The 57,343-nt window shown below is 69.8% G+C and carries 57 protein-coding genes (2 of these 57 running past the window's edge); 35 read left to right on the top strand and 22 right to left on the bottom strand.

Features of this window, described 5'->3' with window-relative positions:
* The 19 genes from QNA09_RS02240 to QNA09_RS02330 all read left to right on the top strand — a co-directional run.
* Positions 1–197 carry the 3' portion of a hypothetical protein gene (locus tag QNA09_RS02240; protein WP_308072248.1) on the top strand. Its footprint begins 370 nt before the window's first position, so only the last 197 of its 567 coding nucleotides appear in the window; its start codon lies beyond the left edge, outside the window; the stop codon is at positions 195–197.
* A gap of 12 nt (positions 198–209) precedes the next feature.
* The gene (locus QNA09_RS02245; protein ID WP_308072250.1) at positions 210–692 is read left to right on the top strand and encodes a hypothetical protein; all 483 of its coding nucleotides are present in this window, start codon (positions 210–212) and stop codon (positions 690–692) included.
* A 56-nt stretch (positions 693–748) separates the two neighbouring features.
* Positions 749–1,042, top strand: a complete 294-nt coding sequence (locus QNA09_RS02250) for a hypothetical protein (protein WP_308072251.1) — start codon at positions 749–751, stop codon at positions 1,040–1,042.
* 19 nt (positions 1,043–1,061) lie between these two features.
* On the top strand, positions 1,062–5,885 hold the full coding sequence (locus QNA09_RS02255; protein ID WP_308072253.1) for a phage tail tape measure protein: 4,824 nt from the start codon (positions 1,062–1,064) through the stop codon (positions 5,883–5,885).
* Positions 5,886–5,887: 2 nt separating this feature from the next.
* Positions 5,888–6,796: a phage tail protein gene (locus QNA09_RS02260; protein WP_308072254.1), complete on the top strand. Its 909-nt coding sequence runs from the start codon at positions 5,888–5,890 to the stop codon at positions 6,794–6,796.
* Positions 6,797–6,809: 13 nt separating this feature from the next.
* Entirely contained in the window at positions 6,810–8,453 is a 1,644-nt protein-coding gene (locus QNA09_RS02265; RefSeq protein ID WP_308072256.1) for a phage tail protein, read from the top strand.
* Between the two features lie 15 nt (positions 8,454–8,468).
* Entirely contained in the window at positions 8,469–9,032 is a 564-nt protein-coding gene (locus QNA09_RS02270) for a DUF2744 domain-containing protein (RefSeq protein ID WP_308072257.1), read from the top strand.
* Position 9,033: 1 nt separating this feature from the next.
* Positions 9,034–9,213: a hypothetical protein gene (locus tag QNA09_RS02275; protein WP_308072259.1), complete on the top strand. Its 180-nt coding sequence runs from the start codon at positions 9,034–9,036 to the stop codon at positions 9,211–9,213.
* Positions 9,213–9,782 (top strand): M15 family metallopeptidase, encoded by a 570-nt coding sequence (locus QNA09_RS02280; protein WP_308072260.1) that lies wholly within the window; start codon positions 9,213–9,215, stop codon positions 9,780–9,782. Before QNA09_RS02275 ends, QNA09_RS02280 begins: the two co-directional genes overlap by 1 nt.
* 65 nt (positions 9,783–9,847) lie before the next feature.
* The gene (locus tag QNA09_RS02285; RefSeq protein ID WP_308072262.1) at positions 9,848–10,681 is read left to right on the top strand and encodes a hypothetical protein; all 834 of its coding nucleotides are present in this window, start codon (positions 9,848–9,850) and stop codon (positions 10,679–10,681) included.
* Positions 10,681–11,094, top strand: a complete 414-nt coding sequence (locus QNA09_RS02290; protein ID WP_308072263.1) for a hypothetical protein — start codon at positions 10,681–10,683, stop codon at positions 11,092–11,094. Before QNA09_RS02285 ends, QNA09_RS02290 begins: the two co-directional genes overlap by 1 nt.
* Positions 11,095–11,096: 2 nt before the next feature.
* Positions 11,097–11,363 carry a hypothetical protein gene (locus QNA09_RS02295; protein WP_308072264.1) on the top strand — a complete coding sequence of 89 codons (267 nt, stop codon included), beginning with the start codon at positions 11,097–11,099 and terminating at the stop codon, positions 11,361–11,363.
* A 188-nt stretch (positions 11,364–11,551) separates the two neighbouring features.
* On the top strand, positions 11,552–11,905 hold the full coding sequence (locus QNA09_RS02300) for a hypothetical protein (RefSeq protein ID WP_308072265.1): 354 nt from the start codon (positions 11,552–11,554) through the stop codon (positions 11,903–11,905).
* Positions 11,902–13,125: a fibronectin type III domain-containing protein gene (locus tag QNA09_RS02305; RefSeq protein WP_308072266.1), complete on the top strand. Its 1,224-nt coding sequence runs from the start codon at positions 11,902–11,904 to the stop codon at positions 13,123–13,125. The genes QNA09_RS02300 and QNA09_RS02305 overlap by 4 nt, the downstream gene beginning before the upstream one ends.
* 111 nt (positions 13,126–13,236) lie before the next feature.
* A complete protein-coding gene (locus QNA09_RS02310) occupies positions 13,237–13,593 on the top strand; it encodes a hypothetical protein (RefSeq protein ID WP_308072268.1) in 357 nt (118 codons plus the stop codon).
* On the top strand, positions 13,593–14,156 hold the full coding sequence (locus QNA09_RS02315; protein ID WP_308072269.1) for a hypothetical protein: 564 nt from the start codon (positions 13,593–13,595) through the stop codon (positions 14,154–14,156). Before QNA09_RS02310 ends, QNA09_RS02315 begins: the two co-directional genes overlap by 1 nt.
* A 260-nt stretch (positions 14,157–14,416) precedes the next feature.
* Positions 14,417–14,740: a hypothetical protein gene (locus QNA09_RS02320; RefSeq protein WP_006945192.1), complete on the top strand. Its 324-nt coding sequence runs from the start codon at positions 14,417–14,419 to the stop codon at positions 14,738–14,740.
* Between the two features lies 1 nt (position 14,741).
* A complete protein-coding gene (locus QNA09_RS02325) occupies positions 14,742–16,877 on the top strand; it encodes a hypothetical protein (protein ID WP_308072271.1) in 2,136 nt (711 codons plus the stop codon).
* A gap of 153 nt (positions 16,878–17,030) precedes the next feature.
* A complete protein-coding gene (locus tag QNA09_RS02330) occupies positions 17,031–17,510 on the top strand; it encodes a hypothetical protein (RefSeq protein ID WP_152103859.1) in 480 nt (159 codons plus the stop codon).
* Between the two features lie 384 nt (positions 17,511–17,894).
* On the opposite strand, the gene QNA09_RS02335 is transcribed toward QNA09_RS02330, so the two are convergent.
* Positions 17,895–18,917, bottom strand: a complete 1,023-nt coding sequence (locus QNA09_RS02335; protein ID WP_145693380.1) for a P63C domain-containing protein — start codon at positions 18,915–18,917, stop codon at positions 17,895–17,897.
* Positions 18,918–19,189: 272 nt separating this feature from the next.
* Between QNA09_RS02335 and QNA09_RS02340 the strand changes: the two genes are divergently transcribed.
* Complete coding sequence (locus QNA09_RS02340; RefSeq protein ID WP_308072272.1) at positions 19,190–20,113, top strand: tyrosine-type recombinase/integrase; 924 nt, start codon at positions 19,190–19,192, stop codon at positions 20,111–20,113.
* A 373-nt stretch (positions 20,114–20,486) separates the two neighbouring features.
* Here the strand turns inward: QNA09_RS02340 and QNA09_RS02345 are convergent, their stop codons facing one another.
* From QNA09_RS02345 to QNA09_RS02375, 7 genes are all read right to left on the bottom strand, one after another.
* A complete protein-coding gene (locus QNA09_RS02345) occupies positions 20,487–20,810 on the bottom strand; it encodes a hypothetical protein (RefSeq protein ID WP_308072274.1) in 324 nt (107 codons plus the stop codon).
* Positions 20,811–20,841: 31 nt separating this feature from the next.
* Positions 20,842–21,441 carry a hypothetical protein gene (locus QNA09_RS02350; protein WP_308072275.1) on the bottom strand — a complete coding sequence of 200 codons (600 nt, stop codon included), beginning with the start codon at positions 21,439–21,441 and terminating at the stop codon, positions 20,842–20,844.
* Positions 21,438–22,073 (bottom strand): DUF2637 domain-containing protein, encoded by a 636-nt coding sequence (locus tag QNA09_RS02355; protein ID WP_308072277.1) that lies wholly within the window; start codon positions 22,071–22,073, stop codon positions 21,438–21,440. Before QNA09_RS02355 ends, QNA09_RS02350 begins: the two co-directional genes overlap by 4 nt.
* Positions 22,074–22,382: 309 nt before the next feature.
* Positions 22,383–22,616, bottom strand: a complete 234-nt coding sequence (locus QNA09_RS02360) for a hypothetical protein (RefSeq protein WP_235157334.1) — start codon at positions 22,614–22,616, stop codon at positions 22,383–22,385.
* 73 nt (positions 22,617–22,689) lie between these two features.
* Entirely contained in the window at positions 22,690–23,211 is a 522-nt protein-coding gene (locus QNA09_RS02365; protein WP_119699392.1) for a helix-turn-helix domain-containing protein, read from the bottom strand.
* 444 nt (positions 23,212–23,655) lie between these two features.
* The gene (locus QNA09_RS02370; RefSeq protein ID WP_102031096.1) at positions 23,656–25,002 is read right to left on the bottom strand and encodes a serine/threonine-protein kinase; all 1,347 of its coding nucleotides are present in this window, start codon (positions 25,000–25,002) and stop codon (positions 23,656–23,658) included.
* Positions 25,003–25,132: 130 nt separating this feature from the next.
* Entirely contained in the window at positions 25,133–25,597 is a 465-nt protein-coding gene (locus QNA09_RS02375; RefSeq protein ID WP_010593740.1) for a hypothetical protein, read from the bottom strand.
* A 144-nt stretch (positions 25,598–25,741) separates the two neighbouring features.
* Between QNA09_RS02375 and QNA09_RS02380 the strand changes: the two genes are divergently transcribed.
* A complete protein-coding gene (locus tag QNA09_RS02380; RefSeq protein WP_017680575.1) occupies positions 25,742–26,524 on the top strand; it encodes a nuclear transport factor 2 family protein in 783 nt (260 codons plus the stop codon).
* 5 nt (positions 26,525–26,529) lie between these two features.
* Here QNA09_RS02380 and QNA09_RS02385 read toward each other — a convergent pair whose 3' ends face one another.
* From QNA09_RS02385 to QNA09_RS02395, 3 genes are all read right to left on the bottom strand, one after another.
* Positions 26,530–27,384: a hypothetical protein gene (locus tag QNA09_RS02385; protein WP_010593742.1), complete on the bottom strand. Its 855-nt coding sequence runs from the start codon at positions 27,382–27,384 to the stop codon at positions 26,530–26,532.
* A 64-nt stretch (positions 27,385–27,448) separates the two neighbouring features.
* Complete coding sequence (locus tag QNA09_RS02390; protein ID WP_017680576.1) at positions 27,449–27,658, bottom strand: hypothetical protein; 210 nt, start codon at positions 27,656–27,658, stop codon at positions 27,449–27,451.
* Positions 27,659–27,796: 138 nt separating this feature from the next.
* Entirely contained in the window at positions 27,797–28,981 is a 1,185-nt protein-coding gene (locus QNA09_RS02395; protein WP_119699393.1) for an Ig-like domain-containing protein, read from the bottom strand.
* Between the two features lie 128 nt (positions 28,982–29,109).
* Between QNA09_RS02395 and QNA09_RS02400 the strand changes: the two genes are divergently transcribed.
* From QNA09_RS02400 to QNA09_RS02410, 3 genes are read left to right on the top strand one after another with little or no spacing between them, the layout of a single operon-like run.
* Complete coding sequence (locus QNA09_RS02400; protein ID WP_172603572.1) at positions 29,110–29,847, top strand: response regulator transcription factor; 738 nt, start codon at positions 29,110–29,112, stop codon at positions 29,845–29,847.
* A complete protein-coding gene (locus QNA09_RS02405; protein ID WP_040273940.1) occupies positions 29,844–31,253 on the top strand; it encodes a cell wall metabolism sensor histidine kinase WalK in 1,410 nt (469 codons plus the stop codon). The genes QNA09_RS02400 and QNA09_RS02405 overlap by 4 nt, the downstream gene beginning before the upstream one ends.
* A gap of 53 nt (positions 31,254–31,306) precedes the next feature.
* Positions 31,307–32,407 (top strand): alpha/beta fold hydrolase, encoded by a 1,101-nt coding sequence (locus QNA09_RS02410; protein WP_119699394.1) that lies wholly within the window; start codon positions 31,307–31,309, stop codon positions 32,405–32,407.
* Here QNA09_RS02410 and QNA09_RS02415 read toward each other — a convergent pair.
* On the bottom strand, positions 32,369–32,794 hold the full coding sequence (locus QNA09_RS02415) for an HIT family protein (RefSeq protein WP_026137718.1): 426 nt from the start codon (positions 32,792–32,794) through the stop codon (positions 32,369–32,371). The two genes, QNA09_RS02410 and QNA09_RS02415, sit on opposite strands and share 39 nt — an antisense overlap.
* A gap of 53 nt (positions 32,795–32,847) precedes the next feature.
* On the opposite strand from QNA09_RS02415, the gene QNA09_RS02420 reads away from it, so the two are divergent.
* The 7 genes from QNA09_RS02420 (at position 32,848) to QNA09_RS02450 (ending at position 39,494) form a co-directional block, all read left to right on the top strand.
* Positions 32,848–33,543, top strand: a complete 696-nt coding sequence (locus QNA09_RS02420; RefSeq protein ID WP_119699395.1) for a nucleoside/nucleotide kinase family protein — start codon at positions 32,848–32,850, stop codon at positions 33,541–33,543.
* Positions 33,544–33,639: 96 nt separating this feature from the next.
* Positions 33,640–34,896 (top strand): phosphoribosylamine--glycine ligase, encoded by a 1,257-nt coding sequence (purD, locus tag QNA09_RS02425; protein WP_040274017.1) that lies wholly within the window; start codon positions 33,640–33,642, stop codon positions 34,894–34,896.
* Between the two features lie 146 nt (positions 34,897–35,042).
* A complete protein-coding gene (locus tag QNA09_RS02430; RefSeq protein ID WP_029539984.1) occupies positions 35,043–36,221 on the top strand; it encodes a pyridoxal phosphate-dependent aminotransferase in 1,179 nt (392 codons plus the stop codon).
* 84 nt (positions 36,222–36,305) lie between these two features.
* Positions 36,306–36,923, top strand: a complete 618-nt coding sequence (locus QNA09_RS02435) for a TetR/AcrR family transcriptional regulator (RefSeq protein WP_010593752.1) — start codon at positions 36,306–36,308, stop codon at positions 36,921–36,923.
* A gap of 24 nt (positions 36,924–36,947) precedes the next feature.
* Positions 36,948–38,369 (top strand): adenylosuccinate lyase, encoded by a 1,422-nt coding sequence (gene purB / locus QNA09_RS02440; protein ID WP_040273944.1) that lies wholly within the window; start codon positions 36,948–36,950, stop codon positions 38,367–38,369.
* Between the two features lie 112 nt (positions 38,370–38,481).
* Entirely contained in the window at positions 38,482–39,060 is a 579-nt protein-coding gene (locus QNA09_RS02445) for a TetR/AcrR family transcriptional regulator (RefSeq protein ID WP_010593755.1), read from the top strand.
* Positions 39,057–39,494 carry an HIT family protein gene (locus QNA09_RS02450; protein ID WP_010593756.1) on the top strand — a complete coding sequence of 146 codons (438 nt, stop codon included), beginning with the start codon at positions 39,057–39,059 and terminating at the stop codon, positions 39,492–39,494. The genes QNA09_RS02445 and QNA09_RS02450 overlap by 4 nt, the downstream gene beginning before the upstream one ends.
* A 17-nt stretch (positions 39,495–39,511) precedes the next feature.
* Here QNA09_RS02450 and QNA09_RS02455 read toward each other — a convergent pair whose 3' ends face one another.
* The gene (locus QNA09_RS02455; RefSeq protein WP_010593757.1) at positions 39,512–39,697 is read right to left on the bottom strand and encodes a hypothetical protein; all 186 of its coding nucleotides are present in this window, start codon (positions 39,695–39,697) and stop codon (positions 39,512–39,514) included.
* Between the two features lie 324 nt (positions 39,698–40,021).
* Here QNA09_RS02455 and QNA09_RS02460 point away from each other — a divergent pair, with 324 nt between their 5' ends.
* The gene (locus QNA09_RS02460; protein ID WP_119700268.1) at positions 40,022–41,221 is read left to right on the top strand and encodes a serine hydrolase; all 1,200 of its coding nucleotides are present in this window, start codon (positions 40,022–40,024) and stop codon (positions 41,219–41,221) included.
* A 69-nt stretch (positions 41,222–41,290) separates the two neighbouring features.
* On the opposite strand, the gene QNA09_RS02465 is transcribed toward QNA09_RS02460, so the two are convergent.
* Positions 41,291–42,577 carry an MFS transporter gene (locus tag QNA09_RS02465; protein WP_234575086.1) on the bottom strand — a complete coding sequence of 429 codons (1,287 nt, stop codon included), beginning with the start codon at positions 42,575–42,577 and terminating at the stop codon, positions 41,291–41,293.
* Between the two features lie 257 nt (positions 42,578–42,834).
* Positions 42,835–43,341, bottom strand: a complete 507-nt coding sequence (locus QNA09_RS02470; RefSeq protein WP_119699396.1) for a MarR family winged helix-turn-helix transcriptional regulator — start codon at positions 43,339–43,341, stop codon at positions 42,835–42,837.
* A 528-nt stretch (positions 43,342–43,869) separates the two neighbouring features.
* Between QNA09_RS02470 and QNA09_RS02475 the strand changes: the two genes are divergently transcribed.
* Positions 43,870–45,303, top strand: coding sequence for a DUF1254 domain-containing protein (locus QNA09_RS02475; RefSeq protein ID WP_119699397.1), 1,434 nt, complete (start codon positions 43,870–43,872; stop codon positions 45,301–45,303).
* 58 nt (positions 45,304–45,361) lie between these two features.
* On the opposite strand, the gene QNA09_RS02480 is transcribed toward QNA09_RS02475, so the two are convergent.
* The 3 genes from QNA09_RS02480 to QNA09_RS02490 all read right to left on the bottom strand — a co-directional run bounded on the left by QNA09_RS02480 (position 45,362) and on the right by QNA09_RS02490 (position 46,927).
* Entirely contained in the window at positions 45,362–45,622 is a 261-nt protein-coding gene (locus QNA09_RS02480; protein ID WP_010593761.1) for an Ada metal-binding domain-containing protein, read from the bottom strand.
* Positions 45,619–46,341, bottom strand: a complete 723-nt coding sequence (locus QNA09_RS02485; protein ID WP_017680589.1) for a 2OG-Fe(II) oxygenase — start codon at positions 46,339–46,341, stop codon at positions 45,619–45,621. Before QNA09_RS02485 ends, QNA09_RS02480 begins: the two co-directional genes overlap by 4 nt.
* Before the next feature lie 148 nt (positions 46,342–46,489).
* Positions 46,490–46,927 carry a MarR family winged helix-turn-helix transcriptional regulator gene (locus QNA09_RS02490; RefSeq protein WP_010593764.1) on the bottom strand — a complete coding sequence of 146 codons (438 nt, stop codon included), beginning with the start codon at positions 46,925–46,927 and terminating at the stop codon, positions 46,490–46,492.
* Positions 46,928–47,003: 76 nt separating this feature from the next.
* Between QNA09_RS02490 and QNA09_RS02495 the strand changes: the two genes are divergently transcribed.
* The gene (locus QNA09_RS02495) at positions 47,004–48,839 is read left to right on the top strand and encodes an ABC transporter ATP-binding protein (RefSeq protein WP_119699398.1); all 1,836 of its coding nucleotides are present in this window, start codon (positions 47,004–47,006) and stop codon (positions 48,837–48,839) included.
* A gap of 7 nt (positions 48,840–48,846) precedes the next feature.
* Here QNA09_RS02495 and QNA09_RS02500 read toward each other — a convergent pair whose 3' ends face one another.
* From QNA09_RS02500 to QNA09_RS02515, 4 genes are read right to left on the bottom strand one after another with little or no spacing between them, the layout of a single operon-like run.
* On the bottom strand, positions 48,847–49,500 hold the full coding sequence (locus QNA09_RS02500; RefSeq protein WP_119699399.1) for an isochorismatase family protein: 654 nt from the start codon (positions 49,498–49,500) through the stop codon (positions 48,847–48,849).
* A 28-nt stretch (positions 49,501–49,528) separates the two neighbouring features.
* Entirely contained in the window at positions 49,529–51,178 is a 1,650-nt protein-coding gene (locus tag QNA09_RS02505) for a (2,3-dihydroxybenzoyl)adenylate synthase (RefSeq protein WP_102031085.1), read from the bottom strand.
* A gap of 15 nt (positions 51,179–51,193) precedes the next feature.
* Positions 51,194–51,964, bottom strand: coding sequence for a 2,3-dihydro-2,3-dihydroxybenzoate dehydrogenase (locus tag QNA09_RS02510; protein WP_017680593.1), 771 nt, complete (start codon positions 51,962–51,964; stop codon positions 51,194–51,196).
* On the bottom strand, positions 51,961–53,151 hold the full coding sequence (locus QNA09_RS02515; protein ID WP_026137721.1) for an isochorismate synthase MenF: 1,191 nt from the start codon (positions 53,149–53,151) through the stop codon (positions 51,961–51,963). Before QNA09_RS02515 ends, QNA09_RS02510 begins: the two co-directional genes overlap by 4 nt.
* Before the next feature lie 175 nt (positions 53,152–53,326).
* Here QNA09_RS02515 and QNA09_RS02520 point away from each other — a divergent pair, with 175 nt between their 5' ends.
* Positions 53,327–57,343, top strand: partial view of a non-ribosomal peptide synthetase gene (locus tag QNA09_RS02520; protein WP_119699400.1) — the 5' portion only. Its footprint extends 3,720 nt past the window's final position; the window shows 4,017 of its 7,737 coding nt (coding positions 1–4,017); the start codon lies at positions 53,327–53,329; its stop codon lies off the right edge, out of view.

A 57,343-nucleotide genomic window follows, 5' to 3' on the forward strand; every position in this document is an offset into this window, starting at 1 on the left:
GCGACGACGAGGACTTCGCCGCGATCTTCCGCCTGTCCGACGACGACGGCAACGCCGGCTTCTACGTCGAGCGCGCCACCCTGACGACCCCGCCTCCGCGGGTGTTCGGTGGAGAAACCCTCGACGGGTTCGAGTTCGAGCTGCTGGCGCTGACCCCGATCATCCCGCTCACCGACTTCAACCCCCTCGCCCCGTAGTAGGAGAACCTGATGTCCGGCACCCCCCGCAAGACCACCACTGCTCGCCGCAAGGCTCCGGCCGCCGTGCCGGAGCCTGCGGCGGCGCGATTCGACATTCTCGACGAACTCGCCATCGACGCCGGAGCGCCCGTGCCGATCACCCTGCGCGGTGTCGACGCCGACGTGCGCTGCTCGTACACCGGTGAGGAAGCGGCCCGCTTCCACGCCCTTATGGCGAAGAACCAGATCATCGACGCGCTCGATCTGATCACCGACGGCTCCGGCCAGGCCCTGTGGGACGCCGTGGTGGATCTGCCCCCGCAGATCGTCGCCCGGCTCCTGAACAAGGTCATTCAGCAGTCCGGGCTGTCGGAGGGGGAATTGCGGCCGCTCTCGCCTCCCTCTGCCGAGAGGATGGCTGGCGCGGTGCTCTCACAGGCTGTCGACGCTGGTATGGCCTCGACCTCCGAGAAGCCCTCCGAACCCTCCCGTGGAGGGACTGCGGCCACCTGATCCTCGACGCGGCCGAGCGTGACGCCCAGGCCGCCCGGGATTCGGAGAATCTCGCGATGCTGCTGGACCGGGACGACTTCTGGCTCAACAGCGAGTACCGCAGCTGGATCACCGACCCGGAGGACCCGGAGGTCAAACGAGCGCAGGCGATGCGCAAGGCCCGCGGCATCAAACCGCCGCAGCATCCGATCCTGGCGCCGGTGGCGTTGCGGCCGAAGCAGTTCGCCGAGATCCGCCGCAAGCAGTACGAGGAAGCAATCGTCGATCGGGAACCGGTGACCGGGGACCGAAAGATCACATCGAGCCGCGAGTTCGCGCGGCTGCTGACCGCCCGACAGCAGGGCGCCTGAGACCTCGAGGAGGTGACCGGTGGCCGGAGGCCGGATTGACATCGAGGTGGCTCCTGATCTGCGTAATTTCCCGGCGCAGATGGAGACCGGGCTTCGGGGCGCGGTGGGTGCGGCCACGAAGATCGGCAGTGCGCTCGGGGTGGCGCTGGGCGCCGGGGCCGCCGCGAAGGCGGTCCTCGACATCGGCAACAGCTTCACCACCGAGCTGAACACCCTGCAGGCTGTGTCGGGGGCAACCGCCGACCAGCTGCAGCGTGTCCGGGACGCCGCGATGGGGCTCGGTAACGACGCCACCCTGGCGGACACCTCGGCGACGGACGCCGCGGCGGCGATGACCGAACTCGCCAAGGGTGGGTTCTCGGTCGAGCAGTCCATGGCCGCGGCCCGCGGCACCCTCGAGCTTGCAGCGGCGGCACAGATCGGGGCGGCCGAGGCCGCGACGATCCAGTCGCAGGCGCTGCAGGCGTTCGGTTTGGATGCGGACTACGCCGGCAGGGCCGCCGATGTCCTCGCCAACGGCGCGAACGCCTCGTCGGCGGAGATCACCGACATCGCCATGGGGCTGCAGCAGGCCGGCACCGTCGCCAACGGTTTCGGGATCTCGATGGAGGACACCGTCACCACACTGGCGATGTTCGCCAACGCCGGAATCACCGGATCCGATGCCGGCACGCTGATGAAGTCCTCCCTCCTGGCTCTCACTGATCAGGGGAAGCCAGCGCAGAAGGCGATCGAGGAGCTTGGGCTTACCGTCTACGACCAGAACAAGCAGTTCGTCGGCATGCGGTCGCTGTTCGAGCAGCTGGCCACGGCGTCGCAGAACATGTCCCAGGAGCAGTTCCAGGCGGCGACGAACACCCTGTTCGGATCGGATGCGATCCGGCAGGCCATGGTCGCAGCGCAGCAGGGCGCGCCCGGGTTCGACCGAGTTGCCGAGGCAATCGGCCGGCAAGGGTCCGCGGCCGAGGTCGCCGCCGCGAAGACACAGGGCCTTCCCGGCGCCATGTCCGCCGTGCAGAACTCCGCGGAAGGTCTCGCGATCGCGATCTACGACGTGGTCGACGGGCCACTCGAATCGCTGATCTCCAAGGGCGCCGATTTTATTACCGACTTCACCCCGGCTGTCGTGTCGGGACTGTCGGCCGCCGGGTCTGCGGTGGGTACTGCGGTCGGTGCGTTCACCGATCTTCCGCCGGTGGTGCAGGCCGCAACGGTGGCACTGGTGGCGCTGCGCACCACCGGTCTCGGCGCCGCCCTCGGTGGTGCGGCCACCACCGCGGTGTCGGCGCTGCGGGCGTACGGCACGGCCGCGGTGGGTGTCGCGACCGCCACGAACCGCATCGTGACCGTGGCCGGTATGGGCGCGGTGCAGATGGGCCGGTTCGGGTCGGTGGTCGGGCAGCTCGGCACGCATGTGCCGGTGGTGGCCCGCATGCAGGGTGCGTTCATGAACGCCGCTGCCGGCGCCACCACGTTCGGCCGTACCGCCGGTGTGGCTGCGGCCGCGTCGACCGGTCTGCGTTCGGCCGCCGGTGGTGTGGTGTCGATGCTCGGTGGGCCGTGGGTGGTGGGAATCGCCGCGGCGGCCGCCGCCGTGTACACGCTGGTGCAGTCCCTCGGGGCGGTGAACGACTTCCAGGACGCGGTGCAGAGTTCTGCCCGTGATCTGTCGGCCGCCCAGCGGGATGTCGGTAAGGCCTTCCAGGAATCTCAGGGCTCGATCAACGACACTGTGCTCTCTGCGCAGAAGGTCGCGGTCGACGAGTTCATGCAGGGCCTGACCGAGGTCGCTGATGCCACCCCGTCCATGATGGACGAGATCTGGACAGCGATCCTCAACCCGCCCCGCAACGGCGCGAACGCCGCCGTCGACGAGGCACAGCGGATCGGTGAGGCCGCGGAGCGTGCTGCGGAGTCCCTCAAGGAACTCAACATCACCAACGAGGAACTCACCGCCTCGATCGCCGGTTCGCCGGCCGAGTTCGCCGAACTCGAAGCCAGCCTGCGCAACACCGGAAACGGCGGCGAGGACGCCATCGCGAAGATCCGGGAGATGCGCGAGGAGTTCCTCGAGGCGCAGCGCTCGGCGAAGACCCTCGAGCCGGGCTTCCTGGATCTTGCGGATGCGACGCGGACGTTGGCGGATGCTTCGGCGTCGGCCGACGACAAGGCCTCGGCGCTGAAGCGGACCCTCGATGTCCTGGCCGGTGTGCCGGTGCCGCTGTCGGATGCGATTGCCGCGTACAACGAGCGGGTCCGGGAGACCGCGGACGAGACCACGGCCGCGTGGGATGCCACGGCTGGGTTCGGTGCGGCACTGATCAACGCCGACGGGTCGGTCAACACCGCCAGCGCCAACGGCGGCAGACTGTACGACACCCTCAAGGACATCCGGGATGCGACCGCCGATGCGGCCGCGGCCGGCGCGGACATGGGGCCGATCTGGGCGCAGAACGAGCAGCAGTTCCAGCAACTCGCGACCGCGGCCGGACTGTCGGTCGATCAGATCCGGGCCGCCGCGGAGCAACTCGGTCTGAACCCGGAGATCATCCTGGCGCAGGTCAAGATCGAGGGCGCCGATCAGGCGCTGCAGGAACTGAACAACGTCGCGCTCGCCTTCCAGAACTCGAACGACCTGTCGGTCGAGGTCCAGGTCGACGACGCGGCCGCGAAGGCGAATCTGCAGCAGCTCGGGTTCACCATCGAGCAGGTTCCGGGCACGAAGAACGTCCAGATCACCGCCCCGAACCAGCTGGCGTTGACTGCACTGCAGGAGGTCATCAACAAGACCGTCGAGGCCGGTGCCCAGTCGGCAACCCCGACGATCAACGCCGACACCACCGGGTTCGTCGTGAAGAACGAGCAGGTGCTGGCCGATCTGCGGAACATCGACACCACCCAGGTCGATCCCGCAGTCGGGGCGGTCATCAACGACTTCCTCGCCGGCCGGGACGTCACGCTGGCGGAGCTGGCGAAGATCGACGCCACGAAGGCGAACCCGCAAGTGCTGCTGGCGATCCAGAACGCACTGGCGAACGCACAGGTGGTGTCGGCGGAGATCGACAAGGCGGCCCGGGATCGGCAGGCGACGATCCGGGTGACGGCGCAGTGGGATCCGGATGCGCGTGCCGCGTACTTCGGCTCTCCCACGGTGGCCGGTCCGATGCCGCAGCAGCTTCCGGGCCGGGCCACGGGCGGCAAGTTGCCGTCGTCGGGTCCGGGCACGGAACGCACCGACGGTATCTATGCGGTGATGCCGGACGGCACCCCCATCGCGATGGTCGACGGCTCCGAATGGGTGATCAACTCCCGCTCGTCGGATCGGTACGACCGCGAACTGGCGATGATCAACGCCGGCACGTTCCCGAAGCTGCCCGGCTTCGAGACCGGTGGGCGCATCGCCGCCGATCGGGCGACGACGTTCCTGCGTGGCGAGTCCGGCAAGGAGTACCAGTACGGCGGGGTCGGCAACCCGTCGTGGGACTGCTCCGGGTTCGTCTCCGCCGCCTACGCCCTGCTCAAGGGCTTGGATCCGTACACGCGGTGGTTCACCACGGAATCGAACTTCGCGGCACTCGGATTCCAGCCCGGGCTCGGCGGCACACCGGATCTGAACATCGGTGTGCACAACGGCGGCGGCGGCATGTACTCGCACATGGCCGGCACGTTGGACGGCACCCCGTTCGAGTCCGGTGGCAACGGTGTCCGCTGGGGCGCCGGGGCAGCTGGGGCAGACGATCCGCAATTCGAGAACCACTACCACCTGCCGGCGGCGGCATTCAATCCGCCAGGCGGCGGTGCGATGCGCCTCGAACGCAGCATCACCTGGTCGGATTCGGACGAGCTGGGTCTGCAGTCGTCGCAGGTGTCGGTCACCCAGGCCAAGGAGGACCGCGACCGGGTGTATGCGGATCCGAAGAAGACCGAGGCCGACCGGCAGCAGGCCGACCTGAAGGTCGCCAAGGCCGAGCAGAAGGTCAAGGATCTCGAGGCCGAGAAGTACGCGGCCGAGACGGGCGGCACCGGGCCGGCACCGCAGGCGCCGGAGTTGACCACCAGCCGCTCGGACGACGAGATCCGGATGCGGGAGCTCGAGCGGTCCATCGCGGAAGCGAACGAACGCCGCAACGAGGTCTACGCGGATCCGAAGTCGACGCAGCGGGATCGGGACGCCGCGGACGATGCACTGCAGAAGGCGAAGAACGCCTTCACTGATGCGCAGAACACCTCCAAGGAGGGCGGCGGGTCGGAGAAGAGCAGCATCTCGGCGTCGGGGATCTCCGATCTGCTCGGCAACGTCGCGAAGGCGGCGGTGCAGGGCCAGGTCGAATCGGCGTTCGGGGTGCTCGGATTCAAGGGCGAAGGGGCGTTGTCGCAGGCGATCGTGCAGGGCGTCAACTACGCCGAGAAGAACCGGGAGCAACTGCAGGTTGCGCCGCGCTTCTCGGACGAGGAGATCGCCAAGCAGGGCCCAGTCACTCCCGGTACGCCGGGGTGGCTGGAAAAGCTGATCGACAGCCTGAAGGTGCCCGCGGTGCTCCGCGATTCGGGTGGCCCGCTGCCGCACGGCATGGCCGCGCTGAACCTGTCGGGGGAGGAGGAGTGGGTGCTGACCGGGAAGCAGCGCCGCGATTACGAGCGGGACATGGCGGCACTGCGGGCCGGCACCGGCACCGGTGCGGCGGTGGCGCAGCTCGATTCGGTTGCGGCGCAGCTGCAGCAGCTCGTCGACAATCCGCCGATCCAGCACAACTCCACATTCCACGGCTACGACCTGCAGGAAGCGTTCCGGCGTGACCGGGTCGTCAAACAGCAGGCCGCTGTCGCATTCCGCAGGAGGTGAGAATGCCGCGCAAGAGAACGGAGGCGCTCGTACAGGTCGAGACGTTCCGTGGGGAGTGGTTCACCATCTCCGGTCCCGGCCAAGGGGATCGGGGCGTGGAGCTGTCCACGAAGGTCGAAGACCTGTACGACGTCCCGGTCGAGACGATCCGCAACTCGCATGCGTTCCAGAAGGGATCGTCGTACGGCGGCAAACGCATCAAGCACCGCATCCCGGTGTTCGGCGTGGACATCGTCGGGGAGACCGGCTCGGAGTGGGAGCTGCTCGACAGCGAATGGGCGAAGGGATGGGACTACGACCACGAGTCGAAGTTGTGGATCGAGACCGAATCGTCTCGCCGGTACCTGTCCCTGAGCCTGTTCGAGCAGCCGAAGATCGATCTGGAGTTCGACCCGCATGGGGAGCTGTACGCGCAGGTCATGATGACCTGCGTTGCCGGCGACCCGTACTGGTACGAACCGGACGAGACGACGCAGTGGGTGTCGACGACGGACACCACCGGCGGCGGGACAGCTTCCGGTTCGGTGACCGTCTACAACCCAACCAACCAGGAGATCTGGCTGAAGTGGGTGCTGCAGGCCTACCCCGGGGCGATCTACTCGCTGCCGGACTTCAGCTTCGGTGACGACCGGGAAGAACGCGCCGTCATCGACGCCAACCGGATCATTCAGATGCCGGCGCTGATCGCCGGTGAGCACCTTCGGGTCGACACCGACCCGGACACCACCCAGGTCGAATCGAACATCGACACCGCGGTCTACCTGCGGATGGGTGGCGTCCGGTTCGCCTATCCGATCCCGCCGTACACCCCGCCGACCACCATTCCGGTGTCGGTGACCGAGGCCCCCGCCGGTGTCGGGGTGCAGGTGCGGATGCCGCGGCCGTGGTCCCGCCCGTGGGGATTGCAGTAGAGGAGGTGAGTTCGTGACAGCACCCGTCGAAACCATCGACTTCGACGCCGTATTCGACGACATCACCAGTCGCCTGAAGAAGGAGGAGAAGCAACGCCTCCTCCCCGCGAAGGTCCGCCTGTACGACGGCGACTGGAACCTGCGCGGCCACATCACCAAGGCGAACACCGCCTCGTTCCAGTTCCTCGACGATGAGACCGGCACCGGCAGCATCGAGATGCCGGTCGACTACTACCTGTCGCGCTGGTGCATCGACGTCGACGCCCGGCCCACCACCAACATTCACATCGCCGTCGACAAGGACGGCGCCCGGTGGTCCGGCCGGTGCGACTCGGTGAAGGTCGTCACCAACGAGCAGGGCCAGCGGGTCTGCCGGCTGACGTTCAAGCACGACCGCGAGGAACTGAAGTACATCCTCGGGTACGCGAACCCGTTCCTGCCGCCCGAGGTGCAGTTCCCGAAGGTGTGGGTGCTGTTCGGGCGGGCCCGCTGGTGCTTGAAGACGACCCTGCTGGTCAACCTCATGCGCCTCGAATCGTCACTGTGGACTCTGCCGGACGATCCACTGGACCCGTCCCAGTGGTTCAACTTCGACCAGTCCACCTGGTGGCAGGTCGTCAAACCGGATCTCACCCCGGACAACTCGGTGGGCGCGATCGTGCACTCCCGGTTCAAGAACATGCACGAGGCCGGCAAGAAGGTCCTCGCCGACGCCCAGCTCACCTGGGAGCCGCGCCGCTACCTCGAGGGCGACGAACCTCCGTGGGAGGGCGCGAACCTGCGGCACGGCTGCCTGGTGTGGGACCTGGTCGACAAGTCCGGCTGGAACACCGGGACCGCATTCAAGGGCGACATCTTCGGTGGCCTGATCCGTGAGCTGATCAACATCGGCGGCGACGGCATCACCGAAACCACCCAGCAGCTCCCCGATCCGAACGTTCCCCCCGAGTACTACCAGCCCGGCAAGAAGGGCACGTTGCCGTCGATGCCGGGTGTGGTGTTCCGGCAGACCGAGCACTCGGCGATCCAGAACTCGGAGTGGGAGTGGAAACCCGCGACCGCGGTCGGGTTCGTCGCCGGCGGCCACTCGATGCCGGGGGTGAACGAGGCGATCTCGGCCGCGATCCAGATGGCCGGCGATCTCATCGCAGCCATCATCGGGATCCCGCCAGTCGGCGGCGCCGCAGACGCCATCCTCAAACCGCTCTACACCGACATGCTTCTGGCGTTCGGCAAGTTCAAGAACATCCAACGCGCCCAACGCCTCGGCAAATCGCACTACCACGAGGGCTGGGCGGACGGCGCCGACCGGGCCTACACCCTCGCCTACCTCATCGCGATGCGCACCGCGTTCTACAAGTCGCGCGAACAGGTCCGCGCCACCCTCACCGTCGCCGACGGTGCGCCGTGGCGCATCGGCCAGAACGGGCACGGGCACTTCTTCCTCGGCGACCGGGTCGCGTTCAACGTGCTCGGCATGCCGGCGGGCAAGCTCTACGTCGAACGAGTCTCCGAACTCACCTTGTCGTGGAGCCGCACCGAGTCGCCGACGTGGAAGATCGTTATCGGCCAGCGCGAGCCCGAGGACCCCGTCATCCAGGCCCTGGAAACCATCCAAGAGATCTTCGGCATCCTGCACGACCTCGGCGTCGTGTAGCCGCAAGGAGGAGCAGTGGGTAAGCGCATCCCGACCAGGGAGAACTGCGACCCGAACGATCCGGAAGACAAGTTCCAGTGGGTGTTCGTGGCGTGGCCGTTCATGGGCGACCAGACGTACACCCCGCACGACGACATCCTGAAGATGTGGTCGAAACGCCTCGTGGATCTGGGGTTCGAACTACCGGATCCCGACACGGCGCAGCTGAAGCTGGTCGGTCCGGTCCGCGGCCCGCAGCACACCCTGAACGGCGCGGTCGGGTGGGTCGACAAGGACGACCCGGACCCGGAGCCGGTGGTGATCCCGGACATGGGTTCATACACCCGGTACGAGCAGGAGATCGTCGCCGAGCAGCTCCGCTACCACGGGGTGATCACCGGTGAGGAGCCGCAGGTGTCGAAGGCGCAGGTGCAGACGGGGGAGCAGTTCGATCCGTCCGAGCACAGTCCGTCGACGGTGAACGGTTACCTGCTCGGGGTGCAGGCGCAGGGCAATTCGGCTGAGATGCGGCGCGTGGTCGCTGCGGAGATGGCCGGCAAGAAGCGGGATCAGATCCTGCGTAAGTGGCGGGGGATCTGACATGGATCATCCGGATTATCGCCTGGTCGACGACGTCGCCCGGGATCTCGGGGTGTCGGTCGGTGTGGTGGTCGGTGCGTGCGGAGCGTTGGGGGTGGACTGCAGCGACGGTGTGCACCGTTCGTACACCGAGTCGATCCGACAGGTCGTGCTGCAGTGGGCACGGGAAGGCAGACTGTGATGAGTTTCCGCACCGCGTACGGCTACACGCACAGCGAGAACGGGTGGCGGATGTGCAACCGCGACGAGTGCGTGGTCGCCAACGTCGCGCCGTTCACGAACACCGCACCGATCCGCTCCGGTGATGCGGCAACGATCCTCAACGCCTGGATCCTGTGGTACCACCAGAACGTCGAACCGCTGATCTCCCCAGTGTGGGGCTGGTCCGCGCAGAACGACGTCCCGAACTCGAACCACCTGTCCGGCACGGCGATCGACCTCAACGCAGTGAAGTACCCATGGGGGCGTCGTGTGATGCCACCGGAGCAGATCGCGAAGATCCGCCGCGGCCTGCAACTGTTCGAGGGCACCGTGTTCTGGGGTGCTGACTGGCAGCGCGCCGACGAGATGCATTACCAGATCGGATTCCCGGAAGGCGATCCGCGGGTGGCGCTGTTCGCGCAGAAACTGAACGCCGGCTACCTCGGCATCTACGGCCCCGAACCCGCCACGGTCCAACCTGCCGCCCCGGTCGACGACGCGGCGATCTGGGATGACATCTGGACCCAACTCACCGGAGGCACCAAGTGAGCATCTACTGGGCCGACGTCTCCGAATACCAACGCGTCCCGATCGACGACTCCTACCCGCACCGGGTGTTCAGCTTCCGCACCAACAGCGGCAGCAAACAGGACAGACTCGGTGTGGAGAACGCCCGCCGGGCCTTGGACATGCTCGGCCGCGGCAAGCTCGACATCGTCATCCCCTACTACTTCTTCCGGCCCGGACAGGCGAACTGCGACCTGCACAAGCAGATGCTGTCCGAAGCCGGCCTGTGGGGGAACCCGAAGACGGCGACGATGGTCGACGTCGAGGACGCCGCCGGCAGCATCAAGGGCAATGTGTCGGAGGAAGTCAACGACGAGATCCGGCGCCTGCAGGGCTGGTACGGGGATCCGCGGCGGGTGATCGGCTACTACAACCCGAATCCGGCGCCGAATCTGTGGCCGCAGCGACCGGCGGATTTGAAGCTGGTCGTGCCGCACTACAACAACAAGCCGGGAGACAGCTACGACTACCCGGGGCGGTTCGCGCACCAGTACAGCGACCATGTGCACTGCCCGCCGTTCGGCGAGTGCGACGCCAATTTCACGGGCATGTCGATGCAGGAGTTGCGCGACATGCTCGGCATCAGAGGGGGAGATATGTCCGTACCCGAGGACGTACAGAAGCAGCTTCGCGGGCCTGAGCTCGCCGGCTGGGAACAGTTGGGCGGGCGCACGCTCGTCGACGCGGTGGCGGTGGTGCTGACGCAGCTGATCGGCCCGAATCCGTACACGTTCGACGGGTGGCCGCAACTCGGTAATCGCACCCTGGTCGATGCAGTGAAGCAGGCCCTCGAGAATCAGGTGAACACGGCGGCCAGGCTCGATGCGCTGGAGAAGCAGAATGCACGCATTCTCGACAAGCTCGAAGCGAGGGGGTTCTGATGACGTTCACAGAGATCCGAAAGTTCGCCGTCGCCGTCCTGACTGCGGTCGCGGCGATCATCCCTCAGGTCCTCGGCACGCTGGCCGGGGTGATCCCGGAGAACGTCGCCTCGGCGCTGACAATTGTCGCTGTCACCGCGGGCGCGATCCTGGTGTGGCTGGTGCCGAACGGTCCGGCTGATCCGGTCGCAAAGGCGCAGAAGACGCTCACGGAGTTGGGGCCGCTGTTCGAGTACGTCCGCGCTGCGGTGCGCGCCGAAGTTTCTACCCGCCAGTCCGAGATGACCATAGTGAACAATGCGGCGCGTCACGACACCCGTCTACTCTCATCGATGCGGCAGGGACCTCGGGTTTCGGAGCCCGCGCCGCCAGCCGCACCCGACCCGTTCGTCGTTCCCCCAGCCGGTCGGTAACCGTGGAGGAGTTCGCCGGCGTCGCCATCTCCAACCTGGGGGCATCCGGTCTGCTGTCCCTCGCGGTTCTGCTCGTGATGGTGGGCAGGCTGATACCGCGCGCGATGCACAACATGATCGTCGCGATCATGCAGCAGCGAATCGACAAACTCGAGGAACTGCTCGACAAGCGCGACACCCAGCTCGACCGGCTACTTCCTGCCGCCGAGACATCCGCAGAGGCCTTGGAGAAGATCCAGCGCGCCGGCGAACCTGTCGAGGGTGGGTGATCGGTGATGCGGTGGATGTGGAGTAGGGCGGCACACGAGAAGAAGCGGCTCGAAGAGACCCATCAGGCACTCGAGCGCGAGTCGGAGCGGGAGAAGAGAGTGGACGAGGTGATAGCCCGGGTGGAGGCGGCGCGCCGACGGAACCATTTCGGGGAGTCCGCGAGGGCGGCAATGCGTAGGCGGCACGCATGAGGCGCGCGGTGCTGGCGGTGGCCGCTCTGCTGTGCGCGGCGGTGGTGGTGTTGTTCGATCCGCAGGAAGAGGCGCGGATCCTGCTGACGACCATGACGGTGCTGGCGTGGCTGTTCGTCGGTTTGTACGGGTGGCGGTCGCCGTGGCGGTCGACTGAGGCTGGCAAGACTCTGATGTTCACGGCGGTCGCTCTGGGTTTGATCGGGTTGCAGCTGATCTCGGTGTGGTGGCTGGGTGACTATGCGTGGCGTAACGAGGTCCGGGCTGCGACGGTGATTGCGCTAGTGCTGTCGCTGCTGCATCGCCTGGTGGTGCTGTGGGAGTTCCAGCACGAGGAGGCTGACAAGTGAGCTACCCAGTTGGTGGCGCCCCGTCGGGGGCGTTCCGTATCGGCACGGTCAAGGAGTCGCAGGACTACACCGAGGACTCGGTGAAGGGCATCATCCGTGCCCGCAACATCGGCCCGTGGGAAGGCGCACAGTCCGCCGTCGCCGGCGAGCTCGCTCCTCGCGGGTTCGTGAACCGTGAGGTGGTGCGCCTGGACAACCGGATCGATCAGATCGTGTACGGCGACAATGTTCTCACGCAGCTCTACACATTCTCCGAGTCGGGGGTGTGGGAGAAGCCGCCGGGCGCGAAGAAGATCGTGGTGAACGTGCTCGCAGGTTCGTCCGGAGGCGGAAAGACCACCTACCCGTCCGACAACTACTCGCCCGGGCAGGGTGGATTTTCGGGCGGCTGGTCGCGGGGGGAGTTCGATGCCGCGAATGTTCCGGACGTGGTGACTGTGACTGTGGGCGTTGGCGGCGCGGGCGCCACGACGGTGGACACGAACGGCGCAGCGGGGCAGGGGTCGTCGTTCGGGACGCTGGTGTCCGCTGGTGGCGCTGGATCGACAGCGTACGGGACGGGGAACATCACGTTCCGTATGCGTGGAGGGCTGGGCGGCGGCAACATCAACGCCGAGGAGTGGGCGGCGGCATCTCCCGGTTCGGACGGCTCGTATCAGGCTGGTGGTCGTGGTGGTGCGCGTGCTACGAACGGTGAGAACGGCGCCAGCATTTCGATAGAAATGGTGCAGGCCGGGCAGATCGGCATGGGCTCGTCCGGTGGCGGCGGTGGTCAGGCGTTGGGTTTCCCGACGGCTGCGAATGGTGGTCGTGGTGGTCACGGCGGGTGGCCTAGCGGGGCTGGCGGCGGCGGCGGTGGCGCAATCAGTGGCTCCCCCAGCGCTGGTAATGGCGGTAATGGCGCGGTTGGTGCGGTGTGGGTCGAGGTGTATCTCGAGGACACTGCCGGGATCGCCCCGTCGGCGCCGACGAACGTGGCAGCGTCGAACGTCACCCAGGTGTCTGCGACTGTTTCGTGGACGGCGTCGACGGACGACATCGCGGTACTGCGGTACGAGATCCTGCGGGACGGCACCCAGGTCGGCTCCTCGAGCACACCCACATTCGAGTTGACCGGATTGAACGCCGGTACGACCTATCAGATCACGGTGCGGGCAGTGGACTTGGGCAGCAACAAGTCCCCAGAGTCGACACCGTTGAGTCTGACGACTTTGGCTTAGGAGTGGATGATGCCGACTGCTGTGCTGGTGGGGGATGGGATCGGCGGGTTCGCTGGTCCTGCTTCCTTGTATCGGATCGATCCACCGATGAAGGGCACCGATCATGTGTTGGTGTATTTCCGGCCTCCGATCATGGGGCAGGAGGGTCAGTTGACGGTGGTGTTGGCGACTGCGGGGGGTGCGGTGTTCGGGCAGGATGTGCGCCCGCAGCAGGGCACACACATCACCCGCGAACCCAACCACCACCTCGCGCTGCAGCTCGCCGGCGGCTACCAGATCGTCGACGCCGAACCCGAGCCGACCACAACACAGGTGGAGTCGTCCCAGCTGTACGACCCCGCCAACAACACCGTCGACGACGTCAACGCCTACCTCGTCGATGCCTCCCCGGAGGAGCGTGAGCGGGTGTTGCAGGCGGAGCGTGAAGGTAAGGCCCGCAAGGGCATCCTCGGAAAGGAGACGCCCTGATGCCACAGATCACCGGCACAGTCCGCGACGTCGCCGGCAACCTCGCCACCGGCACCCTCAGAATCCGCGCCAAGGACGTACGCCAGAACACCGCGGGCGACGCCCTCGTCGACGAACGCACCCACACCATCCAGATCGTCAACGGCGTCATCACCGCCAGCCCGAACATCGACCCCGGCCCAGTCGTGGTGTCCCTGTCGACACCGGGAAAGTTCAAGACCTGGGAAGCTGTCGTCCCCACCGGCACTTCGGTGGACCTGTGGGATGTCATCGGCGAGTACATCGAGTACACCCCAACCGTTCTGGGAGCTGCGCAGCAGGCCGCGTCCGACGCGGAGGCCGCAGCGCAGCGCGCGCAGCAGGCCGCGGCCGACGCCCTGGTCATCCCCGACGGCGGCACCGACGGCCAGGCCCTCATCAAGGCCGGCGCCGGGCTCGCCTGGGGCACAGCCACCGGCGGGGGTGGAACGACGGTCGTAGAGGATCCCCCCGGATCCGGTCTCTACACCGTCACCTCAGGCCTCACCGAGGACCCGGACAACCCCGGCCTGTACCTGATCTGACAACTCGAGAAACAGCATCTGACCTGCTAAAATAGCAAGATGCGACAAGGACCCCGGCGGGTGCGGTAACACCCCCGGGGCATGGCCGAACTGTTGAGGAGTTCGACGTGGCTAATGGTACGTCATGGCGTTTCTGCCCAAAATGTGGTGAGACCAAACCGGCGCGAGAGTTCTACCGGAACCAGAATCGCAAGTCGCGGCGCGTACACAACTGTCGGAAGTGCGAGAACGCTGCATCCCGACGGCGGTATCAGAGTCGGTTGGACTTCATCCGCGAGTACAAACTCGAGCGCGGTTGCGCCGACTGCGGGTACAAGGGGCACCCAGCAGCGCTGGAGTTCGACCACCTTCCCCAGTTCGAGAAGAAGTACACGATCTCTCAGATCACTGCCCGCATGGCCATTCCCCATGAGGTTGTTCTCGAGGAGATCGCCAAGTGCGAGGTGGTGTGCGCGAACTGCCACCGCGTACGGACCTATGCACGCGGCGAGCATGGGGCATTCCACGATCTTCGTCGGGAGTACCGCGAGTTCGATGCCCCGACTGAGCCGCCGCCGTTCGAGCAACTGACCTTGGAGGTTTGATATGGCCAAGAAGCTCATCAGCTTCGACGATTCGAAGACCGGGGATGCGGCTCTCCCCGAACCGGTCAAAGAGGTACTTCGTGCCACTTATGCCCCGGCTGGTGACTATGCGGAAACGTCTGCCATCGCCCCGGCTGTTGAGTCCGCACTGGCGAACAATCAGACGGTCGTGGACGCGGCTGCCACTGCCGCAGAGTCGGCTGCAGGCACTGCGGTGAACAATGCTGCGAGTTCTGGGCAATTCAAGGCTGGGTACGTGGCAGCGATCTCCGCTGCTCAGCGGGCTACCCTGGTGGAGAACCTGGCGCAGAACGTCACCCTGTCCATCAATGCCAACGGGTACTCCTCAAATGCTGGCACTGGTGGTGCTGCCACTGGGGCGAAGGCGTCCGGGGCGGGACATGGTGGCGTAGATGGATATCGGGTCACCTGGACAACGGCGAGTGCAGCACCCGAGACGTCCCCTCAGGGCGGGGCGCAGTACGGACGCAACACCGTCACATCCGACGCGGCTGTGACGGCAGGGGTTACCTACACGCTGTCGATGTGGGCGAAGTCCAGCATCGATCAGCGGCTGGCTCTTCGGGTGGTCTTCTACGATGCCGCGAACGCTGCGGTCGGATCACCCGTCTACAGCACGGGGCGCATCGTGCCGGCGAATACCGAAGTTCGGCTGTACAACACTGTCACCGTCCCCGCTGGGGCAACACACCTCGGGATGCGCGTGGTGCACGCGAATGGTGTGGGCGGGGTGGCGTGGCCGGTTGGTGCCACACTTACGGTGTCACTGCCGCAGATCACACAGGGCTCGACGCTGTGGCCTGAGTTTACCGGTAGCGAGCCCGACGCGTATTGGGTCGGCGGAAAGGACATCTCATCCTCTCGCAAGGCATTCACCGGCGCCGACGGGACGATCACCCAAGGCGATGTGATCAATTCGTGGTGGTGCCTGCCCCGCACACTTGAGGACACCACGCGCGGCAAATTCTGGCAGGGCGGGATTACGCGCAAGGGAACTCAGGGCATCACCGAGTTCGACACGCTCACCGGAATGGCAAAGTGGCATCCGATCGCGGGGCGCGACGGCGGTCAAGACGACCACAACGTGCCAGCATTCCTCATCGAGAGCGATAAGCCGCCGCTCGTCGCCTACTCGTGGCACAACCGCACCGAGACGATGGCAATCCGGCGTGGCACCGTTACCGGGGAACTATCCTCGCTCGGGCCGGAGGAGATCCTCACCGTCACTTCGGAGGCGTACCCGATCACGCAGACGAGTTACGCGCAATTGCTCCGCAGGCCGGGCACAGACACTGTCGCGCTGATGTACCGGGCGCAGGGCACCTTCGCTGGCTGGTACACCTCTATTTCGACGGACTGGGGCGTGACGTGGCAGGCTCCCTACCGCCTCACAGCTCTGGGCTACCAGCACTTCACCCTGTCGGCTGATGGCACTGTGGCGCATTTCGTGGCTGCGGATCATCCGACGAACACCGCGACGCTGCGCACCCGCCGGTTCGACGTCACCCTCACCACTGGCGCGATTACAAACCCCGTCACGGGCGCGACGCTCAAACCTAACTTCTGGGATCCGGCGACCACCACGATCGCGGAATCGATCATGCATGCGGTCAACGACCTGACGAAGCCCAGCGCGACACGGCTGTTCGACGTGTCGCCGGACGGCACCCGCATTCTCCAGATGAAGTTCCAAACCTCGGCGGTCGGGTCGGGAACCCCCAGCGAGTCGGACCTATCGACGGGCGTGTATGTCGTCAACCGCTGGGATGGGGCGGCGTGGGTGGAAGAGACGCTCTGCTCCGCCGGGCGACCGTTCGGATATTACTTCGCCTTCTACACGGCTGGCGCTGTGTTCGGTGTGGACGGTTCGACGGTGTTCCTCGGTCGTGAGATCGGAGGGCTGTGGACGGTGGAGCGGTGGACCCGAGACGGTTCGGGTGTGTGGTCGCAAACTGACGTTCTTCACCGAGCACCGGCTGGCCGTTCGATCGGGCGTCCGCAGATCCCCGTCAACACGCGCTCCGAGTCGCGTGTGACCTTCGGTGAGTACACGACGTACGCGACGGACAGTTTCGAAAACTACTACGGGATTCAGAAGCTCCTGACCCGCCCGTAACGGCTCAAACCGACTGTGCTGAGGCCGGCCCTCAGCACAGTCGGTACGTCAGGTTTGTCGGACTCCCCCGGTAGCCTCAGGCGGTCAAACGAAAGGACCCCGGCGGGTGCTGTAACACCCCCGGGGCATGGCCGAACTGCAAGGAGTTCGACGATGTCTGATGATAGCTGGCGCACCTGCCGGATCTGCGGCGAGACCAAGCACATCTCCCTCTTCTACCGGGACCAACGGCGTAACGGAGAAGCCCGCATGCGGCGCCGGTTCGACTGCCGAGACTGCGCCCGCCGCATCATGCGGCAGAAGTACCAGTCCAACCTCGACTTCATCCGCAACTACAAGCTCGAGCAAGGCTGCGTCGACTGCGGGTACCGCGAGCACGCCGAGGCGCTCGAGTTCGATCACCTCCCGGGCGTGAACAAACTCGCTCACGTCGGGGAGATGATGATGCACTCACGGACCGCGATCGAAGCCGAGATCGCCAAGTGCGAGGTCGTCTGCGCGAACTGCCACCGGGTCCGCACCAAGGGACGCGGCGCTGCGAATGCCTGGCACGACCTCCGACGCCGCGGCGAGCTGCCGCCCACGGACATCGCGCCGCCGTTCCAGCAGATGCAACTGGACCTCGGCGCATAACACTCACTACCGGCCGCCGTATGACACGGCCATTGATACGGCTCAACACCTGACTGCCTGCCGGGACGTGCCGCATGAGAAAGGCCCCGCCGAGAAACATTGCCATGTAACGGGCGGGGCCTTCCAAGTCCGGCCGCCGGAGGTGGGGACCCGATCCCAGGGGAGATCATTCCGTCAGGAACCCGGCGGCCGGTGCCGCCTCCGTGCGAGGGAATCGGAAACGGAGACGACAATTCGTAGCGTACCCAGCCACCTGAGGGTCCGCACCGTGGTCGTATGCGCCCCTCGTCTGCTGGTAAGTACGCGGCGAGCGTCGATCCCTGACTCGAATGTGCCCCGTCCTCTTCGGAGGGCGGGGCGCTTTCGTCGTTTCGGGCAGACCAATCAAAGGCCGAGCTTGTCGTCCGTGTCGAACGACAGCGGGATCGTCTCGTCGTACTTCGGGTGAATGCGGTCGAGGTTCAGCATGAACGTCGTCCAGTCCGGACTCAGCTTCATCAAGGTGACCACCGAACCAAGGTGTTCACGCAGTTTGGGGTATCCGGTGTTCGTTGTAAGGTGCTGGAAAAGCTTGTCTTTCGGCCTTCCGGTACTGGTCCTGCGCTGAACTCGCTTCAGTTCGTCCAGGACACCTGGGGCGAGCCGCTTGTAGACGATGTCGTTGGTCAGCAATCCGAAGTACTGGGGCCGCGACACCGAGGACTCGGTGAACTGGAGGCCGCGAAGCCGGAACATCTCCTTGTAGTAGTCGTCAGGAAAGGTGCGCACCCATGCCTGCAGTTCCTTGTCGACGAACGCCTCGAGGATCTTGGCGAGCGCGTCACGAGTCCGCATCTCCTGGTATCCGGTCGCTTCATCGACGAGTGCGATGATCCCGACGCGGGCCAGGCCGCGTACGAGAATCTCGGCCTGCTTGGCAATGCCCTCCTGGCTCGGAGGTAGCGCCCCCGCCTGGCGTGCCTTGAGGTAGAGCTCGCATACCACGGGCAGTAGCTCGGCGCGGTACCCCTTGGCTCGTCCGCCGCGGGGGAGCGTGAATGTCACAGGCTGGCTTTGTTCGACGATTTCCGGGGTTACCCATTCACGCAGGCTGTGCGTACGCAGGAACGGGGGAAGGGTTTCGTCCCACGTGGATCCAGCGCTGCTACCGGATCGGGGACTGCGGCCGATCGCCCGCATGAAGGAAGCCTGCGTCACGACGCGCGTCCCGTCCTTGAGGACATAGCACTCGATCTCGACGCCGCCGATGTCGAGTGGCTTGTCGGGAGACCCACACACCGCCGGAAGTATGTCTGCGTTCCATCGCTGTCGCGCCGCTTCGCGGGCGATCTTCGATCGTTCTTCCTTGCTGAGCCGCTTGGCGCGTGCTTCTCCGCCCCGGGCTTGGGGCTTCTTCTCGTCAGTCAACTCTTCTCCCGTACGTGCGGCCCGATGCTTACTGGTTCATGCTTGCGTATTCACTATTAAACCAGACGCATGCAAGCACAGACGACTCTGTGCTTGCAATGTCTCTTCGGTTTGGTGCGTTCACGTGCGCACCGCTGATCAGGGCTGGACAGGAAGCTGCGCGTCGGTACCATCGCAGTCGGCGCCTCGAAAACGAGAGCGGCCCCGGGCGGTGCTACCAACACCGGGCCGGGGCCTTGCCACCACACCCAACTGCTCTTGGAGTGATGACCGTGCCTGACGCTACCCTGCTGCCGCGTGCCGGCAACACCATCCCCGCGCGATTCTCGGCGTTCGATCTCGCCGTCGCGGGGTTCCTCGCCCGCTACACCGGGCAGACGTTCGCCAGCTACCACACCGACCTGCGCCTGTACGCGCAGTGGTGCGAATCGGTGGGTCTGGATCCGCTCGCCGCGCAGCGCCCGCACCTCGAGCTGTTCGCCCGGCACCTCGAGCTCGAGCGTGGCAACGCCCCGTCGACGGTGCATCGACGGTTGTCGTGCTTGCGGATGCTGTACCGCACCATGCACGTCGACGGTCTGATCGACCGCAACCCCGCCGAGTACGTGAAGATGCCGAAGGTCTACTTCGACGAGACCCGCATGGTCGGGCTCGAGCGATCGGAGATCTCCGCGCTGATCGCCACGGCCCGGGCGTCGACGCCGTGCGACGGGGCGCTGGTCACGATGCTCGCGCTGCTCGGGCTGCGCGTGTCCGAGGCCTGCGCGGTCGACATCGAGGACTTCCAGTCCACCGAGCGCGGGCACCGCGTGCTGCGCCTGGTCGGCAAGGGCGGCAAGCCCGCGACCGTGCCGCTGCCGATCCCGATCGCGCGGGCGATGGACCGCGCCGCCGAGGGCCGTACCGCCGGTGCGCTGCTGCTGCGCCGGGACGGCACCCGCATGACCCGCCGGTCCGCCGACCGGGTTGTGAAGCGCCTCGCGCGGAAGGCTGGCATCACTCGCACGGTGCACTGTCACCTGCTCCGGCACGGCTATGTGACTGCGGCGCTCGACGCGGGGATCCCGCTGCGGGACGTGCAGATCATGGCCCGCCACTCTGATCCACGAATGACGTCGCGGTACGACCGGGCCCGGCACAACCTCGACCGGCACGGGAACTACGTGCTCGCCGCGTACCTCGGCGGAGCCGCGTAAGACGATTTCGGGTGCCGGCCGGTGCTTCCCAGACTCGCGTCTCACCGGCCGGCGCCAAGAAACATACCGCGAGTCGAACACGTGTGCGAAACTTTCAGACGTGGCCCTGTTCGAGCGTGCACCCAAGCGCTGCCCGAATGGCCACCGCCTCACCCCGAACCGGGTCCTAGTCGGATGGATCCCGTGCGACTGCACGCCCGGCGCCGGGGGCCACCGCACGTGGACCTGCAGAACGTGCGAGACCACGATCGGCCGGCCCCCGCATGTCGGTCCACCTCGGCCAGGAGTGAAGTGGTCGTGACATGAGAGAACGCCCCGGGTGTGTGGGTGCCGAGGCGTTCAGCCGCGAGTGTAGGGGAGGGGCCCGACAGGCTTACTTCCGTCGGCGCTGCTCCCGCCATTCCGCCATCGTGGCCGGCAGGGGAGTGGGCCGTGGCCGGTCCAGATCGATTGGGCTGTAGCGGCCGAACACCCCGGCGTCCTTACCCTCGAGGAAGAGCGCGTGTTCACGGTCGGCCCGTGCAGCCAGTGCAGCCGCCTGGTCCCGTCGTTCCTTCACCCGGCTACGCAAGGCCTGCCATGCCCACAAGGCGGCGCCCGCGAGGACGAGCACCGCGAGGGCGCCAAGGATGGTCTTCCAGAAGGTGACGGCCAGACCGACGAGCAGGACGATCGCGAACACCGCTATCCACTGCATGTGCATAACTCCTGTGAGTAGTTGTCGCAGCTCAAGCGCCCGGGCACTTCCCGGTCGATTCCCCGTCAACCTCGAGATCGGCGGACCAGTTGAATGACGAACCGAGAATCGTCCCGGAGGCAGCTGGGAGTGCGACGGAGATGGATTCATCGTTCCAGCGCGGTGGGATGGCGATGTTCTCCTGGCGCGCGCCCGAAAAGACGTAGTTCGCGATGACCTCGCCGTCGATCAGTTTGACTCCGCGGGTGATCGGCTGGCCATTTGGTCCGGACATGGTTGCTGTGAAGGCGACAGTTCCAGTGCTGATCCCGCCGTCCCAGTGCCACGTGATGGTCTTGGCGCCTGATGGGTGGCCGGCGGCGCCGTCCTGGACGTCCACTTCAGTCAGCCCCGGGTACGCCATGGGGGTGACGGTGCACTCGCTCATATTGCCAGAGTGCTGGACCTTGCCAGGTGCGGGCGCGAGCTGCGTCGCAGCTGTCGTCGTGGTCTGCGCCGCCGTCCGAGTGGTAGTGCTGGCAACTGCGCTCGACTCGGTTGTGGTCGCCCCGATCGTGGAGTCGTCGCTTTCGCCTCCGCACGCGACGAGCAGGACGAGGGCCGGGGCGATCGCAAGGGCGCGGAGTCTCATGCCCGGATCATCCCATCTGGTCTGTTTCGTGTTACTTCCTGGCCTGCCCGTGCCCACCGTCGCACCGACGTGTCAGTGACACCGACTTCCTTCGCGACGGCACGGAAGGACATGGTTGTGGTGGCGAGCAGCTCGAGTGCGCGCGCTCGTCGATCTTCGGGTGTCTCGACTGCCACCTCCGGATCGAGGGGCGGTGCAACCATCTCCGCGGGCTCCGCGTCGGGGGTGGTGTCGACGTCGCGACCGGGTCGCGCCTGTGCGTCGCGGGCGAGTTGCACCGCGAGGTGCGGTGCGACCAGCAGGCACAGCGGTGGCACCACGGACACGGCCGCGGCCGCGATCGGAGGGAGTGGTCCCGGTGGAAGGAGCTGGCTGCCGACGGCGGCGGTCATCGACACTCCGGTGCCGGCGGCGAGGAGGGTCCACGCGTAGCGGCGGGATCCGGTCAGGCGGAGGACGCCGCGGGTGGCGACGATGGTGATGCCGTCGACGATGAGCGGCCACACGTGCGCGGCGTAGTCTCCGTATCCGGCGCGGAGCGCGAGGTCGACGAGCTTGGTGTAGGAGAGCAGGAACGCCAGGGCGGCGATGGTGATGGTGAGGTACGCGTCGGTGCTGTGGACACGTTTCATGGAGGGATTCCTTCCGGGGAAGTGCGAACGGAATCGAGTTCGACAGGGCACGCGCGGGCGAAAGTTGTCACACAGTTGTCACAACTCGCGCACCGATGCACGGTCCTGGGCGGTGGTGGGCGCGGTAAACGCGCAGGTCACGGTGTTGCACGATGGCTACCGTTGACCGCATGTTCGCCTTGTAAGCGAGCGGTCGTCAGTTCAATCCTGACAGGGGGCTCCACCAGCGGCGCCGGGGCATCCGCGCCCTTCCTGGTCGGACGCGACAGCAATTGCCTCCGCATCCGACTGCGGGGCGCGCGGATCCGCTCAGGTCTCGCTGTCCGGGTGGATCGGTGAGGCGCGCAACCCGGTCTCGTCGCTCTCGTCCGCGGCGACCTCGAACACCTGCAACGGCGTGTTCGGGGGAGGGGCGTCCTCGGTTCGCTCGGGCACCGCTGTCGCAGGGACGGCGGGCGACGACTCGATCCGGCGGCGGATCTCCGCGAGCAGGGCGTCGGTCGGCACCCGGGTCAGATCGGGTCCGGCACCGGATTCCGGCATCTCCGTCACGGTGATCACCCCCGGAGCTCGTGACGACGTGTCGACCGATTCTCTCAGAGCGCCCGACGGTGGATCACCGGTTTGCGGAGGCGTTGCGCATCGCGCGCCGGGCCTGCTCCTCGGTGAAGTTCGGCGTCACGCGCAGTTCCTCGAGGGGGACCTCGCGTTCGGAGCTGCGGACCTCGACGCGCACGGGATCGCCGGTCGTGTCGTCGGTGAGGCCGAGAGGAGCGCCGCGCTCGCCCTGGAGGTACTTGTCACCCCACTGCTTCAACGCGAGAACCACGGGGAGCAGGTCGCGGCCCTTCTCGGTGAGGACGTACTCGTACCGCGTCCGCTGCCCGGGTTCCTTGTACGGCCGACGCTCGAACAGGCCCTCGGCGGTCATCTCGCGCAGTCGGGCTGCCGCGACAGCCTCGGTGACCCCGACGCGGCGGGTGAAGTCGTCGAACCGCCGGGTGCCGTAGTAGGCCTCGCGCAGGATCAGCATCGCCGAGCGGGTTCCCACCGTGTCCATCGCCTTCGCGATCGAGCACTGGGTGGTCTGCCAGGCATCGCGATCGGCGAGAAAGCCCTCCAACCGTGCCGCATCCATGCACCCATCCTAAGTGACTTGCCCGCGACATAGTCAGGCCGACGGTCGGTTCCCGGCACGAAGGCCGTCGGCTGGCTACCCGACGAACCGTGATGAGGCACATCACAGAGTGCGCTTGTCGAACTGGGGGTAACACCTATCGTGTACCGCTCGATGATCTTGATGATGCCCCCGTCGCGCGCTCAGCGACGTGGAGCGTCGTTCGTCTCCGTCCCCTGCGGAGACGAAGGATCGTCACACGACACCTTGGAGGTAGGAATGGTTCTCGGTTCCCTCGCTGCAACGCTGTTCACTCTGCTCGCCGGTCTCGGCATCCTGCTCTGATCCATCACCCCTCGGGCGCTCCCACCTCGAAGTGGGAGCGCCCGAGGGGTTTCGTGCAGTCCAGCGGTCGAACGCGATCAGCCCTTCCGTTCCGCACCGGCCCGTGTTCCGACTCCCGCATCACCTGCCGCTGTTGCCGTTGCCGCCGCTGTTGTTGCCGTTGCCGCGGTTGCCGTTGCCGCCGCTGTTGTTGCCGCCGCCCTCGTTGCCACCTTCGTTGCCGTCACCGCGGCCCTCGTTGCCGCGGCCGTCGTCACCGCTACCGTTCCCCTCGTTACCGTCCTCACTGCTTCCGTTCCCGGACTCCGGCACTACCGGCGGCACGATCGGGGCCGGCGCGGGAACGGTGGTGAACACGGGCGTCGGGCTCGCCTCTGGGGTGCCGGGTGAACTGGGGTTGCCGACCGGTATCGGGATGCTGACGGGAACGCTGCTCGTCCCCGCGACCGACGGCGCATCACCGCCCCGCCCCCAGGCAAGCAGGAGCAGGGCAACCGTTACTGCGGTCGTCACGCCGAGTGCCAGCAGGATCCGGCGACGACCGGGGTCGGGTTCGGGGGTCGCGTCGAACCGCACAGCAGTCGTGGCGGGCGCGAGTGGCACGGCGGCGGTGAACTCCCGTGTCGGCCCGTGAGGCACCGGGCTCACCGGAGCGGCGAAAGGCCGGCCCTGCAGGGCGGCGAGCATGTCCCGGGCACTGGTGAAGCGTTGTCCGGGATCGCGTGCCATCGCCCGCTCGATCACGGCCACGAGTCCGGGGTCGACGTCCGGTCGCGCTGCGGCCAGCGGGGGCGGCGGTCCCTGCGTGATCGCCCGTGCCAGCGCCAGCAGGTTGTCGTAGTCGTAGGGCTTGCGCCCGGTCAGTGCCTCGTACCCCACGGCCCCGAGGGCGTACAGATCGTCGTGCACGCTCGCCGGCGTGCCGGCAAGCCGATCGGGGCTCAGGTAGGCGACGGTGCCGACGAGTTCGCCGGTGCGGGTGTAGTCCTCGCCGGCGCTCTTGGCGATGCCGAAGTCGGTCACCTTCACCGCTCCGGCCTCGGTGAAGAGGATGTTGCCCGGTTTGATGTCGCGGTGGAGGATCCCGGCGTCGTGCGCCGCGGCGACCGCGGCTGCCACGTCGATCAGGATGGCCCGCACCCGGTCCTGTGGCATCGGGCCGAGCGCGATCTCGTCGGCGAGGGTGCCGCCGGGCAGGCGCTCCATCACGATGTAGGGCACTCCGGCGTCCTCGCCGCTGTCGTGCACCGCGACGATGTGCGGATCGTCGAGGGACGCCGCAGCGCGTGCCTCGGCCTCGAAGCGTCGGCGCACGTCGGGCAGGCGTCCGAATTCGCCCCGAAGCACTTTCACCGCGACGGGTCGCCCGAGACGGGTGTCCCAGCCGTCTCTGATCTCACCCATCCCGCCGCAGCCCAGCACGCCGCGCAACTCGTAGCGGCCGGCGAGCAGTTCGGGGACGGGCATGGTTCCAACGCTAGTAGCCTCGGCCGGTCCCGTCGCGCTGGTCCGTCGCGCGGGGCGCCAGCACGGTCCGTTCGCTCGGTGGGGCGAGGCGGTCCTTCGAGCCGGCGTCCAGGGCCGGCTCGGGCACAGTTCAGCGAGACCGGGTCCCTCGAGCCGACGAGCGACCCACCACGCTGCGGACGAAGGTGACGAGGGCGGCGACGATCCCGATGACACTGCCCACGATTCCCAGCCCCAGGACGATGCGCGCCACGAGCGGCCAGTCGAACGAGGCGTCGCCGAAGTCGAACGGGAACACCTGCCAGATCGTCAGCAGCGCCAGCAGCGCAACCGTCGTGGTGACCGCGTCTCCCAGCGCCTTGAACCACACGGGATCCCGCATCAGGTACAGGAGATTGGCGACCAGGCTGACCAGGATCGAGGCGTTGACCCAGCCGATGACGGACCGCGTGTCGTCGGTGAGGAACGGCACCGCCTCCCAGCCCGGCCACACGTTCGCGGCGTACAGCACCACCGCGTTGAGGAGGGCCGCGACGAGATACCCGAATCGTCGGGCGGCGACCGGGGAGCGCGGTCGGGTCGAAGTGGGTGTCATGGCGACCTCCCTCGGTCGGAACCGTCTTTCACGCTAGACCCGGGGGTCCGTGCCGGGGAAGAAGGTCACCGCCCGGCCGATGAGTTTACCGCCGCTCGGCGGTCGGAACAGGTACGGCATCGTTCGCAGTGAGGAGTCAGCACCATGTTGGACCGTTCCTTTTCCAGTTTCGCTGTCGACGACGTGGCGGCGGCCGCGAAGTTCTACGGAGACGTCCTCGGTCTCTCCGTGTCCGAGGAGCACGGGATGTTGCACCTGCACCTCGACGGCGGACGCGACACGTTGATCTATCCGAAGGAGGACCACACTCCGGCCACCTACACCGTCCTCGACTTTCCCGTTCGCGACCTCGAGAAGGTGGTGGACGAACTCGCCGCTCGCGGTGTCCGGTTCGAGCGCTACGACGACGTCGACGACAAGGGCATCTTCCGTCGGGTCGGCCCGCCGATCGCGTGGTTCCGGGACCCGGCCGGCAACATCCTCGCCGTCCTCGAGACGGACGAGGCTCCGGACGAGGAGCGGATTCGTGCGCTGATCGAGGAACACACCGCGGCCCGCAACGCCAAGGACGTCGATCGGCTCGCCGCGTGCTACGTCCCCGGTGCGACGGTGTTCGATCTGGCGCCGCCGCTGCGCAAGTCCGCCCCCGCTCCGCAGGTCTGGGCGTCGTGGTTCGCGGGGTTCGACGGCCCTCTCGACTGTGAGGTGCGGGACCTGCGCGTCGAGACGGCCGGCGACGTCGCGTTCTGCCACGCACTGTCGCGGCTGGGAGCGACACAGCACGGCGGGCCGCGCTTCGACCTGTGGTTCCGCGTCACGTTCGGTCTACGCCGCGTCGAGGGGTCGTGGCGGATCGCACACGAGCACGAGTCCACCCCGTTCCACATGGACGGCACCTTCCGGGCCGTCACGGACCTGCAGGAGTGAGCGGATCAGTCCGGTGCCCGCAGTTCGTGCCTGCCGCTGTTGCCCGAGCCACCCGAGTTGCTGCGCAACCACCGGCCGGGCAGCTTGCCCGCGAGATCACCCAGCGGGCCCACCGCCTCGCGGAGCAGTTCGGCGGTCTCCTGCAGCACGTCGATGCTGGTGCTCATCCGATGGATCGTGGGGGTCAGCTGCACCAGCGTCTCGGACAGCGACACGATCTGGTCGAGCGGTCCGCCCTTGGCGAGCAGGCGTTCGAGGGCGCCCTGTTCGGCGAGCAGGGTGTCGAGCACCCCGCCCTGCTCGAGGGCCCGTTCGACCAGGCCGCCGGGCTGGAGGGCGACGTCGACGATTCCGCCGGGAGCGGTGAGCCGTTCGACGGGCCCGCTCTCGGCGAGCAGACGCTCGAGCGGGCCGCTGGGGGCGGTGAGCCGATCGAGGAGGCCGCCGCTCGACAGCAGGCGGTCCAGGGCTCCGTCCTCGGCGAGGACCTTCTCGAGCGGACCGCCGGGCGCCGTCACCCGGTCGAGGGCGCCACCGGGTTCGAGGAGCCGGTCGAGGGGGCCGCCCGGGGCGGTGAGCCGGTCAACCGGTCCGCCGGGCGCGAGGAGGCGATCCAGCGGTCCGCCGGGACGCAGCGCCTGGCCGAGCGGACGGTCGTCGGCGGCAAGCACGGAGACCTGTTGCAGCAAACCGAGCGGTCCCCGCGGGCTCGCGACGCCGACCGCGTTCAGCCCCGCATACGTCTGGGGGGAGACCGCCAGGCGGACGGTCCCGATGACGCCTTCGGCCACGCCGAGGGCCGAATCCGCCGCAGCGAAGCCGAGACGGACGGGGAACGCGAGCGCGGACGCCAGACTCATGACTGTCACTGTAACCGGCGCAACAGTGCGGCTCGGCGGGACGAGCCGCCGCCGCCGGGGGTCCTCAGGAGACGCGGAGCGTTCCCACCCGGGCATACACCTCGGTGCAGCCGCAGCCCCGAGCGAGTTCGGAGCAGTCGATCACCAGCACGTGCCGCACCCGGGAGGTGTCGAAGCAGTCGGGATCGGTGCATTCCACGGTGGTCGTCGCGTGCACGACGAGGGTGCCGTGACAGTGGTCGAGATCGGATCGGCACGCCCGGCACGTCGTCATGGGCGGGACCTCCTTCGCGGTGGCTGTCTTCGTCCCGTAATAGCATCACGCGCCGACAACGTGGTGGACGTGCGGGGGCGTGTCCGGCCGGGTCGGCGCCTCCGGCGGGGCCGGATCACCGCCTCCGGCGGGGCCGGATCAGCGCCTCCGGCGGCGGGCGAGGACGGCAACGGCCAGCACACCGGCGATCGCCCCGACCCCGGCGGCGATCCACCAGCCGCGGGCGTTCCCGGATCCGGGCACCGTCACCGCGACGGGTTCGGAGGTCGCGCCCGCCGCGCCGGGCGCGCCCGAGTAGACCGCGGTGATCGTGTGGCTTCCGGCGCCCGAGAGGCGATGCTCGACGACGGCCCGGCCGTCGACGACCGCCACCGGCTGACCCAGGTCGGTGCCGCCGTCCCGGAACAGCACCGTGCCGCCTTCGACGTCCGGCGACACCGTCGCCGTGAGGGTGACGACCGTCCCGTCGTCCACCACGTCCGGGGCGTCGACGGTGACCGTCGCGGGCACCTCGGCGACGTCGGAGATCGTGATGACCGCGAGCGGACCGGCGCCGGCGTTGAGGGGCCCGGTCATCGTGTCCCGCGGTGAGCAGCGTGTCGGTCCCCACTGGGTGGAGCCGAGGAACGTGGCCTGGGTGAGCGAGGTGTTGTAGTTGGCGTCGTCGTCGACCAGGCCCGCGGCGCCGGCGGTGCGGAGCATCGGCGTGATCACGCCCGCGTCGCCCGCGATCATGGTCACCTCCACCGCGGGGAGCCGGAACCAGCTGTCGCCGACGGGACTGGGGGTGCCGTCGAGCTGCAACTGTGTCTTGGGCGCCCGGATCCCGGCCTCGCCCTCGGTGCCGGACGTGGGGCTGTTGCCGATGACCTCGTTGTTTCCGGACAGGCGCAGGATCGTGCCCGCCGGGTCGGGGACGCCGTCCTCGTTCACCCGCAGCACGCCGGGCGGCACGTTGTCCAGGTTGAAGGCGGTCCCGGGCACGACCGCGGCGTCGACGAACGTCGCGTTGGCGGGAATCGCGAAGTCGTTCTTCAGGCGGGAGACGCTGCGGGTGGTAGCGCCGCGGCTCGAGTCCGGATACGCGACGGGGGCCGTCTGGATCCGGTAGCTGAACCGTTCACCCGGGCGGACCCGGGCGGGCGCGTCCACCGTCGCGGACGATCCGAGCAATTCGTCGACGTCGATCACCGACCGCACCCGGCACGCGAGGCCGAACGAGACCTCGACCTCCTCGGCGGCCCCGGGCGGGCAGGCCACGAGCAGGGACACGGCGACGGCCGCGGCCGACGCGGCCCCGCGGCGCAGCCACTTCGGCGACACGGCGGCTCCTCACGATGCGGATACGTCTCACAGTGCGAACACGTCCATGATCCCCGATCGCCGCACCCCGACGGCCCGGATTCGGCAGGGCCGGCCGTACAGGAAGTTCCCAGGGTTCTCGCAGCGGCATGCCAGAGCACTCCGGGAGAATCGGCGCCGTGACCGACAAGACCCCCGAAGCCCGGATTCTGATCGTCGACGACGAACCGAACATCGCCGAACTGCTCTCGGTGAGCCTGAAATTCCAGGGCTTCGAGGTCGAGACGGCAAGCAACGGCGCCGAGGGGCTCGACCGGGCCCGGGCGTTCCGGCCGGACGCGGTGATCCTCGACGTCATGATGCCAGGGATGGACGGGTTCGGGATGCTGCGCCGGCTCCGGGCCGACGGCTCGGACGCGCCGGTGTTGTTCCTGACGGCGAAGGACGCCGTGGCGGACAAGGTGTCCGGCCTGACCCTGGGCGCGGACGACTACGTCACCAAGCCGTTCAGCCTCGAGGAGGTCATCGCCCGGCTCCGGGTGATCCTGCGACGGGCCGGCAAGGTCGCCGCGGACGAACGCTCGGCCCGCATCACCTTCGCCGACATCGAACTCGACGACGACACCCACGAGGTGTGGAAGGCCGGCCGGCCGGTGTCGCTCTCACCCACCGAGTTCACCCTGCTGCGGTACTTCATGGTCAACGCGGGCACGGTGCTCAGCAAGCCGCGCATCCTCGACCACGTGTGGAGCTACGACTTCGGCGGCGAGGTCGGCGTCGTGGAGTCGTACGTCTCCTATCTGCGGCGCAAGGTCGACACCGGGGACACCCCGTTGATCCACACCCTGCGCGGGGTCGGGTACGTCATGCGGGAACCCCGCGCGTGAGCCGCGTACGGCCGCTGCCGCTGCGGTTGACGCTGGTCGCCGCGCTGGTGGCGTTGTCGGGCCTGGGACTGCTGGCGTCCGGGGTGGCGGTGACGTCCGCGTTGCAGGGTTCGCTGCTCGCCCGGACCGACCAGGACCTGCGCACCGCGGCGCAGACGTGGGCCAAGCCGCCCGGGGCCGGCCGCGAGCTGCCGCCGCCGGACGCTCCGAGTTCGAACCGCCCGCCGAGCCCGTTCTATGTGCGGGTGGTCGACCCGGACGGGCGGGAGCGGTTCGTCGTCAACGACGAGTCCACCGCGCCGGCGCTGCCCGGCGAGCCGGTGTGGGAGCCGCAGACCGTGGGCTCCGCCGACGGGTCCGACGTGCGCTGGCGGGTGGTGTCGACCCGTAGCGCCGCGGGCCTCGTGACCACCGTCGGTGTCACCCTGGTCTCGATCGAGGACACGGTCGATCGGCTCGTCGTGCTGCAGGTCGGCATCGGCGCCGCGGTGCTGCTCGTGCTCGGCGTCGCCGGGTACTTCGTGGTGCGGCGCAGTCTGCGGCCGCTGAAGGAGGTCGAACGCACCGCGGCAGCGATCGCGGGCGGGGATCTGCACCGGCGGGTTCCCGAGCGGGACCCGCGCACCGAGGTCGGTGGGCTGTCGGTGGCGCTGAACGGCATGCTCGGCCAGATCCAGGAGGCCTTCGCGGCGACGGCGGCGTCGGAGGAGTCCGCCCGCAGATCCGAGGAGAAGATGCGACGGTTCGTCGCCGACGCCGGCCACGAGTTGCGCACCCCGCTCACCACGATCCGCGGGTTCGCCGAGCTCTACCGGCAGGGCGCGAGCAGCGACACCGCACTGCTGATGGACCGCATCGAGAGCGAGTCCCGGCGGATGGGCCTGCTGGTGGAGGATCTGCTCGTGCTGGCCCGCCTCGACGCCCAGCGGCCGCTCGAGCAGAATCCGGTGGACCTGCTCGCCCTGGCCGCCGACGCCGTGCACGATGCGCGGGCCGTCGCGCCGGAGCGCACCGTCGAGCTCGAGGTGTTCGACGGCCCCGGGATACCGGAGGTGCTCGGCGACGACGCGCGACTGCGGCAGGTGCTCGGCAACCTCGTCACCAACGCCCTCACCCACACTCCGGCCGACGCGCGCGTCACCGTCCGGGTCGGCACGGCCGGACCCGACGCCGTGCTCGAGGTCGTCGACACCGGCCCCGGCCTGAGTGAGGCGGACCGCGCCCGGGTCTTCGAGCGTTTCTATCGCGCCGACGTCTCGCGCGCCCGTTCGTCGGGCGGCAGCGGTCTCGGGTTGTCGATCGTCGCCGCGCTGGTGGCGGCCCACGGCGGCCGGGTGGAGGTGGAGTCCGCGCCGGGCGCCGGGTCGACGTTCCGGGTGCTGATCCCGCGGATGCCGGTGGAGTGACGGTCCGGCCCTGGGCTACGGTGACGTAACTGACTTTCGAGTAAGGAGACGTCGTGGGACTGTCGGGGACGGCGCAGCGCGCCGTGCGCAACGCGTGGGCGCTGTTCGTCGGCGACGGAATCGAACCACCGCACGCCACCGCGTCGGCCGTCGTCGCCGACGGACCGCACCGTACCCTGCGCCGCTACGGTGAGTCCGACGCCGGCGCCCCGGTCCTGCTCGTGCCGCCGCTCGCCGCGCCCGCGCGCTGCTACGACCTGCGCCCCGGGCAGAGTCTCGTGCAGCACCTCGTCGAGACCGGTCGCAACGTCCACGTCCTCGATTTCGGCACCATGGACCGCTCCGACCGGCATCTCGGGTTCGAACACTGGGTCGACGACATCGTGCCCGAGGCGATCGCGCGGGTCGCCGAACTGTGCGGCGGCCGCGACGTCGACCTGGCCGCCTGGAGCCTCGGCGGAACCCTGTGCCTGCTCACCGCGGCCGCCCATCCCGGGTTGCCGATTCGCTCGATCACCGCGTTCGGCACGCCGATCGACTACGAGCGCATCCCCTTCCTCGGGCCGGCCCGGCACCTCGGCCGCCTCGTGGGCGAACCCGCCCTCACGGCCGTGACCCACCTGCTCGGGGGCGTGCCCGCCCCGCTGGTGCAGCTCGGCTACCGGGCCACCGCCCTCGAACGCGAACTGACCCGGCCGTGGTTCGTCGCCCGCAACCTCGCCGACGCCGGCACCCTCGCCCGGATGGAGGCGATCGACCGGTTCCAGGCGGACATGCCCGGCTACCCGGGCCGGCTGTTCCATCAGATGGCGATGCGCCTCACGGTCGCGAACGAACTCGCGACGGGCCGGGTCCGGTTCGAGGACCGGACGATCGACCTCGCCGACGTCACCGTGCCCGTGCTCGCACTCGCCGGCAGCGACGACGTGCTCGCACCCGTCCCGGCCGTCGAGGCGATCGGACGGGTACTGCCCGGATCGCCCCACGTGCGGTTCGAGGTCGTGCCCGGCAGCCACCTGGGACTGCTCGCCGGCCCCGCCGCCCGCGGCACGTCGTGGGCGCACTTCACCGGGTTCCTCGACGACCCCGCACCGGTGCCGCCGCGGACCGGAAGGTCAGGCGGGGACGTGGTCCGCGTGCCCGAGTTCCCGTAGCGCGGCCTTCAGCTTCGCCTGGGCCTCGTCGAGCGACTCCGGCGACGGGTCCTTCTCCGCCTTGCTGATGTCGAAGTCACCGAGGTCGTACGCCGGGAAGACGTGCAGATGCAGATGCGGCACCTCGAGGCCGGCGACGAGCAGTCCCGCACGCGGCGCGCCGAACGCCGAGCACACCGCCCGGCCCATGATGCGGGCGACGTGGTGGACCTTGTCCCACAGGTCGTCGTCGACGTTCTGCCAGTGATCCACCTCCTGCCGCGGCACCACGAGCACGTGGCCCTGGTTCACGGGGTTGATGGTCAGGAAGACGACGACGTCGTCGTCCTGCCACACGAACCGGCCCGGCAGGTCGCCGGCGATGATCATGCTGAACACGGAAGCCATACCGGGGAGAATAGGCGGACCCCCGCAGCCGGCGCCTCTCGTATCCTCGTCGCATGCCGTCGCCGCAGCCACCCCGCACGGGACCGCTGCGCGCGCTCGTCGCCGACCTGATCGACCGGCACCTGCGCACCGTCGCGGCGGGGGAGCGGCGCGTGGTCGGGCTCTGCGGCCCGCCCGGCGCCGGCAAGAGCACCGCCGCCGACCTGCTCGTCGACCTCCTGCGCGACGCCGGCATTGCCGCCGCCCCCGCTCCGATGGACGGCTTCCACCTGTCCAACCACCGGCTCGACGCCCACGGCACCCGATCCCGCAAGGGCGCGCCCGAGACGTTCGACGTCGACGGATTCGCGGCCCTGCTGCGCCGGATCCGCGGCGACCGCACGGAGACCGTGCACGCACCCGAGTACTCGCGCCGCCTCCACGAACCGATCGCCGCGTTCCACGAGATCACCCCCGAGACCCGCGTCGTCGTCACCGAGGGCAACTACCTGCTCCTCGCAGACGGCGGATGGGAGCGGATCCGCCCGCTCCTCGACCTCGTCGTCTACCTCGACGCACCCGACGACGAGCTCGAGACCCGCCTGGCCCGGCGCCACCGGGCCACCGGATCGACCGTCGCCCAGGCCGCCGAATGGGTCCGCACGGTCGACCTGCCCAACGCGCACACCGTCGCACGGACCCGGGACCGTGCCGACCTGGTGTGGTGCCCGGTCGTGGGAACCGGAGGGGACGCCGGAGCGGCGCGGTAGCGCGGGGCGGTCCCGGTACCCCGTCGCCCGCGCACGGACCATGGGGCACCGATGCGTCGGTCCGGAGCCCCGGACCGGTCCCGTAACCTGTCCTGCGTGCGCGTACTCGTTATCGGTTCCGGTGCCCGTGAACATGCCCTCGTCCTGGCCCTGACCCGCGATCCCGGCGTGACGGCCGTGCTGGCGGCGCCCGGCAACGCCGGCATCGGCCGGATCGCCGAGCAGCTCCCGGTCGACGCCGCGTCCGCCGAGGACGTCGTCGCGCTCGCGAAGGCGCAGAATGTCGACCTCGTGGTGATCGGCCCGGAGGTGCCCCTGGTCCTCGGCGTCGCCGACGCCGTGCGCGCCGCGGGCATCGCCTGCTTCGGTCCGTCCGCGGCGGCCGCCCGCATCGAGGGCTCGAAGGCGTTCGCCAAGGACGTCATGAAGACCGCCGGGGTCCGCACCGCGCACAGCGAGGTCGTCGACAATCCCGCCGATCTCGACGAGAAGCTCGACCGCTTCGGCCCCACCTGGGTGGTCAAGGACGACGGGCTCGCCGCCGGCAAGGGCGTCGTCGTCACCGCCGACCGGGCCGCCGCCCGCGACCACGCCGCGGAAATCCTCGAGAACGGGCACCCCGTGCTGCTCGAATCGTTCCTCGACGGCCCCGAGGTCTCGCTGTTCTGCCTCGTCGACGGCGAGACCGTCGTGCCGCTGCTGCCGGCGCAGGACCACAAGCGCGTCGGCGACGGCGACACCGGCCCCAACACCGGCGGCATGGGCGCCTACACGCCGCTGCCGTGGCTGCCGCAGGGCATGGTCGACACGATCGTCGCGGACGTCGTGAAGCCCGTCGCCGCCGAGATGGTCCGCCGCGGATGCGGCTTCTCGGGCCTGCTCTACGCGGGCCTGGCCATCGGCAAGGACGGTCCGGCCGTCGTCGAATTCAACTGCCGCTTCGGCGATCCCGAGACCCAGGCCGTGCTCGCCCTGCTCGAGTCGCCGCTCGGCGAGGTGCTGAACGCGGTCGCGACCGGCACCCTGGCCGAGCTGCCGCCGCTGCGCTGGCGCGACGGCGCCGCCGTCACCGTGGTGCTGGCGGCCGAGTACTACCCGGCCAGCCCCCGCACCGGCGACGTGGTCGTCGGCGCCGACGCGGAGGGGGTGCTGCACGCGGGCACCAGGATCGCCGACGGCGCGGTCGTCTCGGCCGGCGGACGCGTCCTCAGCGTCGTCGGCACGGGCGCCGATCTCACCGCCGCCCGCGACGAGGCGTACGCCACGCTCGCCGGCATCAAGCTGCCGGGTGGGCACTTCCGCAAGGACATCGGACTGGCCGCCGTCGAAGGGCGCATCACGATCCCGTCCTAGGGGGGACGTACCCGCGCGGTGCCCGGACACGGGCGCGCTCCGGTCGGCGCGCGGGTGTCCGTCGAGGGAGCTGACGTCGCGACGGTCCGCCGGTGCATGCCCACCGGGAAACATCCGGCCGAGCGCGAGCGGCTAACGTCGAGGTCGTGCGCTTCGAATCCCGACGATCCAGGATCCAGACCTTCCACGTCATGGACGTGTGGAAGGCGGCCACCGAGCGGCAGCGCACCCACGGCGACGTGCTGAGCCTGGCGGCGGGTCAGCCGTCCACGCCGGCACCCGCCCCGGTGCTGCGCGCCACCCACCGTGTCCTCGACGACGAGCTGCTCGGCTACACCGAGACGTTCGGGATCCTGCCGCTGCGCGAGGCAATCGCCGGCTACCACCGCGACCGCTACGGCGTCGACGTCGGGGCCGACGACGTGGTCGTCACGACCGGATCGTCGGGGGCGTTCACGCTGCTGTTCCTGGCTGCCTTCGACGCCGGCGACACGGTCGTCGTCGCCCGGCCCGGCTACCCCGCCTACCGCAACACCCTCGCCGCCCTCGGCTGCAGGGTGGTCGAGCTGGACTGCGGACCGCACACCCGTTACCAGCCGACCGTCGAGATGCTCGAGGCCCTCGACGGGCCGATCGCCGGACTCGTCGTCGCCAGCCCCGCCAACCCGACCGGCACCATGATCGAGCCGGCCGAGCTGGCCGCACTCGCCCGCTGGTGCGACGACCACGACGCGCTGCTCATCTCCGACGAGATCTACCACGGCATCGAGTTCGGAACGCACGGTGCGCCCGCCACGAGCTGCGCGTGGGAGACCTCCCGCGACGCCGTGGTGATCGGCTCGGTGTCCAAGTACTTCTCGATGACCGGGTGGCGGCTGGGCTGGATGCTCGTGCCGGAGGGACTGCGCCCGCCGCTGCAGCGCCTGGCCTCCAACATGACGGTGTGCCCGCCGGCGATCTCCCAGTACGCGGCCGTCGCCGCGTTCGGCGCGGAGGCCCGGGCCGAGCTCGACGGGCACGTCACGCGGTACGCGGCCAACCGGGAGCTGCTGCTGCGGGGCCTGCCGGAGCTGGGTGTCACCGAGCTCGCCCCCGCCGACGGTGCCTTCTACGTCTACGCCGACATCGGCCACCTGCTCCCGGACGGCGAGAACTCCACCCGCTGGTGCGCCCGGCTGCTGCACGAGACCGGGGTGGCGCTCGCGCCCGGCGTCGACTTCGACACCGTGCACGGCGATCGGACCGTCCGGCTGTCCTTCGCCGGGTCCACCGCGGACGTGCAGGCGGCGCTGGAACGGCTGCGCGCCTGGCTGCCCGGATCGTGACGAAACCCGACAGATTGGTCCTACCTGCGAGTATTCGGGCCGTTTCCGTCAGGCGCGACCACCGGGACTGGCACCATGACAAGGGTGTCGATCGCAGCCACCCCCAAGGGCGAACGGCGCCGCCAGGCGCTCGTCGCGGCGGCGGCCGACCTGATCCTCGAGGGCGGAATCGATGCCGTCCGGCACCGTGCCGTCGCGCACCGGGCCGGACTTCCACTCGCCTCCACCACGTACTACTTCCACTCCCTCGACGACCTCGTCGCGAGCGCGGTCCAGCACAACGGCCGGCGTGAACTCGACGTCATGCGCTCGCGCGTGCAGTGCGTCCCGCCGAGCGACCGCGGACCCGAGTCCACCGCGGACCTGATCGTCGACCTGCTCGTCGGGCCCGGCGGGGTCGGCGAGATCGAACGCGAGCGCCTCATCGCCCGCTACGAGCGGTGCGTCGCCACCGCCCGTCACCCCGAGCTGCGCGACGTCCAGAAGGAGCTGCGCGCGCAGATCGAGCAGCTGCTCACGGACCTGCTGCAGCGGTGCGGGCGGTCGGTGCACGAACCACAGCTGCGGCGGCTCGTCGCGGTCGTCGACGGTGCCGTGCTCGGCGCGCTCGGCGACCTCGACCCCGATCCGCGGGCCCTCGCGCGGTGCATCCTGCCCGGCGTCCTGGAGGGAGTGGCACCGCCTGCCGAGCAGGAGGCGTGACGGGGCGCCGTAAACTGATGTCCTGTGAGTCGCATCCCGAACGTCCTTGCCACCCGTTACGCCAGCCCGGACCTGACCGCGCTGTGGTCGCCGGAGCACAAGATCGTGCTCGAGCGCCAGCTGTGGCTGGCGGTTCTGCGGGCGCAGGCGGAGCTCGGGATCGACGTCCCCCGGGAGGCGCTCGCCGATTACGAGCGGGTGCTCGAGCAGGTCGACCTCGAGTCGATCGCGGCGCGGGAGCGCGTCACCCGCCACGACGTGAAGGCCCGCATCGAGGAGTTCAACGCCCTCGCCGGCCACGAACACGTGCACAAGGGCATGACCAGCCGCGACCTCACCGAGAACGTCGAGCAGCTGCAGATCCTGCGTTCGCTCGAGCACGCCCACGCCCACGGTGTCGCGATCGCCGCGCGGCTGGCCGAGCGCGCCGCCGAGTACTCGACGCTGGTGATGGCGGGCCGGTCGCACAACGTCGCGGCGCAGGCCACCACTCTCGGCAAGCGGTTCGCGTCCGCCGCCGACGAGTTGCTCATCGCGCTCACCCGGTTGCGCGAGCTGATCGCCCGGTATCCGCTGCGCGGCATCAAGGGACCCATGGGCACCGCGCAGGACATGCTCGACCTGCTCGGCGGTGACGCCGACAAGCTCGCGCGTCTCGAGGCGAAGGTCGCCGAGCACCTCGGCTTCGCGAACGTGCTCACCAGCGTCGGCCAGGTCTATCCGCGCTCCCTGGACCACGACGTGCTCTCCGCGCTCGTGCAGGTCGCGGCCGGGCCGTCGTCGTTCGCGCACACCATCCGCCTGATGGCCGGGCACGAGCTCGTCACCGAGGGCTTCCAGCCGGGCCAGGTCGGCTCGTCCGCGATGCCGCACAAGATGAACACCCGTTCCTGCGAGCGGGTCAACGGCCTGCAGGTGGTGCTGCGCGGGTACGCGTCGATGGCCGCCGAGCTCGCCGGCGCGCAGTGGAACGAGGGCGACGTGTTCTGCTCGGTCGTGCGGCGCGTCGCACTGCCCGACGCGTTCTTCGCCCTCGACGGACTGATGGAGACCTTCCTGACCGTCCTCGCCGAGTTCGGTGCCTACCCGGCGGTGATCGAGAAGGAACTCAACCGCTACCTGCCGTTCCTGGCGACCACGAAGGTGCTCATGGCGGCGGTGCGCGCGGGCGTCGGCCGCGAGACGGCGCACGAGGTCATCAAGGAGCATGCGGTCGCCGTGGCACTGGCGATGCGCGAGCAGGGCCGCGAGCCGGACCTGCTGGACCGGCTGGCCGCCGACGAGCGGCTGCCACTGGATCGAGCGGCCCTCGACGCCGCGCTGGCCGACCGGTCGGCGTTCGTCGGTGCCGCACAGGCGCAGGTCGCCACCGTTGTCGCGGCGGTGCAGGACCTCGTCGAGCAGTACCCGGACGCCGCGAAGTACACGCCGGCGCCGATCCTGTAGGGATCGTCCGGGACAAGGCTGCCGGGGGGAGTTGTCAGATGGGGGTAGCCGAAATGCAGGGGAGAAGATGTTGGCCGGGAAGCCGGGTAATGCCGTACGGATCCGGGATGCGGTGCGGACGCGAGCCGCGCTGCTCGACGCCGCGACGGAGGTGTTTCTCCGCGACGGGTACGCCGCGGCGGCGACCGAGGAGATCGTCGCCGTCGCGGGCGTGACCCGCGGGGCGCTCTACCATCACTTCGCGAACAAGCGGGATCTGTTCCGCGGGGTCGTGGAGCGGATGCAGGTGGAGACCGAGGAGACGCTCGCGGCGATCGAGGGCAGCGATCCGTGGGAATCGTTCACCGCCGCGGTGCTCGCCTCGCTCGATGTCGTGTACGACCCGGCGATCCGGCGTCTGCTGCTCATCGAGGCCCCCGCGGTGCTGGGCTGGGCGGAGGTCCGGGAGGGGCACCGCAAGAACACCATCATGATCACCGAGCGCGCGCTGCGGGCCATCGCGCGGCGCAGCGGCGAACCGGCACCGCAGTCGTCGGCGCTGGCGCACATGATCGTCGCGGCCGTCGAGGAGGCCATGCTCTACCTCGCCCACAGCGACGACCCCATCCGCGAACGGCCGGAGGTGCAGGCGCAGCTGCTGCAGCTCCTCGAAGGCGTCCGGCGGCCGGCACCCGTTCAGGAGAGTGCGTGAGCGACTGCGTGTTCTGCGCGATCGTCGCCGGCGCCGCGCCGGCGAGCATCGTGTTGGACGAGCCGGATGTGCTGGCGTTCATGGACATTCGTCCGTTCACACCCGGGCACCTGCTGGTGATCCCCAAGCGCCACGCATCCGGCCTCGCGCACCTCGCCCCACAGGACGGCGCGCGGGTGTTCGACGCGGGCCGGCGCATCGCGACCGCGCTGCGCGCGAGTTCGCTTCCCATCGAGGGGGTCAACCTCTTCCTGGCCGACGGCGCCGCCGCCGGCCAGGAAGTGTTCCACGTGCACCTGCACGTCGTTCCGCGCCGTCGCGGCGACGGTTTCGGACTGCGGGCCGTGCCGCGCACCCCGAACCGCGCCGTGCTCGACGGCACCGCCGAGACCGTGCGGGCAGCGCTGGCCGACGCCGGGGGCAGCCCCGGCTGAGACCGAGTCGTCCGGGCTCAGCCGGCCAGGTCGTCCGGACCCACTTCGTCGTCGCGCCACGCCGACGCGCTGACGCCCTGGCTCGACCGCAGCCACCGGATGCCGGCGGCCAGGGCCAGGACGAGCGAGCCGACGAGGAGGACTGCGCGGCCGGACGAACGCCCGCGCAGCAGGATGGCCGGAGAAGGTGAGGAATCGGGCACCGCACCATCCTGCCTCATCTCGGATGCGACGGACGGGTGCCCGCCGCGGGCCGCGACTGTATTGCCCGCATCTCCCGGGTGCGGGAGACTGTCCGGGGGCGATGGCCCGGCGAGTCGCAGGCGTCCGAGGAGGCGGTCGTGCAGTTCGGATCGTGGCGGTCGACGAGCCGGACGACATGAACGTCGTCGTCGGACAGGTTCGTCGCGACCGTCGGGGATCTGCACGAAGCGCTCGTCGGACTGCCGCGCCCGATCGGCTACCCGCGCGGCCCTGTGCCGCATCGCCGGTACCGCGTGTGCCGCACCACGCGAGAGGAGACGACCGTGTCCGCTCGAATATCCCGGCACCCGGGGATCCACGGATACGCGCGCGACGACTTCGCGGCCGTGCGGCAGGCGTTCGCCGAGAACTTCTCCCACCGTAGGGAGTTGGGTGCCGCATGCTGCGTCTACTACCGCGGGGAGAAGGTGGTCGATCTGTGGGGCGGGGTACGGGACAAGACGACCGGCGCGCCGTGGGAACGGGACACCATGACGCTGGTGTTCTCCGCCACGAAGGGGATGACCGCCGTGACCGTCGCGCTGGCCCATTCCCGCGGCTGGCTCGATTTCGACGAGCGGGTCTGCACCTACTGGCCCGAGTTCGCGCAGAACGGCAAGGAACGGATCACCGTCCGCCAACTGCTGGCCCACCAGGCCGGGCTGTTCGGCTTCGACGAGCCGGTGGATGCCGGGGTCATCGCCGACCCGGACCGGCTGGCCGCGATCATGGCCCGCCAGAGACCGGAGTGGGCGCCGGGGGAGCGCCAGGCCTACCACGCGATCAGCCTCGGCTTCTATCAGGGTGAACTCGTTCGCCGGGTCGACCCGCAGCACCGCACGCTCGGGCAGGTCTTCCAGGACGAGATCGCGACCCCGCTGGGGCTGGAGTTCTACATCCGCCTCCCGGCCTCCGTTCCCGACGCCCGACTTGCCCCGCTGGTGATGCGGAACCCCCTCCGGAATCTCGCCGAGCTGTCGCCGCGGCTGTTTCCGGCGTTCCTGAACAAGCGGTCGGTGTTCTACCGCTCGCTGGTCGCCAACCCGGGAACGCTCGTGGCACTGGACCCGGACACGATCTACGCGCGCGATCTGGAGGCGCCGTCCGGCGGAGGCGTGGGCACGGCACGCGCCCTGGCGCACGCCTACGGTGTCCTGGCCACCGGCGGTGCGGAACTCGGCATGCGCCCGGAAACGCTGCACGAACTGACGGCCCCGCCGGTGCCGCCCCGGGACGGTTTCCACGACGCGTGCATGCTCGGGGACATCCGGTTCGCCCTCGGTTTCATGCGCCCGAGTCCCGACTGGTCTTTCGGCGGCCCCCGGTCGTTCGGCGCGCCCGGTGCCGGCGGTTCCTTCGGCTACGCCGATCCGGATGCCGGGATCGGCTACGGCTACGTCTGCAACCGCATGGGCAAGTCTCGGAACGATCCGCGCGACGTCGCCTTACGTGCCGCGATGACCGGCGCCGTCACGTCGGCCTGATCCGGGGCGGTCGCCTACCGGGCGCCGGGCGCATCAACCGAAAGACCCCTCCGGAGAGGGGGTTCGGAGTCAGGCCTTCGACAGCGCCGTCGGGCGGGGTTCGGTGTCGACGCCGGGGATCCCACGCCCGCGCAGGGACGCGCCGGCCGTCTCGGCCACGAAGTACAACGCGACGAGACCGACGACGCACGCGCCCATCATGTAGAAGGCGGGGACGAGGTCGTTGCCGGTCCGCTCCACCAGCCACTCGTTCACCGCCGGGGCGGTCCCGCCGAACAGCGACGTCGAGACGTTGTAGGCGATCGCGAAGCCGGCGAAGCGCACGTGGGTGGGGAACATCGCCGGGAAGGTCGCCGAGATGGTCGACAGCTGCAGCACGTACAGCAGGCCCAGGACCGTGAACGCGACGATGGCCCAGGCGAAGCTCACGGTCATGAGCATGTACATCGGAATCGCGAGCAGCAGCAGCCCGCCCATCGAGATCAGCCACATCGGCTTGCGGCCGATCCGGTCGGACAGCGAGCCCGCGAACGGAATGACCGCCATCATGGCGAGCTGCCCGATGACGACGAGGGACAGCGAGGCGGTGCTCGACAGACCGATGCGGTTCTCGAGGTAGGTCGGCATGTAGCTCAGCAGGGTGTAGTTGCAGACGTTGAGCGCGACGACCAGACCCATCAGCGTCACGATCGGCTTCCAGTACTGCGAGAGCAGACTCCTGAACTGCGTGCCGGTGTCCTGCTCGACCTCCCCGTCGGCCTCGAGTTCGCGGAACACCGGGGTGTCCTCGAGCTTCGACCGCAGGTACAGCCCGACGAGGGCGAGGGGTCCGGCGACGAAGAACGGCAGGCGCCAGCCCCACGTGCTCATGAACGCGTCGGTGGAGAGCAGATCGATGGACAACACGATGAGCGCGCCGAACGAGAAGCCGGCGAGAGTGCCGAACTCGAGGAAGCTGCCGAAGAACCCGCGCTTACGGTCGGGGGAGTACTCGGCCATGAAGGTCGCCGCACCACCGTACTCGCCGCCGGTGGAGAAGCCCTGGATCATGCGCAGCAGCACCAGCAGCAGCGGTGCCCAGAAGCCGATGGAGGCGTACGAGGGAATGGCACCGAGCAGGACGGTCGCCGTGCCCATCAGGATGATCGTCAGCGCAAGCACCTGGCGGCGTCCGAGCCGGTCGCCGAGGGGACCCCACACCAGCCCACCGAGCGGACGTACGAGGAAGGACACGGCGAAGACACCCAGGGTGAGCAGCGTGGCCGATTCCAGATCGCCGGGGAAGAACGAGTCGGCGATGTAGGTGGCGGTGTAGGCGTATACGCCGTAGTCGAACCACTCCGTGAAGTTGCCCATGGCCGAGGCGCTGATCGCGCGCCGCAGATGACCGGGTCGGACCTCGGAGTGCACGTCGGTATCGCCGGTGGGTCTCAAGACACATCCCTTCGTTCGGACAACCGTTCCGGCGTACCCGACGGGCGGCCGTCCGATCCATTCGATGTGCAGTGAGAAGTAGTTTGTTACCCTTCCGTAATGTTTTTCCTGCGGGTTCCCGCATGGTGGGAGTGTGGATCTGCCGATCGACCCCCGGGGAAGGCCCGGATCTCGCGTGCCTAGTGTTGATCGAGGGCGCCGGCGCGCAGCGCGGCGGCATTGATGCGGGTCAGCACGTCGTGCAGTTCCTCGAGCTCGGCGAGGCTCACCCCGAGCCGGCGCACCACCGTTTCGGGCACCGTCTCCGCCCGTTTCCGCAGTGCACGTCCCGCGTCGGTGAGGTCGACGACGAGCTGACGCTCGTCCTGGGGGCTCCGGGTGCGGGTGATCAGACCGAGCGACTCCAGTCGTTTGAGAAGCGGGGACAGGGTGGGCGAGTCCAGTTGGAGGGCCCGGCCGATTCCCTTGACCGACATCGGCGCGTCCCCCCACAACGCCAGCATCACGAGGTACTGCGGGTGGGTCAGGCCGAGCGGTTCGAGCACCGGCCGGTACACCGAAAGGACCGCGCGGTTGGTGACGGACAGGGCGAAGCAGACCTGACGGTCGAGGGCGAGGGGGTCGGTCGTCGCCCTCGACGACCCGGCTTCGGCCCCGGTCGAGTGGGGGCGGGCCTCCGTGCTCATGGCCTCGATGCTACCCAACCGGAACCTGCCGGCGACGGTCGCCGGACGGGCCGCGCAGCGACTCCGGCGCCGGTATCGCAGGCCGACGAGAGATTCCGGCCGGTGTGGAGTCCCCGCGAGGTGGCATCGCCCCATGGGTAATGCCTCCGAAAAGGACTGTCGGACCGTCGATTACCGAACGAACGGGGCTCCGGTCGCCTCGATGCGTGAATCGCACTGCATCACAGAGCAATTCGACCTCCGCGGAGAGACGCGTGAGACGGTCTGGTTGTGATCCTCGACGCCCGGTTCGCGAAGAACGACTGGTTCGCGGACCACTCGGACAGGCGGAGTGGCGCAGCACGGCGGGCGCCGGAACCCGGGAGCGCCGTGCCGCGCACCCGGGATTCGAGGAACTCCCCTCCATCCGGGCAGACGACACGCCAGACTGGATACCACCCGAGTTCGAGAAGTGCTACCGGCCGGAGGAATCGAAGAGCGCCGACGGCGACGAGTTGCGGTCTCGGCCGTGAAGGCAGGAGGAAATCGATGACCTCGCATGCGAACACCACACCGATTCCACCCGGGATCGCGATGCCGGACGAGGTCCGGACCCGGTTGGGCACGTTGCGATTCTTCGACGGGGTCCCCGACGACGCGGCGACCCGGACGCTGTTCGACAACCTGGACTTCCAGCGGGCGGTCCAGGCGTACCTGCTGGGGCTGGCCCCGGTCGCCGTGGCGGCGATGCGTAAGGCGCTGGTGCAGTGGGGGCCGGTGAACGCCACCCTGGTGATGTGGGCGGACCTGGTCCATCCGCGATTCCTCGGCCTTGTCTACAACACGAGCACCTCGTACCACTACGCCTGGCTCGACCTGCGCGACGGGCCAGTCGTCGTCGAGGTCCCCCCGAAGGTATACGGCGCCGCAATCGATCCCTGGTGCCGGTGGGTGGTCGACGTGGGCCTCACCGGACCGGACCAGGGCCGCGGCGGCCGCTACCTGTTCGTGCCGCCGGGCTACGCCGGGCAGGTGCCGGACGGTGACCGGGTGGTGCGGTCACGCACCGTCGGGTTGTGGGTGGGCTGGCGGGGTTTCCGGGACGAACACGGTGATCCGCGCCCGGCGGTGGAGATGGTCGAGGCGCACACCCGGATTCATCCGCTCTCCCAAGCGGACGATCCCCCGTCGACGCGGTTCGTGAACGTCTCCGCCGAGCCGATGTGCGCCGTCGCCCCGGCCGACTTCCGGTTCTGGGAGATGCTCGACGAGGTGGTGCAGTCCGAACCGCCGGAGTCGGCCGACCCGCTCACCCTGGGCATGTTCGCCTCGGTCGGGATCCGTCGGGGCAGGCCGTTCGCCCCGGACGAGCGGATGCGCGCGATCCTGACCGAGGCGGCGACGGTCGGGGACGCGACCGCCCGCGCGCTGACCTACCGGTTCCGCCACCAGGAGGCGTACTACTACCCCGGCCGCGCCTGGCGCTCGGGCTTCCTCGGCGGCTACTCGTGCACGGAGGACGGGGCGTTGCTGCTCGACGCCGCCGCTCAACTCGACTTCTTGTACGGCAGTACCAGCCCGGCCTTCGATCAGAAGGCGGTCGGGACCGGGTCGCAGTACGCCCTCGCATTCGTCGACGCCACCGGCGCACCGTTCGACGGTGACCGGAGCTACCGGTTGCACGTGCCCCCGCACGTGCCGGTGAACAACTTCTGGTCGGTGCTGGTCTACGACACCCAGGCCCGGTCGATGCTGCAGACCGATCAGCAGTGGCCGTCGGTGACCAGCCAGGATGCGGACCTGGCCGTAAACGAGGACGGCTCGGTCGACGTCCACTTCGGGCCCGAACGACCCACCGAGGACTGCAACTGGATACAGACCCTGCCCGGCAAGGGCTGGTTCGCCATGTTCCGGCTCTACGGGCCTCTGGAGCCGTGGTTCGACAAGACCTGGAGGCTCCCGGACATCGAACCGGTCGGGTAGCGACCGGGCCGACGGGCACCGCTTCGGCGGGTACGCGGCGCAGAACGCGAACTGCCGCTCATCCGGCTCGGTCCGCCTTCCATGTCCGGTGGCGATCCGGCAGGCACACCGCGCACGGGCGGTAGCCGGCTGCGACGGCGTCGGATTCGCCGGCGAAGAAGACCCGGTCCCGGACGTAGCCGCCGCGCGCGATCGCCCGCCGCGCCGCGCGGCAGTCGAGTCGTCCGTAGATCCGGCCGCGACGGTGGCCGCCCAGTGTGCCGGGGGCTGCGCTGAGGTAGGGACGTCCGTCGCTCCCGACGAGCGTGTAGTGGGTCACCGTGCGTCGTGCAGGACGAGGCCGAGGGTGTGGCGGACGCCGGCGCGGACGGTGCTGACCCCGTGCCGGACGGGGGAGCGGGTCCAGCCGCGCGTGGATCGGGTGGGCCGGTCGCGGGTCGTGAAGATCAGGGCGTGACCTTGCTGCAGCACCGTGGCGGTGCCCCGGGACTGCGCGCGGGCGCGTTGCTCGACGAGGAGGAACTCGCCGCCGAGGTGGTCGTGGCCGGGCCGGTCGAGGCCGATCACCACCTGCAGCGGGAACACCAGGTCGCCGTAGAGGTCGCGGTGCAGGGCGTTCCAGTCGCCGGCGGTGTAGCGCAGCAGCAGGGGCGTCGGCTCGGTCTGTCCCGCGGCGCGGCAGGCGTCGAGCCAGTCGCCGAACTCGTCGGGCCACGGCGCGGGGTCGCCGAGGCGCTGTGCCCAGTCCCGTGCGACGGGCAGCAGCCGGTGGTAGAACGCCGCGCGCAACCGGGTGATGCCCTCGGGTACGGGACTGCCGAAATAGCGGTAGGTGCCTTTGCCGAAGCGATACCGCGCCATGTCGATCGTGCTGCGGAAGCGGCGTTCGTCGTCCCACATCGCGGTGACGCGTGCGCACTCGTCCGCGGTGAGCAGCGGCCCGGTCTGCGCGCACCCCGTCGCGTCGAGCTCGGCGACGAGCGCCGGCCAGTCCTGAGCCTCGACCCGCGCGGTGAGCGAGTCGGTCCGGTTGGTCATCGTTCCTCCTCCGGCCGGGCAGTCCACCCCGTAGACGCTCGTCGGGCGGGAAACGTGAGATCCGGCCGGGAGGTTCTCGCGGCGAACGGGAGGAAACCGGCGACGCCACTTGCGCGTTGCCGCGACAACCTCCCGCTCGTCGCGGCAGTCACCCGTCGGCGAGCTTGGTGAGCAGGCGGGCGAGTTCGGTGCGTTCGGGGCCGTCGAGACGGGCGAAGAACTCGGTGGCCTCGGCGTCGCGCGCGGCATCGAGTTCGGCGGCGATGCGGCGGCCCTCGTCGGTGAGGTGGACGCACACGGCGCGACGGTCGGCGGGGTCGGCGACGCGGCGGGTCAGGCCGCGGGTCTCGAGCCGGTCGATCACCTCGGTGGCCGAGCGCGGCGCGATGCGCAGCGCCTTGGCGACGTCACCGAGGCGCAGCGGCTCGGGGGAGTGCCCGACGACGTGCAGCGCGCGGTGCTCGTGCGGGGACAGCTCCCACGGACCGAGGGTGGCGTGCCAGCGGCGGCGCAGCGTGCGGGTGGCGGTCATCAGCAGGTCGCGCAGCGCCGGGTCGGTGGGGACGTCGGACATGATGCGGATCATACCTCACTTGACGGTTGCCTCTTAGTGAGGCAACCTCAACAAGTACGTTTCGTGCCTCACGAAGGAGGTGACGGGCATGATGCAGCCTCCGCCCGGCGGCGGGCCGGGACCGATGCGGCACGCCAAGCCCGACCCGCGCGACCGCGCCCAGCTCGAGGAATCCCCCGTGAGCGTGCGCCGCATCGGCGCGCTCTTCGCGCCCTACCGCTGGCAGGTTGCGCTCGTCGTCGGGCTCATCGTGGTCTCGTCGGTGATCACGCTCGTCAACCCGTTCCTCGTCCGCACCCTCATCGACCACGCGATTCCCGACCAGGACGTGCCGCTGCTGCTCGGCGCCGTCGGGGTGATGCTCGCCGTCACCGTCGTCGCCTCGATCCTCGGCGTGGTGCAGACGTGGATCTCCACCACGGTGGGCCAGCACGTCATGCACGACCTGCGCACCCGCGTGTTCGACCATCTGCAGCGGCAGTCCCTCGGCTTCTTCACCCGCACCCGCGGCGGGGAGATCCAGTCCCGGCTGACCAACGACATCGGCGGCATGCAGAACGTCGTCACCTCCACGGCGACCTCGATCGCCTCCAACGTCACCACCGTCGTCGGCACGGCCGTCGCGATGGCGGTGCTCAGCTGGCGGCTGTCGCTGCTGTCCCTGCTGGTGCTGCCGCCGGCGATCTGGCTCACCCGCAAGGTCGCCTTGATGCGCCGCGAGATCACCACCGTGCGCCAGCGTCGGCTCGCCGACATGCAGACCCAGATCGAGGAGAGCCTCTCGCTCAGCGGCGTCCTGCTCGGCAAGACCCTCGGCACCGGTCCCGCCATGTCGGAGCGCTTCGCCCGCACCTCCACCGAACTCGCCGACCTCGAGGTCCGCTCCCAGTTGTCCGGGCGCTGGCGCATGGCCACGATGAACATCGTCTTCGCCGCCATCCCGGCCCTGCTCTACCTCGTCGCCGGCCTGCCCGCGACGTCGGGCGGGATGACGATCGGCACCCTCGTCGCGTTCACCGGCCTGCAGGCCACCCTGTTCCGGCCGCTGATGAGCCTGCTCGACGTGGGCGTGTCGGTCACCGGGTCGCTGGCGCTGTTCAGCCGCATCTTCGAGTACCTCGACCTGACCGTCGAGATCGGCGAACCCACCGAGCCGGTGCACCTGGACCTCGGGCGCGTCGCCGGCGCCGTGCGGTTCGACGACGTCCGCTTCCGCTACGACGGTGCCGACCGGGACGCGCTCGCCGGCATCACCCTCGACGTGCCGGCGGGCTCGCACGTCGCGCTCGTCGGCGAAACCGGTTCAGGAAAAACAACTCTCGGGTCGCTCGTCGCGCGACTGTACGACCCCACGTCGGGGCGGGTGACGATCGACGGCGTCGACGTGCGCGACCTGCCGCTCGCCGACGTCGCGAGCCTGGTCGGTGTGGTCTCCCAGGAGACGTACCTGCTGCACGCCACGGTCCGGGAGAACCTGCGTCATGCCAAGCCCGACGCGACCGACGCCGAGATCGAGCAGGCCGCGCGCGCCGCGCACATCCACGACCTGCTGTGCTCGCTGCCGGACGGCTACGACACCGTCGTCGGGGCGCGCGGGCACCGCTTCTCCGGCGGCGAGAAGCAGCGCCTCGCCATCGCCCGCACCCTGCTGCGCGACCCGCGCATCCTGGTGCTGGACGAGGCGACCAGCGCCCTCGACAACGAGACCGAACGCGCGGTGCAGGCCGCGCTGGACGCGGCCCGCCGCGATCGCACGACCCTCACCGTCGCGCACCGCCTCTCGACCGTCCGCGACGCCGACACCATCGTCGTCCTCGACCGCGGCCGCATCGTGGAGCAGGGCAGCCACGACGAACTGCTCGCCCGCGACGGCCGATACGCCGCGCTCGCGGCCCGCACACAACCACAGGAAGTCGGCGTGTGACCGCCGCTCAGCCGGACACCGAAAGGGCGCCGGTCCGCAGGCGCCGCACCGCGTCCGCCGCCGGCACCACCGCAGCGCATCGCGCCGCGAGGTACTGCAGCGCCTCGGTGTGCTCCCGCCGGGAGAAGTCCGCGACCCCGTCCGCGACGACGAAGACCTGCACATCCCGCATGAACCCGTCCAGCGCGGTGCTCAGGCACCCGATGTGGGCGTAGACGCCGGTCACGACGAGCTGGTCCCGGCCCCACGCGTGCATCCGCTCCCGCAGGTCGGTGCGGATGAATGCGCTGTAGCGCCACTTGGTGAGCTGCACGTCGTCCTCGCGCGGCGCGAGTTCGGCGACGACGGACGTCAGAGCCGGGTCGTCGGCCAGGCCGGGACCCCAGAAGTCGGTGAGCAGGGCGCGCTCGGCGGGATCCTGATCGCCCGGCTGGGCGGTGTAGACGACGGGAATGCCCGCCTCGTACGCCGACTGCCGGATCGTATCGATGTTCGGCACCACCGTGGCCAGCGGATCCGCCGTGCGGTCGAACGCGCGGACGAAGTACTCCTGCATGTCGTGCACGAGCAGCACCGCCCGCCGCGGATCGATCGTCCAGTCGACGGTGCTCTCCGGCAGGTCCGTGGGCATCGGATAGGAGACGGACTTCGGCAGGGCCATGGCGGGATTCGCTTTCTGTCGTCGGGGATCAGTGCTGCAGGGTGGCGGCGAGCGCGCGGCGCAGCTCGGCGCGGCTGGTCTTGCCCACTCCGGTGACGGGGAAGGCGTCGACGAGGACCACCTTGTCGGGGATCTTGTACGCGGCCAGGCCCCGTTCCCGCAGGAACGCCTTCAGCGCCGGGGCTTTCGGCGTGGTCCCGTCGGCCACGACGAACACGCACGTGCGCTCCCCGAGGTAGGCGTCGGGCACGGCGACCACCGCGGCGTCCAGGACGTGGGGGTGGGCGAGCAGGTGGTTCTCCACCTCTTCGGCGGCGATCTTCTCGCCGCCCCGGTTGATCTGATCCTTCGCGCGGCCCTCGACGACGACGTAGCCGTCCTCGGTCAGGCGCACGAGATCGCCGGTGCGGTAGAACCCGTCGGGGGTGAACGCCGTCGCGTTGTGCTCGGGCGCGGCGTAGTAGCCGCGGATCGTGTACGGGCCGCGGGTGAGCAGGTGGCCCGTCGCGCCGGGGGCGACGGGCCGATCCTCGTCGTCGACGATCCGGATCTCGTCGTGCGGGCTGATGGGACGGCCCTGCGTGCCGACGACGGTGGTGTCGGGGTCGTCGAGCCGGGTGTAGTTGACCAGGCCCTCCGCCATCCCGAACACCTGCTGCAGGGTGCAGCCGAGTTCAGGCGTCACCCGCGCGGCCGCTTCGGCACCGAACTTCGCCCCGCCGACCTGCAGGACCCGCAGCGACGACAGGTCCCGCTCGGTGCGGGCCCGCGCCGCGAGCCACGCCAGGGCGAGCGGGGGCACGAGCGAGGCCATGGTGATCCCCTCCCGCTCGATCAGCTCGAAGGCGGTGTCGGGGCTCGGGTCCGGGGCCAGCACGACCGTGCCTCCGGCGTGCAGGACGCCGAGGATCCCGGGTGAGCTCATCGGGAAGTTGTGTGCCGCCGGCAGAACCACGAGCATCCGGGTGCCGGCGTCGACGCCGCAGATGCGGGCCGACTCGCGCACGGAGTACAGGTAGTCGGTGTGGGTGCGCGGGATCAGCTTCGGTGTGCCGGTCGTCCCACCCGAGAGCTGCAGGAACGCCACGGATTCCGGGTCGACGTCGGCGCACGCGTCCGGCTCGTGTGCGCGCAGCGCGTCGAGCGCGGTGAACTCCTGCGCGTCGCCGGCGACGATCACGACCGGGGGCCGGTCGAGAGCCGCGCACACCTGCCGGGCCAGCGCCCGGTAGTCGAATCCGCCGTGCTCGCCGGCGATCACGTACGCGGCGGCGTCGGTGAACCGGCAGAAGTACCCGATCTCGGCGCTGCGGTGCGCGGGCAGCGCGAACACCGGCAGCGCACCGAGACGGAACACCGCGAAGACCACCTCGGTGTACTCGACGATGTTGGGTAGCTGCACCAGGACCCGGTCGCCGCGCTGCACCCCGGCCGCCGCGAGGCCCGCGGCGATCCGGTCCGCCGTGTCGGACAGCTCGCGGTAGGTGATCCGTCGCTCGGTGCCGTGGGCGTCGCGGCCGACGAGCGCGACGCGCTCGCCGTGACGGTCGGCCCGGCCGGACAGGAACCGGACGAACGTCTCGTCCGTCCAGTAACCCGCGGCGCGGTAGAGTTCCGCGAACTCCCGCGGGTAGCCGGCGGTGGCGGCCAGGGGAGTCCGGGTGGCGGCGATCGTCACGGGGGTCCTTTCGGGTCAGGCGCGCAGCGTGGCGCCGCCGTCGACGTACAGGGTCTGCATGGTGATGTGGCGGGCGCTGTCCGAGAGCAGGAACGCGACGGCGTCCGCGATGTCGGCGGGCTCGGCGATGCGGCCCAGCGGAATACCCACCTTGAACGAGGCCGCGTCGCCGTCGATCGCGGTGCGGGCGCCCGCGTCGTCGCCCGGATCCGGCCACAGGGACCGTTGCATCGCGGTGTCCGTGGAACCGGGCGCGACGACGTTGGCGCGCACCCCGAATCGGGCCAGCTCGAGACCGAGCACCCGGACGATCATGTGGGCGGCGGACTTCGACGCCCCGTAGGCGCCCATCCCGACGCGGGGCACCCCCGCCGAGTTGGAGCCGACCGTGACGATCGCGCCGCGGCGACGTTCGCGCATTCCGCGGCCGACGACGCGCAGCACGTTGACCAGGCCGGTGACGTTGACGTCGAACATCTTCCGCCACTCGGCGGGATCGCAGTCGAGCACCGATCCGGTGGTGAACACACCCGCGACGTGGGCCAGCGCGTCGACCGGCCCGTGCTCGGCTTCCACCCGGGCGACCGCCTCGGCGACGGCGGCCGCATCGCACACGTCGAGACCGTGCACGGGAGCGGGCACGTCGAGCAGCGCGGCGGTCTCGGCCAGGCCGTCGAGATCCCGATCGGCGAGGACGACGCGGTGCCCGGCCCCCGCGAGGGTGCGGGCGGTGGCGCGGCCGATGCCGTGGGCCGCGCCGACGACGAGGGTGACGGACCGGCTCATCGTCGCACCTCGAGCGCGTCGAGCACCGTGCCGAACTTCGTTGTGGTCTCGGCGAGTTCGTCGAGTGGATCCGAACCGGCGACGATGCCGCCGCCGGCGTGGGTGGTGAGCGTGGTGCCGTCGGCGTCGAGGACGGCGCAGCGGATCGTCACCATCCATTCGCCGTCACCGTCCCGGTCGGCCCAGCCCACGGCACCGGCGTAGAAGCCGCGGTCGCCCTCCAGTTCGCGGATCAGTGCCCGGGCCGCGGCGGTCGGCGTGCCGCAGATCGCGGGGGTCGGATGCACGGCCAGAGCCAGGTCGAGCGCGGTGACCGACCGGTCCCGCAACCGGCCGGCGATCGGGGTGCCCAGGTGCCAGAGCTGCCGGGTGCTCGCCAGCGTCGGCGTACGGGGGATGTCGAGGTCGGTGCACAGCGGGTCGAGGCTCGTCCGCAGGGCCTCGACGACGTGGGCGTGCTCCGCGCGGTTCTTCTCCGATGCGGCGAGGCGTTGTGCGGTGCGCCCGTCCACCTCGGGATCCGGATGCCGGGGCGCGGACCCGGCCAGCGGATGGCATGTGACGAGGTCGCCGCGGCGCCGGACGAGCACCTCGGGGCTGGCGCCGACGAGGTGCCGGCCGGTCCACGCTCCGCCGGCGGCGGTGAGATCGACGGCGAAACCGTTTCCGGTGGGATCGTTTCCGGCCAGCCGGGCGAGCAGCGACATCGGGTCGACGGGTGCGTCCGCCCGCAGGAGCAGCGCCCGGGCCAGCACCACCTTCGCCAGGTCGTCGGCCGGATCGCGGAGCTGCCGCAGCGCCGTGGCCACCCGGTCGAGGTGTTCGTCCTCGGCGGGCAGTGTCGCGGCGATCCGCACCGGCGCGAGCGGGACGGCGGCGTCCCCGACGGGGTCCGGCTGGTGCCGCAGCGCGACGGGCGCCGTGAGCGCGGCGCGGTGATCGGGAGCGAACGGTAGCGCGCCGACGACGGCCGCCACCGAGCCGGCGCGCAGCGCGGCCGCGGCCTCGCCGGCCGAGTCGAACCGGACATCGACGCCCTCCGCCACGACGGTGCCGTGCGGACGCGACAGCACGAACGGGGCGGCGGTATCGGCCTGCCGCGGGGCGGCGGTATCGACTTGCCGCGAGGCGGCGGTATCGACTTGCCGCGAGGCGGCGGTGCCGCGGGCGGCGACCGGTGCTTGCATGTGCACAGACCTCTCGTAGCGGTGACAGGGGCGGTCGTGGTGCCGTGCACCCGACCCAGCAGAACATATACGGTTAGCCTAACCTTTGGTATCGTCACGTTTCGCGCCGGACCGGCTTCACCGCTCGTGATGCGATACGGCACAGTCGAATTCGACCGTAGAAAGGGGATCGATCGTGCCCACGTCCGGCCTGTCGACCTCGGAGTTTCCGCTGACGCGAGCCCAGTCCGGCGTGTGGTTCGCCCAGCAGCTCGACCCCGCGAACCCCGTCTTCAACACCGCGGAATGCGTCGAACTCCGCGGCGAGGTCGACGTCGCCGCCCTGCTGCGCGCGGTCCGGGAGACCGTCGCCGAAGCCGAGGTGCCGACCGCGGCCTTCGCCGTGCAGGCCGACGGATCGGTCGTCATCCGTCCCGGTGCACACGCGGCGCCGGAGCCTGCCGTCGTCGATCTGCGCCGCGAGCCCGACCCGGAAGCGGCCGCGCAGCACTGGATGCGCGAGGACCATACGCGCGTGCTCGACCCCGCACGGGAACTCTGCCTGCGCGCCGCCGTGCTCCGGCTCGACGACCGGCACACGGTTCTCTACCTGTGCATCCATCACCTGGTGATCGACGCCTACGGCTTTGGCCTGCTCACCCGGCGCATCGCCGAGCGCTACACCGCCGACGTGCTCGGGCGCCCGGTGCCGCCGGCGAGGTTCGCCCCGCTCGCCCCCGTCGTCGCCGAGGAGGCCGCCTATCGCGCGTCCGCGGACTTCGCCGCCGACCGGGACTTCTGGGCCGGCTACCTCGACGGCGCCGAGGACGCCGTGGCCCTCGCCGACGGTCCCGGCGGCATCGCCGTCCGCTGCCGCGGCGTGCGCCTGACCCTGACCGCCGAACAGCAGCAGGGACTCTCGCAGCTCGGCAAGACCACCGGGGCGAGCTGGGGCGACGTCGTCACCGCCGCCGTCGCCGCGTACCTGCGGGCCGCGACCGGACGCGGCGACGTGATCGTGGGATTCCCGGTGATGAACCGGCTGGGCAGCGCCGCGACGACCGTGCCGATGTCCGCGGTCAACGTCGTACCGCTGCGCCTGCGCCCCGAACCCGCCCGCACCCTCGCCGACCTCGTCGGCGACGTGCGCGCCGCGGTGGCGAACTGCCGTCCGCACCACCGCTACCGCGGGGAGGACATCCAGAACGACCTGCGCCTGCCCGCCGGCTCGCGCGGTGTCGTGGGGCCGTCCGTCAACGTCAAACCGTTCGGCGACCGGCTGCGTTTCGCGGACCTGCACGCCGCGGTGCATTCCGTGGCCCGGGGCCCGCTGCAGGACTTCATGGTCACCGCGCGGCCGCTCGACCACACCGGCGGCCTCGAGATCTGGGTGGACGCCGACGCCGACGCCTACACCGCCGACGACCTCGAGCGGCACGCCCGCCGGCTCGAACTCCTTCTCACCCGGGTCGCCGCGCTCACCGACCCGCACCGGCCGCTGGCCCGGCTGCAGATCCTCGACGCCGACGAGCGCCGCCGCCTCCTCGGCGAGCACAGCGGCGACGACCTGCCGGTGCCCACGGGCCTCACGCTGCCGGACCTGCTGGCCGCCCAGGTGGCCCGCGACCCGGACGCACCCGCGGTGCGCGATGCCGCCACCGCACTGACCTTCGGCGAACTGGCCGCGCGTTCGCGCCGACTCGCCCGGCACCTCCTGAGCGCCGGGCTCGGCCCGCAGCGGCGCGTCGCCGTCGCGCTGCCGCGCCGCACCGACACGCTCGTCGCGCTGTTCGCCGTCCTCGAGGCCGGCGCGACGTGCGTCCCGCTGGACCCCGACCATCCGGCCGAGCGACTCGCGCACGTGCTCGCCGAGACCGCGCCCGGTGTCGTGCTCACCGGCGGCAACGTCGCCGCACGTATCGCCGAGATCGCCTGCGCCGCGAGCCTGCCCGATCCGGTGAACCTCGACGAGCTGGACCTGCCCGGTTACGCCGACGAGCCGCTGACCCGCGCCGAACGCGGCCGACCGCTGCACGAGCTCGACGTGGCCTACCTCATCCACACCTCCGGGTCGACCGGCCGGCCCAAGGGCGTGGAGGTCCCGCACCGCGGGGCCGTCAACCTGTTCCACAGCCACCGCGCGCGCGTCTTCTCCCGGGCCCGCGCCGAGGCCGGCCGCGACCGCCTGCGGGTCGGGCACGTCTGGTCGTTCGCGTTCGACGCCTCGTGGGGCCCGCACCTGTGGCTGCTCGACGGGCACGAGCTGAGCATCGTCGACGAGACCACGCAGCGCGACCCGCACCGGCTCGCCGAACTCGCCCGCAGCGAGGGGTGGCACTTCGTCGAACTGTCGCCCGCGCAACTCGAGCAGATCGTCGAGGCCGACCTGCTGCGCGACGTGCCGACCCTCGGGTTCGGCGGCGACGCCGTCACCGACACCCTGTGGCGACGCCTGCGCGACCGGGACGGCGCCGCGTTCAACTTCTACGGCCCCACGGAGGGCACCGTCGACGTCCTCGTCGCCGAGGTGGGGGACGCGGCGGAACCCGTGATCGGCCGGCCGGTGGCGAACCTGCGTGCCTACGTGCTCGACGCCGCGCTCGAGCCCGTCCCCGAGGGGGTGGACGGCGAACTGTATGTCGCCGGTCCCGGCGTGGTGCGCGGCTACCTCGGCGCGCCCGGCGCGACGGCGGCGCGGTTCGTGGCGAACCCGTTCGGCGACAGCGAAACCCGCATGTACCGCACCGGCGACGTGGTGCGGTGGACCGCGGACGGCCGCCTCGCCTACCGTGGTCGCCGGGACGACCAGGTCAAGATCCGCGGCTTCCGCGTCGAACTCGGCGAGGTCGAGGCGGCGTTGCAGGAGCTGCCCGGCGTCACGCGGGCCGTCGCCGTGGCGCGCCCCGACGCGACCGGCACCGCGCGGCTCGTCGCCTACCTGGTGGGCGGCGAAAGCGACCCGGCGGCGGCCCGCGAGCACGTGGCGCGGCGGCTGCCGGCGCACATGGTGCCGTCGGCGTTCGTGTTCCTCGACGCGCTGCCGCTCACCTCGAACGGCAAGGTGGACCGCACGTCGCTGCCGGAACCGGACTTCGGGACTCTTGTCGGCGGGCGCGCGGCCGCCACCGAACGCGAACGCGTGCTGTGCGCCGCGTTCGCGGACGTCCTCGGCCTCGACACCGTCGGCGTCGACGACGACTTCTTCCTCCTCGGCGGTCATTCCCTCGCGGCGGCCAAGCTGATCGCGACGGTCCGCGACACGCTCGGCGTGGAACTGCCGATCCGCACCGTCTTCGACCACCCGACCGTCGAGGCGCTCGCCGCGCAGTGCCCGGACGGTGCTGCAGCGCTGCGGATCCCGCTGCGACCGGTCGAGCGCGGCGACCGGGCACCGCTGTCGGCGGGGCAGCAGCGGCTGTGGTTCCAGTTCCGCCTCGAGGGGCCGAGCCCGACCTACAACGTGCCGCTGACGCTGCGCCTGCGCGGTGTCCCCGATCCGGCGGCGCTGCGCGACGCGGTGCGCGCGGTCCTCGACCGGCACGAGGTCCTGCGCACCGTGCTCGAGGACCACGACGGCGTCGGCATGCAGCGCGCGCTCGCCGCACCCGAGGTGCCGTTCACCGCCCGCACCGTCCCGGCGTCCGGCCTGGACGCGGCGGCGGCGGCCGAGGCGCGGCACGCATTCGACCTCGAACGCGAGATCCCGATCCGGGTGGCGCTCTTCGACGACGGAGGCGCGGAGACCGTGCTGCTGGTGCTCGTGCACCACATCGCCGCCGACGAGCTGTCCGCCCCCATCCTGCTGCGCGAGCTCGGCGCCGCGTATGCCGCCGCGGCCGCCGGACGCTCCTGGACGCCGGCGCCGCTCCCGGTGCAGTACGCCGACTTCGCGGTATGGCACCGCGAGATCCTCGGCGGCGCAGACGGACTCGCGGACCGGCAGCTGGACTACTGGCGCGCCCGGCTGGACGGGATGCCCGAGGAGCTCGCCCTGCCCACCGACCGGCCGCGTGGGGTGACCGCCTCGTTCGTGGGCGGCACGGTCGAGCAGCCGGTGTCCCCGCACGTCGCCGACGCACTGCGCGCCGTCGCGCGCGCGGCGAACGTCACGATGTTCATGCTCGTGCACACCGCCGTCGCCGTCGCACTCGCACGCAGCGGCGCGGGGGAGGACCTCCCGATCGGCTCGCCCACCGCGGGCCGGCCCGCGGCC

The sequence above is a fragment of the Rhodococcus sp. AH-ZY2 genome (genome assembly GCF_030916465.1).
Classification (GTDB): Bacteria; Actinomycetota; Actinomycetes; order Mycobacteriales; family Mycobacteriaceae; genus Rhodococcus; species Rhodococcus ruber.

What these genes read in the sequence shown, in the direction of transcription:
- QNA09_RS02245 (WP_308072250.1), top strand. Translation starts at nt 210, where the DNA reads ATGTCCGGCACCCCCCGCAAGACCACCACTGCTCGCCGCAAGGCTCCG.
- QNA09_RS02250 (WP_308072251.1), top strand. Translation starts at nt 749, where the DNA reads ATGCTGCTGGACCGGGACGACTTCTGGCTCAACAGCGAGTACCGCAGC.
- QNA09_RS02260 (WP_308072254.1), top strand. Translation starts at nt 5,888, where the DNA reads ATGCCGCGCAAGAGAACGGAGGCGCTCGTACAGGTCGAGACGTTCCGT.
- QNA09_RS02275 (WP_308072259.1), top strand. Translation starts at nt 9,034, where the DNA reads ATGGATCATCCGGATTATCGCCTGGTCGACGACGTCGCCCGGGATCTC.
- QNA09_RS02280 (WP_308072260.1), top strand. Translation starts at nt 9,213, where the DNA reads ATGAGTTTCCGCACCGCGTACGGCTACACGCACAGCGAGAACGGGTGG.
- QNA09_RS02290 (WP_308072263.1), top strand. Translation starts at nt 10,681, where the DNA reads ATGACGTTCACAGAGATCCGAAAGTTCGCCGTCGCCGTCCTGACTGCG.
- QNA09_RS02300 (WP_308072265.1), top strand. Translation starts at nt 11,552, where the DNA reads ATGAGGCGCGCGGTGCTGGCGGTGGCCGCTCTGCTGTGCGCGGCGGTG.
- QNA09_RS02315 (WP_308072269.1), top strand. Translation starts at nt 13,593, where the DNA reads ATGCCACAGATCACCGGCACAGTCCGCGACGTCGCCGGCAACCTCGCC.
- QNA09_RS02325 (WP_308072271.1), top strand. Translation starts at nt 14,742, where the DNA reads ATGGCCAAGAAGCTCATCAGCTTCGACGATTCGAAGACCGGGGATGCG.
- QNA09_RS02330 (WP_152103859.1), top strand. Translation starts at nt 17,031, where the DNA reads ATGTCTGATGATAGCTGGCGCACCTGCCGGATCTGCGGCGAGACCAAG.
- QNA09_RS02345 (WP_308072274.1), bottom strand. Translation starts at nt 20,810, where the DNA reads ATGCAGTGGATAGCGGTGTTCGCGATCGTCCTGCTCGTCGGTCTGGCC.
- QNA09_RS02350 (WP_308072275.1), bottom strand. Translation starts at nt 21,441, where the DNA reads ATGAGACTCCGCGCCCTTGCGATCGCCCCGGCCCTCGTCCTGCTCGTC.
- QNA09_RS02355 (WP_308072277.1), bottom strand. Translation starts at nt 22,073, where the DNA reads ATGAAACGTGTCCACAGCACCGACGCGTACCTCACCATCACCATCGCC.
- QNA09_RS02360 (WP_235157334.1), bottom strand. Translation starts at nt 22,616, where the DNA reads ATGCCGGAATCCGGTGCCGGACCCGATCTGACCCGGGTGCCGACCGAC.
- QNA09_RS02365 (WP_119699392.1), bottom strand. Translation starts at nt 23,211, where the DNA reads ATGGATGCGGCACGGTTGGAGGGCTTTCTCGCCGATCGCGATGCCTGG.
- QNA09_RS02370 (WP_102031096.1), bottom strand. Translation starts at nt 25,002, where the DNA reads ATGCCCGTCCCCGAACTGCTCGCCGGCCGCTACGAGTTGCGCGGCGTG.
- QNA09_RS02375 (WP_010593740.1), bottom strand. Translation starts at nt 25,597, where the DNA reads ATGACACCCACTTCGACCCGACCGCGCTCCCCGGTCGCCGCCCGACGA.
- QNA09_RS02380 (WP_017680575.1), top strand. Translation starts at nt 25,742, where the DNA reads ATGTTGGACCGTTCCTTTTCCAGTTTCGCTGTCGACGACGTGGCGGCG.
- QNA09_RS02385 (WP_010593742.1), bottom strand. Translation starts at nt 27,384, where the DNA reads ATGAGTCTGGCGTCCGCGCTCGCGTTCCCCGTCCGTCTCGGCTTCGCT.
- QNA09_RS02390 (WP_017680576.1), bottom strand. Translation starts at nt 27,658, where the DNA reads ATGACGACGTGCCGGGCGTGCCGATCCGATCTCGACCACTGTCACGGC.
- QNA09_RS02400 (WP_172603572.1), top strand. Translation starts at nt 29,110, where the DNA reads ATGCCAGAGCACTCCGGGAGAATCGGCGCCGTGACCGACAAGACCCCC.
- QNA09_RS02415 (WP_026137718.1), bottom strand. Translation starts at nt 32,794, where the DNA reads ATGGCTTCCGTGTTCAGCATGATCATCGCCGGCGACCTGCCGGGCCGG.
- QNA09_RS02420 (WP_119699395.1), top strand. Translation starts at nt 32,848, where the DNA reads ATGCCGTCGCCGCAGCCACCCCGCACGGGACCGCTGCGCGCGCTCGTC.
- QNA09_RS02465 (WP_234575086.1), bottom strand. Translation starts at nt 42,577, where the DNA reads ATGGGCAACTTCACGGAGTGGTTCGACTACGGCGTATACGCCTACACC.
- QNA09_RS02470 (WP_119699396.1), bottom strand. Translation starts at nt 43,341, where the DNA reads ATGAGCACGGAGGCCCGCCCCCACTCGACCGGGGCCGAAGCCGGGTCG.
- QNA09_RS02475 (WP_119699397.1), top strand. Translation starts at nt 43,870, where the DNA reads ATGACCTCGCATGCGAACACCACACCGATTCCACCCGGGATCGCGATG.
- QNA09_RS02485 (WP_017680589.1), bottom strand. Translation starts at nt 46,341, where the DNA reads ATGACCAACCGGACCGACTCGCTCACCGCGCGGGTCGAGGCTCAGGAC.
- QNA09_RS02490 (WP_010593764.1), bottom strand. Translation starts at nt 46,927, where the DNA reads ATGATCCGCATCATGTCCGACGTCCCCACCGACCCGGCGCTGCGCGAC.
- QNA09_RS02495 (WP_119699398.1), top strand. Translation starts at nt 47,004, where the DNA reads ATGATGCAGCCTCCGCCCGGCGGCGGGCCGGGACCGATGCGGCACGCC.
- QNA09_RS02500 (WP_119699399.1), bottom strand. Translation starts at nt 49,500, where the DNA reads ATGGCCCTGCCGAAGTCCGTCTCCTATCCGATGCCCACGGACCTGCCG.
- QNA09_RS02510 (WP_017680593.1), bottom strand. Translation starts at nt 51,964, where the DNA reads ATGAGCCGGTCCGTCACCCTCGTCGTCGGCGCGGCCCACGGCATCGGC.
- QNA09_RS02515 (WP_026137721.1), bottom strand. Translation starts at nt 53,151, where the DNA reads ATGCAAGCACCGGTCGCCGCCCGCGGCACCGCCGCCTCGCGGCAAGTC.